55 protein-coding genes (2 of these 55 running past the window's edge) are annotated in these 55982 nt (G+C 69.8%); 25 read left to right on the top strand and 30 right to left on the bottom strand.

Features of this window, described 5'->3' with window-relative positions; translation table 11 throughout:
- Window positions 1-253: the 3' portion of a PRC-barrel domain-containing protein gene (locus tag ASE12_RS07830; protein ID WP_056399036.1), read on the top strand. 140 nt of this gene lie to the left of the window's left edge; the window shows 253 of its 393 coding nt (coding positions 141-393); its start codon lies beyond the left edge, outside the window; the stop codon is at window positions 251-253.
- Window positions 240-563, top strand: a complete 324-nt coding sequence (locus ASE12_RS07825; RefSeq protein WP_056399034.1) for a hypothetical protein — start codon at window positions 240-242, stop codon at window positions 561-563. The genes ASE12_RS07830 and ASE12_RS07825 overlap by 14 nt, the downstream gene beginning before the upstream one ends.
- Window positions 564-712: 149 nt before the next feature.
- On the opposite strand, the gene nhaA is transcribed toward ASE12_RS07825, so the two are convergent.
- Entirely contained in the window at window positions 713-1978 is a 1266-nt protein-coding gene (gene nhaA, locus ASE12_RS07820; protein ID WP_235508867.1) for a Na+/H+ antiporter NhaA, read from the bottom strand.
- Between the two features lie 94 nt (window positions 1979-2072).
- Here nhaA and ASE12_RS07815 point away from each other — a divergent pair, with 94 nt between their 5' ends.
- Together ASE12_RS07815 and ASE12_RS07810 are read left to right on the top strand one after the other, a co-directional pair.
- Complete coding sequence (locus tag ASE12_RS07815; protein WP_056399029.1) at window positions 2073-3572, top strand: gamma-glutamyltransferase; 1500 nt, start codon at window positions 2073-2075, stop codon at window positions 3570-3572.
- Between the two features lie 7 nt (window positions 3573-3579).
- Window positions 3580-4593 (top strand): glycerophosphodiester phosphodiesterase, encoded by a 1014-nt coding sequence (locus ASE12_RS07810; protein ID WP_056399026.1) that lies wholly within the window; start codon window positions 3580-3582, stop codon window positions 4591-4593.
- Here ASE12_RS07810 and ASE12_RS07805 read toward each other — a convergent pair.
- Genes ASE12_RS07805 through ASE12_RS07795 form a run of 3 tightly spaced genes read right to left on the bottom strand, consistent with a single transcriptional unit; the run spans window position 4544 to window position 6253 of the window.
- On the bottom strand, window positions 4544-4807 hold the full coding sequence (locus ASE12_RS07805) for a PspC domain-containing protein (RefSeq protein WP_082582152.1): 264 nt from the start codon (window positions 4805-4807) through the stop codon (window positions 4544-4546). The genes ASE12_RS07810 and ASE12_RS07805 overlap by 50 nt on opposite strands.
- Complete coding sequence (locus ASE12_RS07800) at window positions 4782-5084, bottom strand: hypothetical protein (RefSeq protein WP_056399025.1); 303 nt, start codon at window positions 5082-5084, stop codon at window positions 4782-4784. The genes ASE12_RS07805 and ASE12_RS07800 overlap by 26 nt, the downstream gene beginning before the upstream one ends.
- Window positions 5081-6253: a PspC domain-containing protein gene (locus ASE12_RS07795; RefSeq protein ID WP_056399024.1), complete on the bottom strand. Its 1173-nt coding sequence runs from the start codon at window positions 6251-6253 to the stop codon at window positions 5081-5083. The genes ASE12_RS07800 and ASE12_RS07795 overlap by 4 nt, the downstream gene beginning before the upstream one ends.
- A gap of 130 nt (window positions 6254-6383) precedes the next feature.
- Here ASE12_RS07795 and ASE12_RS07790 point away from each other — a divergent pair, with 130 nt between their 5' ends.
- A complete protein-coding gene (locus ASE12_RS07790; RefSeq protein WP_056399023.1) occupies window positions 6384-7649 on the top strand; it encodes a PspC domain-containing protein in 1266 nt (421 codons plus the stop codon).
- Window positions 7646-8287: a response regulator transcription factor gene (locus ASE12_RS07785; RefSeq protein ID WP_056209151.1), complete on the top strand. Its 642-nt coding sequence runs from the start codon at window positions 7646-7648 to the stop codon at window positions 8285-8287. Before ASE12_RS07790 ends, ASE12_RS07785 begins: the two co-directional genes overlap by 4 nt.
- Before the next feature lie 18 nt (window positions 8288-8305).
- Here ASE12_RS07785 and ASE12_RS07780 read toward each other — a convergent pair whose 3' ends face one another.
- Entirely contained in the window at window positions 8306-8734 is a 429-nt protein-coding gene (locus ASE12_RS07780; protein ID WP_056399022.1) for a DUF2000 domain-containing protein, read from the bottom strand.
- 49 nt (window positions 8735-8783) lie between these two features.
- Between ASE12_RS07780 and ASE12_RS07775 the strand changes: the two genes are divergently transcribed.
- Together ASE12_RS07775 and ASE12_RS07770 are read left to right on the top strand one after the other, a co-directional pair.
- Window positions 8784-9581, top strand: coding sequence for an AraC family transcriptional regulator (locus ASE12_RS07775; RefSeq protein ID WP_056399019.1), 798 nt, complete (start codon window positions 8784-8786; stop codon window positions 9579-9581).
- 104 nt (window positions 9582-9685) lie between these two features.
- Entirely contained in the window at window positions 9686-12793 is a 3108-nt protein-coding gene (locus tag ASE12_RS07770) for a BTAD domain-containing putative transcriptional regulator (RefSeq protein ID WP_162255472.1), read from the top strand.
- 125 nt (window positions 12794-12918) lie between these two features.
- Here ASE12_RS07770 and ASE12_RS07765 read toward each other — a convergent pair whose 3' ends face one another.
- Complete coding sequence (locus tag ASE12_RS07765) at window positions 12919-13728, bottom strand: ABC transporter permease (RefSeq protein WP_056399014.1); 810 nt, start codon at window positions 13726-13728, stop codon at window positions 12919-12921.
- Window positions 13725-14702: an ATP-binding cassette domain-containing protein gene (locus ASE12_RS07760; protein WP_056399012.1), complete on the bottom strand. Its 978-nt coding sequence runs from the start codon at window positions 14700-14702 to the stop codon at window positions 13725-13727. Before ASE12_RS07760 ends, ASE12_RS07765 begins: the two co-directional genes overlap by 4 nt.
- Before the next feature lie 104 nt (window positions 14703-14806).
- Here ASE12_RS07760 and ASE12_RS07755 point away from each other — a divergent pair, with 104 nt between their 5' ends.
- Window positions 14807-16501 carry a sodium:proton antiporter gene (locus ASE12_RS07755; protein ID WP_056399010.1) on the top strand — a complete coding sequence of 565 codons (1695 nt, stop codon included), beginning with the start codon at window positions 14807-14809 and terminating at the stop codon, window positions 16499-16501.
- Window positions 16502-16540: 39 nt separating this feature from the next.
- Window positions 16541-17977: a glucose-6-phosphate dehydrogenase gene (gene zwf, locus ASE12_RS07750; protein ID WP_056399008.1), complete on the top strand. Its 1437-nt coding sequence runs from the start codon at window positions 16541-16543 to the stop codon at window positions 17975-17977.
- Here the strand turns inward: zwf and ASE12_RS20010 are convergent, their stop codons facing one another.
- The 3 genes from ASE12_RS20010 to ASE12_RS07740 are packed head-to-tail and all read right to left on the bottom strand — an operon-like array spanning window position 17978 to window position 19015.
- The gene (locus ASE12_RS20010) at window positions 17978-18142 is read right to left on the bottom strand and encodes a hypothetical protein (RefSeq protein ID WP_157412850.1); all 165 of its coding nucleotides are present in this window, start codon (window positions 18140-18142) and stop codon (window positions 17978-17980) included. It lies immediately after the preceding gene.
- Window positions 18143-18185: 43 nt separating this feature from the next.
- Window positions 18186-18542, bottom strand: coding sequence for a GntR family transcriptional regulator (locus ASE12_RS07745; RefSeq protein WP_056399005.1), 357 nt, complete (start codon window positions 18540-18542; stop codon window positions 18186-18188).
- Window positions 18539-19015, bottom strand: a complete 477-nt coding sequence (locus tag ASE12_RS07740) for a GNAT family N-acetyltransferase (protein WP_157412849.1) — start codon at window positions 19013-19015, stop codon at window positions 18539-18541. The genes ASE12_RS07745 and ASE12_RS07740 overlap by 4 nt, the downstream gene beginning before the upstream one ends.
- A gap of 31 nt (window positions 19016-19046) precedes the next feature.
- On the opposite strand from ASE12_RS07740, the gene ASE12_RS07735 reads away from it, so the two are divergent.
- Both ASE12_RS07735 and pcrA read left to right on the top strand, forming a co-directional pair.
- A complete protein-coding gene (locus tag ASE12_RS07735; RefSeq protein WP_157412848.1) occupies window positions 19047-19955 on the top strand; it encodes a hypothetical protein in 909 nt (302 codons plus the stop codon).
- Between the two features lie 54 nt (window positions 19956-20009).
- A complete protein-coding gene (pcrA, locus tag ASE12_RS07730) occupies window positions 20010-22379 on the top strand; it encodes a DNA helicase PcrA (protein WP_056398998.1) in 2370 nt (789 codons plus the stop codon).
- 62 nt (window positions 22380-22441) lie between these two features.
- On the opposite strand, the gene ASE12_RS07725 is transcribed toward pcrA, so the two are convergent.
- The gene (locus ASE12_RS07725) at window positions 22442-23374 is read right to left on the bottom strand and encodes a DUF559 domain-containing protein (RefSeq protein WP_082582148.1); all 933 of its coding nucleotides are present in this window, start codon (window positions 23372-23374) and stop codon (window positions 22442-22444) included.
- 174 nt (window positions 23375-23548) lie between these two features.
- Window positions 23549-24346: a M23 family metallopeptidase gene (locus ASE12_RS07720; RefSeq protein WP_157412846.1), complete on the bottom strand. Its 798-nt coding sequence runs from the start codon at window positions 24344-24346 to the stop codon at window positions 23549-23551.
- A gap of 161 nt (window positions 24347-24507) precedes the next feature.
- On the opposite strand from ASE12_RS07720, the gene ASE12_RS07715 reads away from it, so the two are divergent.
- Window positions 24508-24792 carry a cobalamin B12-binding domain-containing protein gene (locus ASE12_RS07715; protein ID WP_056398991.1) on the top strand — a complete coding sequence of 95 codons (285 nt, stop codon included), beginning with the start codon at window positions 24508-24510 and terminating at the stop codon, window positions 24790-24792.
- Here the strand turns inward: ASE12_RS07715 and ASE12_RS07710 are convergent.
- Entirely contained in the window at window positions 24749-25639 is an 891-nt protein-coding gene (locus ASE12_RS07710) for an alpha/beta fold hydrolase (protein ID WP_056398990.1), read from the bottom strand. The genes ASE12_RS07715 and ASE12_RS07710 overlap by 44 nt on opposite strands.
- A 142-nt stretch (window positions 25640-25781) precedes the next feature.
- Between ASE12_RS07710 and sucC the strand changes: the two genes are divergently transcribed.
- Together sucC and sucD are read left to right on the top strand one after the other, a co-directional pair.
- Window positions 25782-26948 carry an ADP-forming succinate--CoA ligase subunit beta gene (sucC, locus tag ASE12_RS07705; protein ID WP_056398989.1) on the top strand — a complete coding sequence of 389 codons (1167 nt, stop codon included), beginning with the start codon at window positions 25782-25784 and terminating at the stop codon, window positions 26946-26948.
- A 1-nt stretch (window position 26949) separates the two neighbouring features.
- Window positions 26950-27846 (top strand): succinate--CoA ligase subunit alpha, encoded by an 897-nt coding sequence (gene sucD, locus ASE12_RS07700; protein WP_056398984.1) that lies wholly within the window; start codon window positions 26950-26952, stop codon window positions 27844-27846.
- A gap of 69 nt (window positions 27847-27915) precedes the next feature.
- On the opposite strand, the gene ASE12_RS07695 is transcribed toward sucD, so the two are convergent.
- A complete protein-coding gene (locus tag ASE12_RS07695; RefSeq protein WP_056398982.1) occupies window positions 27916-29730 on the bottom strand; it encodes an RNA polymerase sigma factor in 1815 nt (604 codons plus the stop codon).
- Window positions 29731-29797: 67 nt separating this feature from the next.
- Here ASE12_RS07695 and ASE12_RS07690 point away from each other — a divergent pair, with 67 nt between their 5' ends.
- From ASE12_RS07690 to purH, 3 genes are read left to right on the top strand one after another with little or no spacing between them, the layout of a single operon-like run.
- Window positions 29798-31012, top strand: coding sequence for a DUF6350 family protein (locus tag ASE12_RS07690; RefSeq protein WP_056398980.1), 1215 nt, complete (start codon window positions 29798-29800; stop codon window positions 31010-31012).
- Window positions 30906-31562: a phosphoribosylglycinamide formyltransferase gene (gene purN / locus ASE12_RS07685; protein WP_056398978.1), complete on the top strand. Its 657-nt coding sequence runs from the start codon at window positions 30906-30908 to the stop codon at window positions 31560-31562. Before ASE12_RS07690 ends, purN begins: the two co-directional genes overlap by 107 nt.
- Window positions 31559-33112 carry a bifunctional phosphoribosylaminoimidazolecarboxamide formyltransferase/IMP cyclohydrolase gene (gene purH / locus ASE12_RS07680; protein ID WP_056398975.1) on the top strand — a complete coding sequence of 518 codons (1554 nt, stop codon included), beginning with the start codon at window positions 31559-31561 and terminating at the stop codon, window positions 33110-33112. Before purN ends, purH begins: the two co-directional genes overlap by 4 nt.
- A 22-nt stretch (window positions 33113-33134) precedes the next feature.
- Here purH and ASE12_RS07675 read toward each other — a convergent pair whose 3' ends face one another.
- Complete coding sequence (locus ASE12_RS07675) at window positions 33135-33674, bottom strand: YbaK/EbsC family protein (RefSeq protein ID WP_056398967.1); 540 nt, start codon at window positions 33672-33674, stop codon at window positions 33135-33137.
- A complete protein-coding gene (locus ASE12_RS07670; RefSeq protein ID WP_056398966.1) occupies window positions 33671-34318 on the bottom strand; it encodes a TetR/AcrR family transcriptional regulator in 648 nt (215 codons plus the stop codon). Before ASE12_RS07670 ends, ASE12_RS07675 begins: the two co-directional genes overlap by 4 nt.
- 63 nt (window positions 34319-34381) lie before the next feature.
- On the opposite strand from ASE12_RS07670, the gene ASE12_RS07665 reads away from it, so the two are divergent.
- Together ASE12_RS07665 and ASE12_RS20210 are read left to right on the top strand one after the other, a co-directional pair.
- The gene (locus tag ASE12_RS07665) at window positions 34382-35233 is read left to right on the top strand and encodes a bifunctional methylenetetrahydrofolate dehydrogenase/methenyltetrahydrofolate cyclohydrolase (RefSeq protein ID WP_056398965.1); all 852 of its coding nucleotides are present in this window, start codon (window positions 34382-34384) and stop codon (window positions 35231-35233) included.
- Window positions 35230-35505: a DUF3017 domain-containing protein gene (locus ASE12_RS20210; RefSeq protein WP_056398964.1), complete on the top strand. Its 276-nt coding sequence runs from the start codon at window positions 35230-35232 to the stop codon at window positions 35503-35505. The genes ASE12_RS07665 and ASE12_RS20210 overlap by 4 nt, the downstream gene beginning before the upstream one ends.
- Window positions 35506-35583: 78 nt before the next feature.
- Here the strand turns inward: ASE12_RS20210 and ASE12_RS07655 are convergent, their stop codons facing one another.
- A complete protein-coding gene (locus tag ASE12_RS07655; RefSeq protein ID WP_056398957.1) occupies window positions 35584-36573 on the bottom strand; it encodes a malate dehydrogenase in 990 nt (329 codons plus the stop codon).
- A gap of 137 nt (window positions 36574-36710) precedes the next feature.
- On the opposite strand from ASE12_RS07655, the gene ASE12_RS07650 reads away from it, so the two are divergent.
- Both ASE12_RS07650 and katG read left to right on the top strand, forming a co-directional pair.
- Window positions 36711-37172: a Fur family transcriptional regulator gene (locus ASE12_RS07650; RefSeq protein WP_056398955.1), complete on the top strand. Its 462-nt coding sequence runs from the start codon at window positions 36711-36713 to the stop codon at window positions 37170-37172.
- Complete coding sequence (gene katG, locus ASE12_RS07645; RefSeq protein WP_056398952.1) at window positions 37169-39376, top strand: catalase/peroxidase HPI; 2208 nt, start codon at window positions 37169-37171, stop codon at window positions 39374-39376. Before ASE12_RS07650 ends, katG begins: the two co-directional genes overlap by 4 nt.
- 56 nt (window positions 39377-39432) lie before the next feature.
- Here katG and aqpZ read toward each other — a convergent pair whose 3' ends face one another.
- Window positions 39433-40140, bottom strand: coding sequence for an aquaporin Z (aqpZ, locus tag ASE12_RS07640; RefSeq protein WP_056398949.1), 708 nt, complete (start codon window positions 40138-40140; stop codon window positions 39433-39435).
- Between the two features lie 143 nt (window positions 40141-40283).
- Here aqpZ and ASE12_RS07635 point away from each other — a divergent pair, with 143 nt between their 5' ends.
- Window positions 40284-42497: an NADP-dependent isocitrate dehydrogenase gene (locus ASE12_RS07635; RefSeq protein ID WP_056398947.1), complete on the top strand. Its 2214-nt coding sequence runs from the start codon at window positions 40284-40286 to the stop codon at window positions 42495-42497.
- On the opposite strand, the gene ASE12_RS07630 is transcribed toward ASE12_RS07635, so the two are convergent.
- The gene (locus ASE12_RS07630) at window positions 42494-43369 is read right to left on the bottom strand and encodes an alpha/beta fold hydrolase (RefSeq protein ID WP_056398944.1); all 876 of its coding nucleotides are present in this window, start codon (window positions 43367-43369) and stop codon (window positions 42494-42496) included. The genes ASE12_RS07635 and ASE12_RS07630 overlap by 4 nt on opposite strands.
- 54 nt (window positions 43370-43423) lie before the next feature.
- On the opposite strand from ASE12_RS07630, the gene ASE12_RS07625 reads away from it, so the two are divergent.
- Window positions 43424-43981 (top strand): TetR/AcrR family transcriptional regulator, encoded by a 558-nt coding sequence (locus ASE12_RS07625; protein WP_056398942.1) that lies wholly within the window; start codon window positions 43424-43426, stop codon window positions 43979-43981.
- On the opposite strand, the gene ASE12_RS07620 is transcribed toward ASE12_RS07625, so the two are convergent.
- Window positions 43971-45146, bottom strand: a complete 1176-nt coding sequence (locus ASE12_RS07620; RefSeq protein WP_200954982.1) for a winged helix DNA-binding domain-containing protein — start codon at window positions 45144-45146, stop codon at window positions 43971-43973. The genes ASE12_RS07625 and ASE12_RS07620 overlap by 11 nt on opposite strands.
- Window positions 45147-45244: 98 nt before the next feature.
- Here ASE12_RS07620 and ASE12_RS07615 point away from each other — a divergent pair, with 98 nt between their 5' ends.
- Window positions 45245-46450, top strand: coding sequence for an MFS transporter (locus ASE12_RS07615; RefSeq protein WP_056398939.1), 1206 nt, complete (start codon window positions 45245-45247; stop codon window positions 46448-46450).
- Here ASE12_RS07615 and ASE12_RS07610 read toward each other — a convergent pair.
- The 10 genes from ASE12_RS07610 to galK all read right to left on the bottom strand — a co-directional run.
- The gene (locus ASE12_RS07610) at window positions 46440-47408 is read right to left on the bottom strand and encodes a sulfate/molybdate ABC transporter ATP-binding protein (protein WP_056398938.1); all 969 of its coding nucleotides are present in this window, start codon (window positions 47406-47408) and stop codon (window positions 46440-46442) included. The genes ASE12_RS07615 and ASE12_RS07610 overlap by 11 nt on opposite strands.
- Entirely contained in the window at window positions 47398-48228 is an 831-nt protein-coding gene (locus ASE12_RS07605) for a sulfate ABC transporter permease (protein ID WP_056398937.1), read from the bottom strand. The genes ASE12_RS07610 and ASE12_RS07605 overlap by 11 nt, the downstream gene beginning before the upstream one ends.
- Before the next feature lie 11 nt (window positions 48229-48239).
- Window positions 48240-49085 (bottom strand): sulfate ABC transporter permease subunit CysT, encoded by an 846-nt coding sequence (gene cysT, locus ASE12_RS07600; RefSeq protein WP_082582147.1) that lies wholly within the window; start codon window positions 49083-49085, stop codon window positions 48240-48242.
- Window positions 49082-50128, bottom strand: a complete 1047-nt coding sequence (locus tag ASE12_RS07595; protein ID WP_056398935.1) for a sulfate ABC transporter substrate-binding protein — start codon at window positions 50126-50128, stop codon at window positions 49082-49084. The genes cysT and ASE12_RS07595 overlap by 4 nt, the downstream gene beginning before the upstream one ends.
- Window positions 50129-50400: 272 nt before the next feature.
- Complete coding sequence (gene purU, locus ASE12_RS07590; protein ID WP_056398934.1) at window positions 50401-51246, bottom strand: formyltetrahydrofolate deformylase; 846 nt, start codon at window positions 51244-51246, stop codon at window positions 50401-50403.
- 39 nt (window positions 51247-51285) lie between these two features.
- Entirely contained in the window at window positions 51286-52806 is a 1521-nt protein-coding gene (locus ASE12_RS07585) for a DHA2 family efflux MFS transporter permease subunit (protein ID WP_369797174.1), read from the bottom strand.
- A complete protein-coding gene (locus tag ASE12_RS07580) occupies window positions 52785-53351 on the bottom strand; it encodes a PadR family transcriptional regulator (protein ID WP_056398933.1) in 567 nt (188 codons plus the stop codon). Before ASE12_RS07580 ends, ASE12_RS07585 begins: the two co-directional genes overlap by 22 nt.
- Before the next feature lie 106 nt (window positions 53352-53457).
- Window positions 53458-54552: a GNAT family N-acetyltransferase gene (locus tag ASE12_RS07575; protein ID WP_056398932.1), complete on the bottom strand. Its 1095-nt coding sequence runs from the start codon at window positions 54550-54552 to the stop codon at window positions 53458-53460.
- Between the two features lie 10 nt (window positions 54553-54562).
- The gene (locus tag ASE12_RS07570) at window positions 54563-55411 is read right to left on the bottom strand and encodes a prephenate dehydratase (protein WP_056398928.1); all 849 of its coding nucleotides are present in this window, start codon (window positions 55409-55411) and stop codon (window positions 54563-54565) included.
- Window positions 55412-55433: 22 nt separating this feature from the next.
- Window positions 55434-55982 carry the 3' portion of a galactokinase gene (gene galK / locus ASE12_RS07565; RefSeq protein ID WP_082582146.1) on the bottom strand. It continues 549 nt past the right edge of the window, so the window shows 549 of its 1098 coding nt (coding positions 550-1098); the start codon falls outside the window, past its right edge; its stop codon occupies window positions 55434-55436.

Genomic DNA, 55982 nt, shown 5'->3' with positions numbered 1-55982 from the left:
CCGCGAGCTCGACCCCGACTCGCCTCCTGTGGTGACAAACCTGGTGCTCAACTCGGGCCTCTGGCCTCGCATGTTCGGCGGTCGGCCGCCGAGGTCCCGCATGCACCTCGTCCCGTGGTCGGCGGTCAGTGCGATCGGCACGGCCATCGGGCTCGGGCAACCGGGCTCGGCGTTCGACGTGACGTGGTCGGAGCACTGGCTGCGCGACCAGGTCATCGCTCGCATCCCCGGAGGCCGGCATGTTCCTGAGTGACGTGCTCCGCCGCCCCGTGGTCGGGCCCGACGGACCACTGGGCTTCGTGGTGGACTGCCGGCTCGCGGTCGACGGCTCACCCGGCCAGCTCTTGGCGGACGCGCAGCTCGTCGGGCTCATCGTGGCCCCCAAGCAGCGGCAGGGCTTCCTCGGCTACGAACGTACGTCCGTCAGCTCTCCGGCACCCCTCGCGCAGTGGTACGAGCGGCGGCAGCGGGGGTCGTTCCTGGTGCTCTGGAAGGACATCGCATCGATCGACGACGTGGTGCGCGTACGACCCGGCTACACCCGCTGGTCGTCGGCTCTCTGAGCCTCGCGGGCAAACTTCCTGCAATCGCAGCGGTGCACATGTTCACAGGCTTACCCACAGAATGTGCATATAGTTCTTTAGGACTAGACAGGTAGTCACTTGTGACCTGGGTCACAGGGTGAGACGGCGGTCCGCATCGTGACGCGCCCTCACTGGAAGACGTCGGGGATCCCGTCGCCGTCGTCGTCCGCGGCCTCCCGGAGGGCGATGTCGCGGTAGCGCCGGTTGCGGACGCGGAGGATCACCGCGGCGCCGAGGGCGGACACCAGTGACCCGACCAGCACGCCGGTCTTGACGTGCTCGTCCGTCGCGCTGCCCACGCCGTACGCCAGCTCGCCGATCAGCAGGGACACCGTGAAGCCCACGCCGGCGAGCATCGCGAGACCGAGGACGTCGAGCCACTCGAGGTCGTCGTCGAGCTCGGCGCGGGTGAACGTGGCGACCAGCCACGTGGCGCCGAAGACGCCGATCGTCTTGCCCGCGAACAACCCCGCGATGATCCCGAGCGTGATGGGCTCGCTCAGCGCGTCCGTGAACCCGGCCCAGCCGTCGATCGCCACGCCGGCGCTGAAGAAGGCGAACACCGGCACCGCGACCGCCGAGGACAGGGGTCGGAACCGGTGCTCGAAGTGCTCGGCGAGGCCGGTGCCGCCGCTCCCGTCGCGGCGGGTGACCGGCACGGCGAAGCCGAGCAGGACGCCGGCGACCGTGGCGTGGACGCCGGAGGCGTGGACGAGGCCCCAGACCAGCGCCGCGAGTGGCAGCAGCAGCCACCACGACCGTACGCGGCGCTGCACCAGGACCGTGAAGACCGCGAGCGGGATCAGTGCGAGCAGCAGGTACTCGACGTGCAGGGTCTTGGTGTAGACCACGGCGATGATGATGATCGCGAGCAGGTCGTCGACGACGGCGAGCGTCAGCAGGAACGTCCGCAGCCCGGACGGGAGGTGGCTGCCGATCACCGCCAGGACGGCGAGGGCGAACGCGATGTCGGTCGCGGTCGGGATGGCCCAGCCGTCGAGGGAGCCGCCGAGGTTGACCAGCACGAAGAGCAGGGCCGGCACTGCCATGCCGCCGACTGCGGCCACGACCGGGAGCACGGCGCGGCTGGGTTCACGCAGGTCCCCGGCGACGAACTCGCGCTTGAGCTCGAGCCCCGCGACGAAGAAGAAGATCGCCAGCAGCCCGTCCGATGCCCACTGGCCGAACGTGAGGTGCAGATGGAGCGAGTCGGGGCCGAAGGCGGTGTCCCGCAGCGAGGCGTAGTCGTCACCGACGTTGGCGGCGACGATGGCCGCGAGGGTGGCGACGAGCAGCAGGGCGCCACCGAGCGTCTCCTGACGGAGGATGTCGGCGATGCGTGAGGCCTCAGGCCACGACCCGCGGCTGAAGATCCGGGTGGACGGCTTCGGCACTGGCACTCCTGGGGTCGGCGACAACATGCCGACCAGACTTCCCGGCTCACCTGGGATGAACCCTACCGGGCGCGAGTGCGAGTAGCCTGCGGGAATGCCGGACGTCGCGATCGCCGCGCCCAACGAGGCCGCCGCCGATGCCGGCGAGCAGATCGCCCGCAGTGGCGGCAACGCGGTCGACGCGGCACTGGCCGCGGTGCTCGTGACGATGGTCAACGAGATCGGCATCGTGTCGCTGAGCTCCGGCGGGTTCATCACGGTCCAGCCGCAGGACGGCAGCGCCCCACAGACCGTCGACGGCTGGATGGAGATGCCGGGACGCGGCCGAGAGCTGGGCGGCGGCACGTGGGACATCCACACGGACTACGGCGACGGGGTCACCGCGACGATCGGCCCCGGCTCGGTGGCTGCGCACGGCTCGGTCGCGGCTCTCGGCGCGGCGCACGCGCGGTGGGGCCGGCTGCCGTGGCGCGAGATCGTGGCCCCGTCGATCGACGTGGCCCGCGGCGGCTTCCGGCTCGGCTCGGCGTCGCGCTACTACCTCGAGCACGTGCACGACCTGATCTTCGGCTGGGACGACGAGAGCGACGCCGCGGTGCACGACGAGGACGGCCTGGTCACGACCGAGCTGATCGTGCTGCCCGACCTTGTCGGCTCGCTGGAGCAGATCGCGGGCGAGGGGCCGAGCGCGCTCCACACCGGTGACCTCGCGAAGCTCATCAGCGCCGACGTCGTCGAGCGCGGCGGCATCCTCGGGCCGGACGACCTCGCGGCGTACCGACCGGTCGTGCGTCCCTCGCTGCTCAGCACGGTGGGTGACTGGACGTTCGGCACGAACCCGCCACCGTCGGTCGGCGGCGTGTGCGTGGCGGCGATGCTGCGGATGCTCGACGGGCGCCCGTACGGCGAGTGGGACGGCGACGACGTCGAGCACCTGATCCGCGTGCAGCGCGCGGTTCTCGGCCACCGGCTCCGGGTGCTGGACCACACGGACGACCTGGAGCGGGACGCTGCGGAGTTCCTCGCCCTCGTCGACCACGACCACCTCGCCGTGCTGGAGTCCGGCTCGACCGCCCATGTGTCGGCGACCGACAGCGAGGGCGGCGCGTGCTCGGTGACGGTGTCGTCGGGCTACAGCTCGGGGATGATCGCCAAGGGCACCGGGATCTGGCTCAACAACTGCCTCGGCGAGCCGGAGCTCAATGCCCGTGGCCTGCACGGCCTGCCGCCCGGCACTCGGCTGCTGTCCAACATGGCGCCGACGGTCGGCCACCACGTCGACGGCTCGGCGATCGCCATCGGCTCGCCCGGCGCCGACCGCATCACGACCGCGATCGTGCAGGCGCTCGCCGGGTTCGTCAACGGCCGTCTCGGCCTCCAGCAGGCGATCAACCACCCGAGGGTCCACGTCCATCGGGCCGGCCGCCCGGACGAGGTCGTCAAGACCGAGACCGACCTGACGATGTACTACGGCGGCGTCGCCGCGACGCTCCGCCGGCACGACGGACACCTCATGGCGGCGGCGGATCCCCGCCGTGATGGTGCTGTACGTCTCGTGCGCGCCGACCCGCAGCGCGGGCCACATGCGGTTTGATTGACGTGTGTCCCCGGCACCCATCGTCATCGCCCACCGCGGAGTTCCCGGCGAGCGACTCGAGCACACGCGGCCGTCCTACCTGCTCGCGATCGCGCAGGGTGCCGACTACATCGAGCCCGATGTCGTCAGCACCAAGGACGGTGTGCTGGTGGTGCGGCACGAGAACGAGATCGGCGGCACGACGGATGTGGCCGAGCGGGCCGAGTTCGCGGATCGCAAGGTCTCCAAGTTCGTCGACGGGATCCCGCACACGGGATGGTTCACCGAGGACTTCACGCTCGAGGAGATCAAGACGCTGCGGGTCCGTGAGCGGCTCCCGGCGCTGCGCCCGCAGAACATCCCGCTGGAGGACGTCGAGAAGATCCTGACGTTCGACGAGGTGCTCAACATCGCCGAGGACGCCAGCGAGGGCCGCGAGGAGCCGATCGGGGTCTACGTCGAGACCAAGCACCCGACCTACTTCGCCGGGATCGGCCACGACCTCAACGACCTGCTGATCGCCAACCTCGAGCGTCGCCGGGTCAACCACGACGGTGCCAAGGTCATCATCCAGTCGATGGAGACCGGCAACCTCCGGAGCCTGCGCGACCGGACGCCGCTTCCGCTGATCCAGCTGATGGACCGGCAGGGCGCGCCGTACGACCTGGTCGAGGCGCGCGACCCCAGGACGTACGCGGACCTCGTGGCGCCGCATGAGCTGGCGGCCATCGCCTCGTACGCCGACGGCATCGGGCCCAACAAGAGCCAGGTCATCGCCCGCGACAAGAAGTACCGGTTGGCCGGTGAGACCGGCCTCGTCGGCCATGCTCATGCCGCCGGGCTGCTGGTCCACATCTGGACGATGCGCAACGAGAACAACTTCCTCCCGACCAACCTGCGGACCAGCAACGACAAGGCCGCCCACGGCGATGCCGTGGGCGAGTACCTTGCGTTCTTCGACGCCGGGGTGGACGGCGTCTTCTCCGACTTCACGCAGACGGCGGTGCAGGCACGCTCTCTGTGGCAGGAACGTCAGTAGCCTGCGCCCACACGGTCTGTGAGGCAGCCGGCTGCTCGGCGGGCACCAGGATCCACGCCACGATGTAGGCGACGATCACCGAGCCGAAGCCCAGGATCGAGAACACCGCGACGAGGATGCGGATCAGGCCGGCGTCCATGCCGGTGTAGTCGGCGAGGCCTCCGCAGACACCTCCGAACCACTTGTCGTCACGGCTTCGGGTGAGCTTCTTCATCTTCAGGTCCTTCCGGGGTGATGTCGATGGTTGATTCGGTGGTGGTCTCGGTGGTGGCTTCAGGAGCCGGTACGGCTGCCGTGCGGTTGGCCGGCCTGGTCTGCCACACGGTTGCGGCGACGCCGAGCAGTCCGAGCGCGATCAGCACGCCCGAGGCCGTGAGGCCGAACTGGCGCGGCGACATGAGGTCTTGCTTCCACACGGCCCAGTTGCCGACGGCGGAAAGGAAGAACAGCCCGAAGACCAGGCCTTCCCAGCGGAATGAGTGTCTGGTCATCTGCGGATCACCTCGATGTCTCCGATGCGTTGGTGGATGTCGATCGTCAGGGCTGCGCCCGTTTCAGCGGCGGGATAGGTGAGGTCGGTGTCGGTGCCGTCCGTCTCGCGGTCGAACACGCGGATCTCGCCGGCGTCGATGTCCGACGTGACGCGCACGTTGAGCCCGGTGGGCACGATGACCTTGGTCTCGCCGATGCCGGTCTTGATCTTGACCGTGCGGCCCAGCATCGCCTGCGGGTTGCTGAGGCCGGTGAGATCGAGCTCGATCCGGCCGATGCCGTGCAGGTAGTGCGACTCGACCTGCGTGGCGTTCGCCGGCCTCGGGGTCTGCGTGCCGATCTCGCCGCGCGGTATCAGCGAGCCGATCGCGAGGGTGATCGCGAGGAGGACTCCGAGGCCGATCAGCGGGCCCCCGTTGCCGATCAACGTGCTGACCAGCAGGCCGATCGCCACGACGCCCAGCGCCACCGCGACGTATGCCGTCCAGTGGGGCCCGTCGTTGTACGCGTCGTAGATGCCCGTCGCCGCGACGCCGATGGCGGCGACCGAGAGGGTCAGCCAGGTGAGGGTCCACGACCGGTCGCGACCCGCCTTGTCCCGCTTGCCGCGGGCCACGAGGCCGGCTTTGGCGGCGGCGAACTCCGGTCCGCGAGCCGACTCGTCGGCCGGGTCGACGCCCGGTGGTGCGAACTGTGCGGCGAGGTCGGTCTCGGCCTGGCGCCGACGCCGGGGACGTACGACGAAGAGGTAGTAGACGAACGCGACCGGCACCAGGATCCAGGGCGCTCCGCCCCAGAACCAGCCGCCGTCCCCGACGATCGCGACCGCGGCCAGCACGACGGCGCCGACGAGACCCGCGACGCGTACCTGCTCCTCGTTCTTGTCGAGGCGGAACCAGTCGGCGGCGACGCTCTTGTCGTCCCCCTCGGCCGGCAGCAGGAACCATGCGGCGGCGTAGACGATGACACCGGCGAACCCGGCGATCGTGAGCACCGCGATGACGACCCGCACGATGACGGGGTCGATGTTGAGGTACTTCGCCGCGCCGGCGCACACGCCGCCGAGGACGCGGTCGTCCTTGGACCGCTTCATGTCGGTGATCGAGCGGATCCGGTGCGGATCGAAGTCGCCGTCCGGCGGCATGGTGCGTGTGTCTTCTGCGTTCATGCCTCCATCGTGTCCGAGGACGGCCCTGCAGCACATCGGGTACGACCCTGAATCGCACCCGGGACCGCTCAGGGTGCGGGAGGGACGTTCCTGATGGCGCGCGCACACGCGTACGTGTGACGATCATGGGGTGACCGAATACCGCCGTGCCTACCGACCAGCCGATCGCCGGCTCGTCGGCGGTGTGGCGACGGGTGTCGCCGAGCACTTCGGCATCCCGGTCCTCTACGTCCGGCTGGCGTTCATCGTCGCCACGTGGTTCCACGGCATGGGCGTCATCGCCTATCTGCTGCTGTGGCGGTTCCTGCCGCTGCGCCAGCCCGAGCTCTCGCCCGGCCTCGAGTCGGCGACCCGGCGCGGTCTGCGCACCAGCGGCCGTCCCAGCGCGTTCGAGGTGTTCCAGACCGTGGCCCTCGGCGCCGTGGGCGTCGGCGTCATGTTCATGATCCAGGCGAGCGGCCGGGGCATCGCCGGCAGCCTGTTCGCGCCGCTCCTGATCGGCGTCGTCGGCCTCGCCGTGATCTGGCGGCAGTTCGACGACGCCGCGTGGGGGCGCTGGATGCGTCAGACGCGTGGCCTGGGATTCGCGCTGCGCGTGGCCGCCGGCGCCGTGCTGGTCGTCTCCGCAGGCATCTACTTCCTCAGCCAGGAGCGGGGCTGGGGCGCGATCGTCGACCTGGCCTCCGCCGTGGCGGTCGCCGCGCTCGGCCTCCTGCTGATCCTCGGGCCGTGGATCACCAAGCTCCTCGGTGACCTGTCGGAGGAGCGCCGCGAGCGCGTACGTTCGCAGGAACGCGCCGACGTGGCCGCCCACCTGCACGACTCCGTCCTGCAGACGCTCGCCCTGCTCCAGAAGAACGCCGGCGACTCCGCTGTCGTCGCGACCCTGGCCCGCCGCCAGGAGCGCGAGCTGCGGGCCTGGCTCTACGGCAACGACGAGAAGCCCGGCGACTCCCTCGTGGCCGCGCTGCGGGCGTCGGCCGCGGATGTCGAGGACGCGCACCGTGTGCCGGTGGAGGTCATCGCCGTGGGCGATGCGGCGCTCGACCCCGACGTGGCGGCGCTCGCCAAGGCCGCCCGCGAAGCCATGATCAACGCCGCCAAGCACGCCCAGGTCGACCGCATCGACGTCTACGCCGAGACTGACGGACGTACGGTCGAGGTCTTCGTACGCGACCGCGGCGTGGGTTTCGACACCGAGACGATCGCCGAGGACCGCATGGGTGTGCGAGGCTCGATCATCGGCCGGGTCGAACGACACGGTGGGACCGCCACGATCCGCAGCCAGCCGGGCGAGGGCACGGAGGTCGCACTGAGCGTGCCCGTCCGCACGGGCGAACAGACCCCGTCAGATGCCACCACCGAACGCGTACCCACAGAAGAAGTGAGCCCATGACCACACTGCGTGTCGCCATCGTCGACGACCATGCGATGTTCCGCACCGGCGTACGGGCCGAGATCGACGGTCCCGTCGACATCGTCGCGGAGGCCGAGGACGTCGACAGCGCCGTCAAGGTCATCGCCGAGACCACGCCCGACGTCGTGCTGCTCGACGTCCACATGCCCGGCGGCGGTGGCCTCGAGGTCATCCGCCGGCTGCACCTGCGGCACCCCGACACCAAGTTCCTCGCGCTGTCGGTCAGCGACGCCGCCGAGGACGTCATCGGCATCATCCGCGCAGGCGCCCGCGGCTACGTCACCAAGAACATCTCCGGCCCCGAGCTGCTGGACGCGATCAACCGGGTGGCGCAGGGCGACGCCGTGTTCTCCCCGCGGCTCGCCGGGTTCGTGCTCGACGCGTTCGCCGGCACGATCGAGGTCGCGCAGGTCGACGAGGAGATCGACCGGTTGACCGAGCGGGAGCGCGAGGTCATGCGGCTCATCGCCCGCGGCTACGCGTACAAGGAGGTCGCCAAGGAGCTGTTCATCTCGATCAAGACGGTCGAGACGCACGTCTCCAGCGTGCTCCGCAAGCTGCAGCTCTCCAGCCGCCACGAGCTGACCCGCTGGGCCAACGACCGGCGCCTGATCTGACCCCGGGTCGACTGGGTGTCAGGGGTGGAGCTTGACGCCCTTGAACGTCTTGTCGACGCCGTTCCTGGGTCCGTGCACCGCGATGCCGACGAGGTCGAGGTCGTCACGGCCGACCGCACGTACGGCCGCCCGGTTGTCGCGGTCGTTGCCGGTGGCGAACATGTCGCGGGTGTAGACCGCCGTTGCCAGGTCCCGCGTGACCGCCTTGGCGTGCGCCGCCTTGAGCTGGGCCGAGTCGCCGGCGAACACCACGATGGGCTGCCGGATCATCGGCAGGTACTCCGTGCCGTCGGCGTCCTCGTACGGGTCGCCGATGAGGTCCTTGTCGGTCGCGATGCCGCTGATGAGGAACGCCGTGACGTTGAGCGCCTGCCACGGGGCGAGGTCCTCGTGCAGGAGCACGGCGACCTTCGTGTCGAAGCGGATCGGTTCGAGGGTGTCGTCCATGCCTCCAGAGTCGCCCGAAGGGCTGGTGCGGGTCTTGTACATTCCTGACATGACCGCCGGAGAGCACGTCCGCGCCTGGCGGCCGGCTGTCCCGGGAGTCGGCGAGGTGCTGCACGCGCACTTCACCGAGCACGCCTATCCGGCGCACACGCACGCGTTCTGGACCGTCCTGCTGATCGACACGGGCGGCGTCTCGTACGAGCTGGAGCGCACGCCGCACGACGCTCCTCCGCGGTCGCTGACCCTGTTGCCGCCGCACGTGCCCCACGACGGAAAGGCCGCGGTGCCGGGCGGTTTCGACAAGCGGGTCGTCTATCTCGACGAGCGGTGGCTGACGCTCGACCTCACTGGCGCCGCCGTGCGCCGGCCGACGTTGCTCGACGAGGAGCTCGTCTCCGCGGTCGGTCACCTCCACCGGGCGCTGGCGTCGCCGGGCGACGAGCTCGAGGCCGAGTCGCAGCTCGCCGTCATCAGCGAGCGGATGACCCTGCACCTCGACAGCTCGGCCGAGCCGCGACACCGCACCGCCGAGCCGCGCCTTGCCCGCAAGCTCCGCGAGGTGCTCGACCGCGACCTCACGGACGTACCGACGCTGGAGTCCCTCGCCGCCGAGCTCGACGCCCACCCGACGCAGCTGATCCGGGCGTTCGGGCGCGAGTACGGCCTGCCGCCGCACCGCTACGTCACGGGCCGCCGCGTCGATCGGGCTCGCGCGCTGCTCCTCGACGGGGTGCCGCCCGCCGAGGTCGCGGCGGTCGTCGGCTTCTACGACCAGGCGCACCTGACCCGCCACTTCCGCACCACGCTCGGCGTGACCCCCGCCGCGTACGCCCGCACCGCCGCCTGATCCGCCAACTTTTGAAGCGTTGGGCAGGTTCACAGCCCGCTTTCCGTGCGCAACGCTTCAAAGTTGGGGTCGGGCATACGTGACAGTGCGGCAGAATGGCGGATGTGCAGGTTGACGTCCTCGGACCGTTGCGAGTGCGCGCCGATGATCAGGACCTCGATCTCGGCGGGCCGCGCAACCGCGCCCTCGTGGCGCGCCTTGCTCTCGACGCGGGTCGCCCGGTCGCCGCAACGACGCTGATCGACGACCTCTGGGGCCTCGACGTGCCGGCCGACGCGACCAACGCGCTGCAGTCGATCGTGTCCCGCACGCGCCGGCGACTCCCCGACGGCGCACTCGACTCGACCCCGGCCGGGTACGTCCTGCAGTGCGTGTCGGTCGACGCCCTCGAGTTCGAGCGGCTCGTCGCCGGCGGCCGCGTGGACGAGGCGTTGCGGTTGTGGCGGGGCGAGGCGCTGGCGGACGTCGCCGAGTTCCCGTTCGCGCCCTCGGCGGCACACCGGCTCGGCGAGCTGCGGCTCACGGCGGTGGAGTCGAGCCTGCGGGACCGCGTACGTTCGACGGACGACCTCGCCGTGATCGCGGAGCTGGCCGAGCTGACCACGGCGCATCCCTACCGCGACTCGTTCTGGGTGCTCTACCTGACGGCGCTGGCCGCGCACGGACGAGCCAACGAGGCGCTCACGGCGTACGACCGCCTGCGCGGGATGCTGGCCGAGGAGCTCGGCGCCGACCCCTCGCCGGAGCTCCAGGAGCTGCACCTGTCGATCCTGCGCGGCGAGCACGGTGCCCGCCGCAACCACCCGGCGCTCCCGTCGGCGCTGACCTCGTTCGTCGGCCGTGAAGGTGCGATCGCCGACCTGCAGGCGGCGCTCGTCGACCACCGGCTCGTGACGATCCTCGGGCCCGGCGGTGCCGGCAAGACCCGGCTCGCCGTCGAGACGGCCCGTGCGGCGCTCGACCGCTTCGAGGACGTCTGGCTCACCGAGCTCGCGCCCGTGACCGGGAGCGACGGCATCCTGCAGGCGATCCTGTCGGCGATGGGACTGCTCGAGGTGTCGGTCCTCGACCGGCCGTCCACCGCGCCGCGACCCGACGATCGTACGCGCCTCATCGATGCGGTCCACGACGTCGAGGGCCTGCTGCTGCTCGACAACTGCGAGCACCTGGTCGGCGCGGTCGCCGAGATCGCCGAGGACGTCCTGGCGCACGCCCCCAAGCTGCGAATCCTGGCGACGAGCCGCGAGCCCCTGCGCATCATCGGGGAGTTCGCCTACCAGCTGAGCCCGCTGACGATGCCGCACCCGGGCAGCACGATCGACGAGGCGATGGAGCACAGCGCGATCCAGCTGTTCGTGCTCCGGGCGCAGGCCGTCGACCAGTCGTTCGCGCTCACCGACGAGACGATGCCCGCCGTGCTGGAGATCTGCGCGCGCCTCGACGGCCAGCCGCTGGCGATCGAGCTCGCCGCGGCGCGACTCCGTACGCTCACGGCTCCGCAGGTCGCGGCCCGGCTGTCCGACCGCTTCCGCCTGCTGACCGGCGGGAGCCGCACCGCACTGCCGCGTCACCGCACCCTGCGCGCGGTCGTCGAGTGGAGCTGGGACCTGCTCGAGGACGCCGAGCGTGACCTCGCCGAGCGGCTGGCGGTCTTCCCGGGTGGGGTGACCACCGAGAGCGCCGCTGCCGTCTCCGTGGCCGGGGACCGCACGGAGGAGCTGCTCGAGTCGCTGGCCGACAAGTCCCTGCTGGTGCCCGTACGTGGGGAGACGCCGCGCTTCAGGATGCTCGAGACGCTTCGGGAGTACGGCGTCGAGCGGCTGGTCGAGCGCGGCACCGCCGAGGCGGTCCGGGAGGCGCACCTGCGCTACTTCCTCGACATCGCCGAGCAGCAGGGCACCCGTCTCCGCGGCGGTGACCAGGTGGCTGCCGTACGCATGATGGACCTCGAGCGCGCCAACATCATGGCTGCCCTGCGGTTCGCGGTCGACCGCCAGGACCGTCCGGACGCGGCACGGCTGGTCTCGGCGCTGGCCTGGTACTGGTCGATCCGCAGCCAGCACGTCGAGGCGTGCTCGTGGGCCGACACCGTGCTGGCCCTGCCGGGTGAGGCAGATCCGGCCAGCGAGATCTGCATCCAGGCGCTGTCCCTGACCGGCATCCTCGTGCTGGCGGGCCACGAGAACCCCGACCACGTGCCCGAGTGGCAGGAGCCGGTCGACCGCATCCTGGCGATCTGGGACGCCCACCACCCCGAGCACCAGGTGGTCGACATCGTGCTGGCCACGATGGCGTTCTTCGGCGTCACCGGTGACCGTGAGCTGCCGAGGGCCAACGACCGTTGGACCCGCGCGACGATCAACCTCATGCAGATCGTGATGCTCGACAACGAGGGCCGTGTGGGCGAGATCGTGGAGCTCCTCGAGCCGACGATCAACGACTTCCGGGAGCTCGGCGACCGCTGGGGACTCGCCATGGCGTTGTCACAGCAGGGCATGGTCCACTCACTGGACGGCAGGTTCGCCGAGGCGCTGGCCTCGTGGGAGGAGGCGACCCCGCTGCTGCACGAGCTCGGCGCGGGCGAGGACGCCGACTTCTCGACGATGCAGATCACCGGTCTGCGCGTCGCGCTCGCCAGCGAGAGCGAGATGGACGAGCTCCGCGGCAACCTCGAGAACGCGCTGATCAAGGCGGGTCGTGACGGCAACCGTCGCCTCGAGCTCACCACGCGGATCAGCCTCGCCCATCTGGAGCACTGCGCGGGGCACGACGAGATCGCGAGCGGTCACCTCGAGTTCGTCCTGCAGAACCTCGATGCCGTCTCGACGTTCGGCGGCGGGCAGATGGAGGCGGTCATCCGGGCCGGCCTCGTGGTGACCCGCGCCTCGTCGGGCGATCTCGAGGGAGCCCGCGCCGAGCTGGTCACGGCCTCGCGGATCGGCCGCCGTACGAGGGACATGCCGGTCATCGCGCAGGTCGCCTCGTCCGCCGCGATCCTGGCTCACCTGGACGGCGACGACGAGAGGGCGGCGACCGTGCTGGGCGCGTCGGAGGCGATCCGCGGCCGTGCCGACCTCCTGCACGTGGACCTGCGTGACCTGCGGACCAGCCTGCGCACGTCGTTGGGCGACGAGCGCTACGAGCAGCTGCACGCCGAAGGCCGGTCACTCGTACGCGACGACGCCATCGACCTCGCCCTCCCCGCCACGTGACGCAGCGGTGACCTGGTCGCCCTTCACGGACGACGATGGGCGACCAGCTCACCGCCCCAGGAACGGAGCGGTGAACCAATCGCCCATCAGGCGGGTGGAAGGGCGACTGACTCACCGCCCAGGGGTCAGGCCTTGGTGCGGTACGCCCTGACGGCCAGCGGTGCGAACACCGCGAGGATCAGGCCGGCGGTGCCGAGCGCGATGAACGCGTCCTCGGCGACCGGACCGCCCGTGAGCAGGCCGCGGACCGCGTCGGTCAGGTGGGTGACCGGGTTGACGTTGACCCAGGCCCGCAGCCAGCCGGGCATCGTGTCCGCGGAGGCGAACATGCTCGAGCCGAACGTCAGCGGGAAGAGCGCCATGAAGCCGATGCCCTGCACCGACCCGGCCTCGCGGGAGATCATGCCGAGCCAGATCGCGATCCAGCACAGGCACCAGGCGAACACGAGGACGAGCAGGCAGGCGGCGAGCACGTCGAGGATCGAGGTGCTGGTCCGGTAGCCCATCACGAAGCCCGCGATCAGGCTGATGCCGATCGTGATGCTGTAGCGAAGGCACTCGGCGATCGTCGCGCCGACCAAGGGTGCGGAGCGGGCGATCGGCAACGACTTGAACCGGTCGAACACGCCTTCCTTGATGTCGGTGTTGAGGTTGACGCCGATCGACACCGTGCTGAACAGGACGGTCTGGATCAGGATGCCGGGCAGCACGAACTGCAAGTAGTCGTGCGTCGATCCGGCGATCGCGCCGCCCAGGACGTACACGAAGATCATCAGGAACAGCACGGGCTGCAGCGTCACGTCGAAGAACTGCTCGGGGTGACGCATCATCTTCTTGATGGAGCGGCCGGCGAGGGTCAACGAGTGTCGCGCCCAGGGGAGGGACGACGGGGGACGCTGCTCGATCGAGTCGGGCAGGGTGATGGTGGTGCTCATGAGACGGGCTCCTTGTCGAGGTCGGCGGGAGCGTCATCGGGGACGCCCTTGCCGGTGAGGGTGAAGAACACCTCGTCGAGGCTCGGCAGCTTGAGGGCGATCTCCGTGACGGGGATGCCGCGGGCGGCGAGGTCGACGACGATGTCGGTGAAGTCCTTCTCGTCCTCGATCGGTGTCGTGAGCAGCCCACGGGTGGGCTCCTCGACCGGTCGGCCGGTGATCCGGCTCAGGACGGCTCGGATGTCCGCGGTGTCGCGGACGTTGGTCGGGCGCACCTGGAGGGAGCGGCCGCCGACGATCTGCTTGAGCTCGGCGGCGGTGCCGTGGGCGATGACCTTGCCGAGATCGATCACAGTGATCGCGTCGGCGAGGGCGTCGGCCTCCTCGAGGTACTGCGTGGTCAGCAGGACGCTGGTGCCCTCGGCGGTCAGCATGCGGACGAGGTTCCAGACGTCGTCCCGCTTGCCGGGGTCGAGGCCGGTGGTGGGCTCGTCGAGGAAGATCACCTCGGGCCGGCCGACGAGGCTCGCCGCCAGGTCGAGCCGGCGCCGCATGCCGCCGGAGTACGTCTTGATGCGACGGTCGGCGGCCTCGGTGAGCCCGAACTGGCCGAGCAGCTCCGTGGCCCGGGCGCGGGCGTCGGGACGGGTGAAGTCCAGGAGCCGTGCGAACAGCTCGAGGTTCTCCCGGCCGGTCAGCTGCTCGTCGACCGAGGCGTACTGCCCCGTGAGGCCGATCGATCGGCGCACGGCGGTGGGATCGAGGAGGACGTCGTGGCCTGCGACGGTCGCGTGACCGGCGTCGGGCTGCAGCAGCGTCGCGAGGATGCGGACGGCAGTGGTCTTGCCCGCACCATTGGGACCGAGGACTCCGAGGACGGAGCCTTCGGGGACGGCGAGGTCGATGCCGTCCAGAGCGATGGTGTCGCCGTAGTGCTTCGTGAGCCCTTCGGCTTTGATGGCGTAGTTGGTCATGTCAACCATCGTGGTGGCCGCCGCTTGCAGCCCACTGTCATCGCTCTGGCGACCCTGACAGCGGCTGACAGCGCGACGTCGGCCGCTGATGGAACGATTCGGGCATGGACCTCACCCTTCTGGCGATTCTCGGCGTGCTCGTGATCGTCGCCGTCTCCGGGCTGTCGCCCAAGCTCGGAATCGCCGCACCGTTGTCGCTCGTCGTCGCCGGGGTGGGACTCTCCTACCTGCCGGGGGTGCCGGCTTTCGAGATCGAGCCGGAGGTCATCCTCGCCGGCGTGCTGCCACCTCTCCTGTACGCCGCTGCGGTCAACATGCCGGTCGTCGACTTCCGCCGCGACCTCAAGTCGATCGGCGGGCTCTCGGTCTTCGTGGTGATCGCGTCATCGGTGCTGTGCGGTCTGGCGTTCGACCGGCTCATTCCCGGGATCGGGCTCGCGGAGGGCATCGCGCTTGGCGCCGTCCTGAGCCCCACCGACGCCGTGGCGACGTCGATCGTGAAGCGTACGGGCGTCGCCCCTCGGCTGGTCACGCTGCTGGACGGCGAGAGCATGCTCAACGACGCCTCGGCTCTGGTCCTCCTGCGATCGGCCATCGCGGCCACCGGGACGGGCGTCTCGATCTGGGGCGTCGCGGGCGACTTCGTGAAGGCCGTCGCGCTGGCCGTCCTGCTCGGCTTGCTGATCGGGTTCATCAGTCTCGCGGTGCGCAGGCGAGTTCATGACGCGACGCTCAACACCGCGATCTCGTTCGTGGTGCCGTTCGCGGCATACACCCCGGCGGAGCACGTCGGTGCGTCCGGCCTGGTGGCCGTGGTCGTCACGGGGCTGGTCACCGGCTACTGGGGCCAGAAGTACCTGCGCCCACAGGATCGCCGCGCGGAGGATCTCAACTGGCGCACCATCGCCTTCCTGCTCGAGGGTGGGGTGTTCCTCCTCGTGGGACTCGAGGCTCCCGGCCTGGTCGACGACTTCCGCACCGACGGTGGAGCCTGGAACCGGCTCGCGCTCGTCACGGTGACCGCGCTGGCGATCCTGCTGGTCGTGCGCGCTGCCTTCGTGGTCTACCTGCTGCTCGACCTGCGTCACGACCGCCAGCAGGCGACGGCAGGACGGGCCTCGAGACTCGACCCCGAGAACGTCCGGCTGTTGCTCGAGTCGCCCAGGGCGCGCCGGATGTCGGAGCGCCGACGGAAGGCGATCCAGCAGATGGTGGCGCGCAACCAGGCCGACATCGCCTTCTACGAGCGGGAGAAGCTCACGGGTCGTGACGGCGGGGTGCTGGTGTGGGCCGGCATGCGGGGCAGCGTCACGCTCGCCGCCGCTCAGACGCTGCCCGCAGCGACGGATCAACGACCGCTCCTGGTGCTCGTCGCCCTCGCCGTGGCCGTGTCGACGCTCGTCATCCAGGGTGGCACCTTGGCCTGGCTCGTACGTCGGCTCGGCGCCGAGGCGGATCGCGAGCAGATCAGGCGCGCGGAGATCGCGTCCCTCGCACACCTCGTGCTGGAGGTGGCAGCAGCCCGGATCGCCGAGGAGGAGCCCGGCCTCGACGCCGTCGTCGTGGCCCAGGCGCGGGCGCAGAGCGCGCCGGACAAGTTCACCCGATGGGCCGGACCTGACGGCGAGGAACGCGATCGTCGCCTGGACAGCTACCGGGCGCTCCGGCAGTCCGTGCTGTCGGACCAACGGGATGCGTTGATCGAGGCACGGGCCGAGGGGCGCTACGACTCGGCCGCGATAGCGGAGATGCTGCGCCGGGTCGACTCGGGCGAGCTCTCCCTCGCCGCCCTGGAATGAGTTCATGCACCGGCAACCTCTCAGGTCTAGCCTGAGGGAATGAACGAGCCCCACCTGATCGTGCTGTTCGGTGCCACCGGCGACCTCGCCCGCCGCAAGCTGTTGCCCGGCATCATGCACCTGCTGGAGTCCGGACTCGTGCCGGAGTCCCGGATCATCGGCGTCTCGCTCGACGACTTCGACGACGAGGGCTTCCGCGCGTTCGCCGAGAAGGCGTGCCGGGAGTTCACGACGCGGCCACTCAACGACGAGCAGTGGGCCGCGTTCGCGTCCCTGCTGACGTACGTCAACGTGAAGGCCGGCCCGGAGGCCCTGGCCGAGGCGGCCTCGGCGCTCGAGGCCGAGCTCGGCGGCACCCCGCAGCGCCTGCACTACCTGAGCGTCCCGCCCAAGGCTGCGCTCGACGTCGTGCACACGCTCGACGCTGCCAACCTGGTCGAGCGGTCGCGCATCATCATGGAGAAGCCGTTCGGCACCGACCTGGCCAGCGCCAAGGCGCTCAACTCCCAGCTCCACGAGGTGTTCGCCGAGGACCAGATCTTCCGCATCGACCACTTCCTCGGCAAGGAGGCGGCGCTCAACATCCTGGCGTTCCGCTTCGCCAACGGCCTGTTCGAACCGATCTGGAACCGCAACTTCATCGACCACGTGCAGATCGACGTGCCCGAGACGCTGTCGGTCGAGGGCCGGTCGGCGTTCTACGAGGGCACCGGCGCGTTCAAGGACATGGTCGTCACGCACCTGTTCCAGGTCTTGGCGTTCATGGCGATGGAGCCGCCGACGTCGCTCGACTCGGACTCCATCAGCGAGGAGAAGAACAAGGTCTTCCGCCAGATGCTCCCGCTCGACCCGCACCACGTCGTACGCGGGCAGTACCAGGGCTATCGCGACGAGGACGGCGTCGCCGCCGACTCCGAGACCGACACGTTCGTCGCCCTCAAGGCCGAGATCGACAACTGGCGCTGGGCCGGCGTGCCGTTCTACCTGCGTACCGGCAAGAAGCTCGCCGAGGGGGCCCGCATCATCTCGATCGCGTTCCGCGAGCCGCCCAAGAGCATGTTCCCCGCCGGCTCGGGTGTCGGCCTCGCGGGCCCGGACCACCTGACGTTCGACCTCGCCGACTCGTCCAAGATGTCGCTCTCGTTCTACGGCAAGCGGCCCGGGCCGGGCATGCGGCTCGACAAGCTCAGCATGCAGTTCGCGATGCAGGAGACCGAACGGGCCGGCGAGGTCCTCGAGGCGTACGAGCGGCTGATCTACGACGCGATGCGGGGGGAGCGCACGCTGTTCACGACCGCCGAGGGCATCGAGCGGCTGTGGGAGATCTCCGAGCCGCTGCTCGCCGATCCGCCACCCGTGCGGCCCTACTCGGGCGGCACGTGGGGACCCAACGCCGTGCACCAGCTCATCGCGCCGCGCGCGTGGCGGCTGCCGTTCGAACGTACGTGGCGGCGGCCCAACACGATGGCGGAGTGACTACTCCCTGTTGTCGAGCTTGTCCTGCACGTCGTGGCCGGGCAGGCGCGGGGAGCGCTGGCGCGTACGGTCGCTGCTGCCGTAGCCGCTGAGGGCCAGGCCCATCAGGGCGATGCCGCCGATGAACAGCAGCCCGACGACCAGAGTGAAGTGTTCGTGGGACATGGGGTGCACCCGAACACGGTAGCCCCGCAGGCTGAGACTCCTCTCAGGGAGTCCAGCTCTTCTCGACGAGCCGGATCGCCTCGTCGAGCGACAGGCCCTGCGTGCGCGCCAGCCGGGCGTACGTCTGGGCGCCGGCCTCCGCCTCGGCATCCTGGAGCCTGCGGCTCGCGATGAACGTGCCTCGTCGTCCGTGCGTCTCGATCACGCCGTCGCCCTCGAGTGCCCGGTAGGCCTTGGCGACGGTGTTGGCGGCCAGCCCGAGGTCGGTGGCGAGCTGGCGTACGGTCGGCAGCTTGTGGCCGGCGGGAAGGGTTCCTGTCGCGGCGCCCTCGGCGATCTGCCGGCGCACCTGCTCGTACGGCGGCTCGTGGCTCGAGGCATCGATCGTGGCAAGACTCATGTGGCGGGCCTCGTGAGGCGCATGACCTCGAACGTCCCACCGGCGACCGTGACGCTGTAGCGGAGCTGCTCGGCGAAGCCCTGCCCGGTGTAGAAGGCAACCCCCACGGAGTTGTCGGCGTAGACCTCGACGCTGTGTGCCCCGGCGCCACCGTCGACGTGCGACAGGAGGCTGGGACCGAGTCCGCGTCCCTGGGCCTCGGGCGCGACGTACAGCATCTCGACCACGTCCTCGCGGGCACCGACGAAGCCGAGGGGCTCGCCGCCCGACTCGGCGACCCACACGTCCATCGAGGGGAGCAGCAGGTCGCGTACGCGGGGGCGTTGCTGGGCGAAGACCTCGTCGTCCATGAACGCATGACTCGACCGGGCGGAGCGTTCCCAGAGGTCGGTCAGGGCGTCGAAGTCGGCCTCGCCCGCCGTCCGGATGTCGACCGTGCCGTCCATGGCACGCGAGTCTACGTTTCCGGTCACGGCGACGTCCTGTCGCGACTACGCTTTCCTGGTGATGACTCGGGTGCTGCGCTACGCGGCGTTGTTGATCGCGGCAGCCGGGCTGTCGGGCTGCGTGTTCGTGCCGGCACTGGTCCCGTCCGACGACGCGTCGACCTCGCCGGCGGAGACGGCCAAGACCGCGACGACGCGGTCGCCGGACGTCTCCACGGCTCGAGTCGCACTGTCGGCCGCCAACAAGCGGCTCACGGTGATCAACGAGGGCAGCTACACGCTGTGGCTGACCGCCAAGGAGGCGGGCGAGTCGAAGCGCTCGTACTTCATGCGCACCAAGACGCAGTACGACCAGTCACGCGGCATGGTGGCGGCGACGATCGAGGCGGGCGGCGGCACGGTCAAGGTGCGCATCCTCGAGTCCGAGGGGGTCTTCATCAAGCTCGCGTTCGGCGACAAGGGCGAGAAGTGCTGGTATCGCACGTCGGTCAAGTCCTTCAGGTCGCTCCCCGGGGTGCCGTTCGCGTACGACCTGGAGAAGGGCTCGGCGTTCGCCACGATGATGGCCAAGGGCCGCGCCGTGTCGATCAGGCCCGACCCGGACTACCCCAGCACGCGGATCGTACGGATCCGGTCGTCGGTCCTCGACGTCATGCGCGTCGCGCTGCCGGCGATCACCGGCCAGTACGCGTACGACGTCAAGGGCATCAAGACGCGCATGGACGTCGACGTCTACCTCTACGGCAGCGAGGTGAGCGCGATCGACTTCGACCTGACGCCGGTGCTGGACGCGCTCGACGACGCCGGTCTGGCCGAGGCCGCCGATCTGCCCGACCTCGACCTCATCCGCGCGGGCAAGCCGCGGGGCCACCTCGACCTCGGTGACATGAAGGACTCGTTCAAGGTGGAGGTGCCCGGAGCGGTGTGCCCGCCGGGCGGCCCCGTACCCGATTTCTCCGAGGTCTGACGCGCCCCTCCGGCCGCGGCAGTGTCGGCTCCGGCAACTAGGCTGGGAGGCACGATGACATTGCCGTTCCCTGTGCCCGCCGCCGCTCCGGACAAGCCCGCCGACAAGCGGCGCCCCCGCTCGGAGACCCTCCTCGAGGGGCTCAACGAGGCTCAGCAGGCGGCCGTGTCGCACCCGGGTGGGCCGCTGCTGGTCGTCGCCGGTGCCGGGTCGGGCAAGACGCGCGTGCTGACCCGTCGCGTCGCGTGGCTGATCGCTGCGCGCGGAGCCCACCCCGGATCGATCCTGGCGATCACGTTCACCAACAAGGCCGCCGCCGAGATGCGCGAGCGCGTCGCCGACCTCGTGGGGCCTCGTGCCCGCATGATGTGGGTTTCGACGTTCCACTCCGCGTGCGTACGCATCCTCCGCCGCGAGGCGACCCGGTTCGGGTTCACGTCGTCCTTCACGATCTACGACGCCGCCGACCAGCGCCGGCTCATGACGCTGGTCTGCCGCGACATGGACCTCGACCCCAAGCGGATCAACCCGCGTGCGGTGCTCAACTGGATCTCCAACCTCAAGAACGAGCTCGTCGACCACGAGTCGGCGGCGGGCCGCGCCGACAACCCCACCGAGGAGATCTACGCCGAGGCCTACAAGACCTATCAGGCGCGCCTGCAGGCGGCCAACGCGATGGACTTCGACGACCTCATCATGAACACGGTCCACCTGCTCCAGGCCTGGCCCGACGTCCGTGAGACCTATCGGCGACGGTTCCGGCACATCCTGGTCGACGAGTACCAGGACACCAACCACGCGCAGTACCAGCTCATCAAGGAGCTGACCGACGAGGAGTCCGACCTGCTCGTCGTAGGCGACTCCGACCAGTCGATCTACGCGTTCCGGGGCGCCAACATCCGCAACATCCTCGAGTTCGAGGACGACTTCCCCAACGCGGCGACGATCCTGCTCGAGCAGAACTACCGGTCGACCCAGACGATCCTGTCGGCGGCCAACGCCGTCATCAGCCGCAACGAGGGCCGCAAGGACAAGCAGCTGTGGTCCGCCGAGGGCGACGGCGAGAAGATCGTCGGCTACGTCGGCGACGACGAGCGCGACGAGGCCCAGTTCATCGCCGACGAGATCGACAAGCTGGGCGACGAGGGCGTCGCGGCCGCCAAGGACGTCGCGATCTTCTATCGCACCAACGCCCAGAGCCGCGTGTTCGAGGAGGTCTTCATCCGCGTCGGCCTGCCCTATCGCGTCGTCGGTGGGGTCAGGTTCTACGAGCGCAAGGAGATCAAGGACGCGCTGGCGTACGTGCGGGTGCTGGTCAACCCGCGCGACGCGGTCTCGCTGCGCCGCATCATCAACGAGCCCAAGCGGGGCATCGGCGAGCGGGCCGAAGCCGCGATCCAGCGCCTGGCCACCGCCGAGGACATCAGCTTCTGGGAGGCGCTCACGCGTGCCGACGAGGCCACCGACCTCGCGACCCGTTCGCTCAACGCGATCCAGTCCTTCACGGCCACGATGGCCGAGCTCATGACGATGGCCGAGTCGGGTGCTCCTGCCGATGCCGTGCTCGAGGCTGCGCTGACCCGCAGCGGCTACCTGTCGACGCTCGAGCAGAGCACGGACCCGCAGGACGAGACACGGGTCGAGAACCTCGCCGAGCTCGTCGCGGTCGCCCGGGAGTTCGTGGTGGGCGCAAGCACGGTCGCCGACACGCTGCTTGAGGAGCAGGGCGTCGAGGTCGTCGACGAGGAGCCCTCGGAGGCCGTCGACGCGATCTCCGACGACCCCGACCTCGCGGCCGGGTCGCTCGGCGCGTTCCTCGAACAGGTCGCACTGGTGGCCGACGCCGACCAGATCCCCGACGAGGGCGACGGCGTCGTGACCCTCATGACGCTGCACACCGCCAAGGGCCTCGAGTTCCCGGTCGTGTTCCTCACGGGCCTCGAGGACGGCGTGTTCCCGCACATGCGCTCCCTCGCCGACACCAAGGAGCTCGAGGAGGAGCGCCGCCTCGCCTACGTCGGCATCACCCGGGCCCGCACCCGCCTCTACGTCACCCGGGCCGCGACCCGCTCGGCCTGGGGCGCTCCGTCCTACAACCCGCCGTCGCGGTTCCTCGACGAGCTGCCCGAGGCGTTGGTCGACTGGCGCCGGGTCGCGTCGCCGCCCACGCAGTGGACGCCCAGCTCCCCGTCGGCGACGGCGCAGTCGTCGTTCCGGTCCTCCAACGTCGCCGCGCGCTCCAAGCGGGCGACCCGCGAGGTCGTGTCATTGTCGGCCGGCGATCGCGTCAGCCACGACAGCTTCGGCCTCGGCACCGTGATCGCGGTCGAGGGCCAGGGCGAGAAGTCGGTCGCCTCCGTCGACTTCGGCTCTCAAGGCGTCAAGCGACTCCTCCTCCGCTACGCCCCCGTCGAAAAGCTCTAACCTCCGCCCCCGCGATTTGTGACGTTCTGCACGGGTCTGTCCGGTGCGCGCGGTGGAGATCGTCACAAATCGCGGAGGGTACGTATCGCGGCCCGGTTGTACGTCGGGGCCGGGCCGTCATAGCCGGCAGCGGTCAGTGCCTGCCAGATCCGCGCGACCACGCTCGTCGGGTGCTTCATGTCCTCGCTCACGATCACGATGACTCGCCAGCCAGCGGCTTCGAGCCGCTCCCTTCGGAGAAGGTCCTTGCGGCGCTGACCCGCATCGCGGTCGTGATGCCAGCCGTCGTACTCGATCACGATCTTCCAGCGCCGATAGACGAGATCTCCGCGCGCCAGGAAGTCGCCCTCGTCGTCACGAATGACGGCGTTCGTCTCAGGTTCGGGGAGGCGACACGCGACGAGCGTCAGTCGGAGATCTGTTTCGCGCACCGAGTCCACCCGCTCTCGTACGAGGGCTGCAGACGAACGGGCTTTGACGACTCCGTCGAGGTGGCGATGGTTGGCGTAGTCTTGGACGGTCGGCGGGGACGTGACGCCCAGCCTCACGAGCCAGTCCCCGGCCCGGACGAGCTCGACAGCGTTCAGGAGCGTCCCGCAGTCGACGAGGGTCCGATCCGGACCGAGGACCCTCACGTCCTGCACGACGTTGGGGTGGAGCCGCCCGAGACGTCGATGCAGACGAACACCTTTGAGCCGCGTCTGGGACGTCGTGTTGGTCGAGTAGTGCCGCGGCCACGAGGGCCCGACTGTCACGCCATACCAGTGGAGCGCCGTGATGTGACTGACGCAGGCGTCGGAAGGGAGTGCGAGCAGGTCAGCAGCAACGAGAATCTCGAGGGTCTGTTCGATGTGCGCCTCGAGATAGATGCCCGGATGAATCATGGCGAACCGTCGACTCTGGAGCATTCGGCGGGTCAGCCCAGCCGACAATGCCTCTACCACCGTGAACGGTCTGCCGCGAAGTGCTGCCGGTACGGGCTGTCGAGGGGCCATGAGAGCCACGATGACGATCGTGGCGGAGTCCCGAGCCGCACGAATCGCCGACTGTGGACAACCGAGCGTCTGGGCTCGAGGCTGTGGACCGCGCGATTTGTGACCATCTGCCCCATCCGAGCGGCTGCGACCGGTGCAAACCGTCACAAATCGCGGAGGAGAGTGGGGGGAGGGTCAGGGGTTGACGCTGTGCTGGCGCAGGACCGGCTCGGGGTCGACCGCGACGCCGCCGCCCGGGTGCACCTCGAGGTGCAGGTGGGGTCCGGTGACGTTGCCGGTCGAGCCGGTGTAGCCGATGACCTGGTTGGGCTCGACGGTCTGGCCGACCTTGACCGCGATGCGGCTCTGGTGGCAGTACCAGATGTCGGTGCCGTCGCGGAGGGTGATGACGGTGCGGTTGCCGTAGGCGCCCTCGTAGCCCGTCGACTTCACGACGCCCGCGGCGACCGACACGATCGTCGAGCCCGACGGGCCGGCGAAGTCGAGGCCGGTGTGGACCGTGGACCACAGGCCGCTGCGCTGACCGAACCGCGCCGTGAGGTGGTAGCCGGTGACCGGGAGGACCCACTGGTTGCGCAGCAGCGTGTCGGCCGCGTTCTGGGTCTTGGCGCGAAGATCGGCCTTGGCGATCAGGGCCTGCTGGGTCTGGATCTTGATCTGCTTGGTCGTCAGCGCGCGGTCGAAGCTGCGGCTGATGTCGACCTTGCCGTTGGCGGCGGCGTCATCCGCGCCGACATAGCTCTGCGAGATCGTCTGGTACTTGTCGTTGGCCAGCGAGTCGCCGTCACCCGAGCTGCCGATGATCGTGGAACCAAAAGCAGCCAGGACCAGGATGAATGCACCGGCCATGGCTGGGGTAGGGGTGAAGCTGCGCTTGCGGGTCTTGCGCCGCTGAGCGGTCCGCTTGCCCGGTGTTCGCTTGAGGGTCTCCTGGCGTACATCCAGTCGGCGTTTAGGCGCAGACGAAGACACGCAAAAAACCTCCGGAGAAGTGACGACAGGACTCGGGAAGCCTAGCCCAAGGGACGGGCCGAGCGAAACCGAATTGGCGCTTTCCACAACAAATGCCAGGGATCTCGCCTGAAATGTCGACAAAATGTGACGACGTTCACGCTTGTGGGACCATCGATCTCATGGTAAGACAGCGTGTCGTCCTCGGGTCGATCGGCGATGACGAGCGGGCCAGCGCCATGGCCAGACGGCTGCGCGACGAGGGCCAGGAGGTCGTGTACGTCGGTGGTCACCAGACGCCGGAGCAGCTCGCTCGCACCGTGATCGCGGAGGACGTGGCGACGATCCTGGTCGACGGCGACGACAACGCGGTGGCCCGCATCGCCGAGCTGTGCCGCGAGCTCGGCGCGGAGGACGTCGTCGTCACGCCTCTCGACGTACGTCCTGGCGCGCCTCGATCTCCGTGACGAACGCGCGCACGGCGTCGGCGACGACGCCGGGCTGCGACTGCGGGACCCAGTGGCCCGCGACCACGTCGACCCGGCGCACGTCCGGCGCGTACGCGGCGACGTCGGCGTAGACCGCGGGGGAGAGGAACGCGTCCTTGGTCGGCACGACCAGCTGCACCGGGACGCTCGTCGTGCTGCGGCGAAAGCTCAGCCCGTTGGCCCGGTAGAGGTTGACGCCGTTGCGGAAGTCGTCCTCGAACGTCTCACCCCAGTGCCCCTCACCGATCCGCTGGCCGCGAGCGAGCGCCCTGCGGAGCCGGCGGCCGAACCGGCGGGCTGCGATCTCGGGCAGCCGCGGGGTCTGGAACGCCACGACGTACCAGGACTGGATCGCCTGGCGGCCCACGGCGGCGAACCGCCTGCGCGCCAGCCCGTCGCGGAAGAAGTTGCCGTAGATCTCCAGGCCGGGCCCGCTGATCGACGTGTACGACGCCAGGCGCCCCGTGAGGCGGGCGTCGGACGACTCCCGCATGACCGCCGCCCACGACTGGATCGAGCCCCAGTCGTGGCCCACCAGGTGCACAGGACCGCCGTCAGGTCGCACGTGGTCGATCACCGCCGCGAGGTCGCCGACGAGCTTGCTCATGCGGTAGCCCGAGCGGGTGGCCGGAGCGGTCGACCCACCGGCACCGCGTACGTCGTAGGTCACGACGCGGTGGTCCGGTGCGAGCAGGGCGACGACGGGGTCCCAGACGTGCTGGTTGTCGGGGAACCCGTGGACCAGCACGACGGTGGGCCCGCGATCGGCGCCCTGGACGCGTACGTGCAGCTGGACGTCGGACGACGCGATCGTCTCGGCGGTCATCGAGTTCTCCCGGGGAAGTGCGTGTGACGAAGCCAACGCGCGTTAACAGTCAGTTAAGGGCTAGAGTCGCAAAGGCTCAATTGCTGTCGGCCACCGGCCGGCTGCTGAGCGTATCGGACGTCAACAGAGGACGGACTCCACCGTGGACTTGATGGAATACCAGGCGAAGGAGCTCTTCGCCAAGCACGATGTACCGGTCACCCTGGGCATCGTTGCCAACACACCGGACGAGGCGAAGGTCGCAGCTGAGCAGCTGGGCGTCGTCGTCGTCAAGGCACAGGTCAAGGCCGGCGGTCGCGGCAAGGCCGGCGGCGTCAAGCTCGCCAAGACCCCCGACGAGGCCTACGAGCACGCGTCGAACATCCTGGGCATGGAGATCAAGGGCCTGACGGTCAACCGGGTGCTCATCGCCCCGGCCGCCAGCATCCAGGAGGAGTACTACTTCTCCTTCCTGCTCGACCGCGCCAACCGCAGCTACCTCTGCATCGCCAGCGTCGAGGGCGGTGTCGAGATCGAAGAGGTCGCCAAGACCAACCCCGACGCCGTCAAGCAGATCCCGATCGACGCCGGCACCGGCGTCGACGAGGCCAAGGCCCGCGAGATCGTCGCTGAGGCAGGCTTCCCCGAGGCCCTCGTCGAGCAGGCTGTCACGACGGTCCTGACGCTGTGGAAGGTCTTCGTCGAGGAGGACGCCACCCTGGTCGAGGTCAACCCGCTCGCCCGGCTCGAGGGCGACGTCCTCGAGGCGCTGGACGGCAAGGTCTCGCTCGACGAGAACGCCGAGTTCCGTCACGAGGACCACGCCGCGTTCGAGGACAAGGCTGCGGCCGACCCCCTCGAGGCGAAGGCCAAGGAGAAGGGCCTCAACTACGTCAAGCTCGACGGCGAGGTCGGCATCATCGGCAACGGCGCGGGACTCGTCATGAGCACCCTCGACGTCGTCGCGTACGCCGGTGAGAAGCACGGCGGCGTCAAGCCCGCCAACTTCCTCGACATCGGCGGCGGAGCCTCGGCGCAGGTCATGGCCGACGGCCTCGACGTGATCCTCAACGACGCGCAGGTCAAGAGCGTGTTCGTCAACGTCTTCGGCGGCATCACGTCGTGCGACGCGGTCGCCAACGGCATCGTCGGCGCGCTGGACATCCTCGGCGACGAGGCGTCCAAGCCGCTGGTCGTACGCCTCGACGGCAACAACGTCGAAGAGGGTCGCCGCATCCTCAACGAGAAGAACCATCCACTCGTGACGCTCGTCGACACGATGGACGGCGCGGCTGACCGCGCTGCCGAGCTTGCGAACGCAGGAGCCTGACATGTCGATCTTCCTCAACAAGGACTCCAAGGTCATCGTCCAGGGCATCACCGGCGGTGAAGGCACCAAGCACACCGCCCTGATGCTCAAGGCCGGCACCGACGTCGTCGGCGGCGTCAACGCCCGCAAGGCCGGCACGACCGTCGAGCACACCGACGCCGACGGCAACACCGTCGAGCTGCCGGTCTTCGGCACCGTCGCCGAGGCCATCGAGAAGACGGGCGCCGACGTGTCGGTCGCCTTCGTCCCGCCGGCGTTCACCAAGGACGCCGTCATCGAGGCCATCGACGCCGAGATCGGCCTGCTGGTCATCATCACCGAGGGCGTCCCGGTGCAGGACAGCGCCGAGTTCTGGGCGTACGCGCAGGGCAAGAAGACGCGCATCATCGGCCCCAACTGCCCCGGCATCATCACGCCGGGCGAGGCGCTCGCGGGCATCACGCCGGCGACGATCTCGGGCACGGGTCCGATCGGCCTCGTGTCGAAGTCGGGCACGCTGACCTACCAGATGATGTTCGAGCTGCGTGACTACGGCTTCACGACGGCGATCGGCATCGGTGGTGACCCGATCATCGGCACGACGCACATCGACGCCCTCGAGGCGTTCGAGGCCGACCCCGACACCAAGGCGATCGTCATGATCGGCGAGATCGGCGGCGACGCCGAGGAGAAGGCTGCGGCCTACATCCAGGCGCACGTCACCAAGCCCGTCGTCGGCTACGTCGCCGGGTTCACCGCTCCCGAGGGCAAGACGATGGGCCACGCCGGCGCCATCGTCGCCGACGGTGCGGGCACCGCGCAGGGCAAGAAGGAAGCCCTCGAGGCGGCGGGCGTCAAGGTCGGCAAGACGCCGTCCGAGACCGCCGAGCTCATGCGGGAGATCCTCAAGGGCCTCTGAGCCTCACGACGAAGCCCCCTTCGCCTTCGGGCGGAGGGGGCTTTCGTCATCTCACCTCGCGGCGGGTTGCTACTTGGCGTACTTGAGTCGTGTCGCGGCCCGGACAGCCATCGCCTCGAACGTCTTCTGGGTGATGTCGTACTTGCTGGCCGGGGTGAACGTCACCTGCGCGACGTCGGCGCCGCTGCGGATCAGCGACATGCGGTAGTAGGCCCGGTCGCCCTTGGTGACCTCGACGCTGACCCGCCAGACCTCGCCGGAGTAGCGCGACGTCTTGAACGACTGGTGCTGGTCGATCCTGGCCGAGAGGTTCTTGTCGGGGCACGCGTCGAGGCGCTTGCTGACCTTGGCGACGAACGCCTTGGCCTTGGCCGTCGACGAGAAGCGGCCGACGGTCTCGGCCACACCGAATTGCTTGGGCAGCGTCGCGGGGGCCTGGTAGAGCACGTAGATGCGGGCGCCGGCGCGCTGCACGTCCTTGCCGGTGAAGCTGGCGTTGTCGCACTGGGTCGCTGCCGGGTTGGTCTTGGCCGAGACCGAGGCGCCTGCCCAGACCTTGTCGATGTTGCGGATCGGCGGCAGGTCGACGATGCCGAGGAACGACGGCGCGTCGGAGGTGGGAGGCGGGTCGGTGCGCCGCACCGTGATCGTGTCGTCGCACTCGCCGCCGCTGTCCTTGCAGACCTTGGCGACCGAGTCGTTGAGCGTACGAGCGAACGTCTGGATGCTCGGTCCGCTCGCGCCGTCGGCCTCGTGGACCAGCGTGCTGGTCACCGTGCCGGAGTGGCTGAAACCGACGGTGAACGTACGTTCGGGGGAGCGGTGGGAGCGCAGCCGCAGGATCTGGAAGTCACCGAAGTTGCGCTTCACGGTGTAGGCCGCGACCAGCTGGACCCGCGGGTGCTCGCAGTCGGAGTACCACTGCACGAGCCGGGCGTACGTCTTGGTGGCGATGTCGTCGCTGCGGGAGACCTCGATGGCCTGCGCCACACGCTCGTCGGCGAGCCCGGTGGCGGTGAACGTGCGGACGAAGACCTTGAGCGGGTCCTTGTCGGCGAAGCGCTTGGTGGGGCACGTGGCGTAGGGCGTGGTGTTGTCGACGTTCTCGTCGGTGCCGTCGACCTTCCACGAGCTCTCGGGGTCGAGCTGGCCGACCTGGCTGGCCGACAGCAGGTTGCCGGTGTCGATCTTCTCGGCGTCGAGCAGGACGTCGGGGCGCTCGGCGCCGATCTTCTGGCGATGCGGCAGGGCGGTGCTGCTGGCGAGCGCGTCGCCGTCGGTCGCGACGAACCCCCCGCCGAGGATCACGACGACCGCCGCGGCCACGAGCAGGACGGTGTTGCGCTGCCGGCCCCGCTTGGCGGCCGTACGGAGCGTCGACGCCGGCGGGACCTCGAGCGACGCGGTCGCCGCGGCCAGGCCGTGCATCCGGCGCTCGATCGTGTCGATGCCCTGGCGCAGCGCAGCCTCGAGCTTGGCCAGTGCGGTCGTGACGTTCTCGATGCCCTCCTCGGCGGGCACGCCCACCTCGCGGGAGGCCTCCTCGAGGTCGGTGTTGCCCAGCGTCATGAGGACGATGAGGCGGCGATCGTCGACGCTCAGCTCGGCGAGGGCCTCGAGCAGCTGGGTGTCGCTGTCCTCCTCGTGCTTGCGGCGCAGCGGGTGGGTGCCACGGCTGAGCGCTGTGAGCTTCCAGGCCTCGTTGCGGACCCAGCCGAGGGGATGGTGGTTGCGGATCTTGGTCCAGTCGCGCCACGCCCGGCGATAGGCGTCGACGGTCGCCTCGAACGCGACCTGCCGGTCTCCGCACACCGCGTAGGTGACCTGGACGGCGTCGGCGAAGGTCGAGGAGTAGAAGCTGTTGAACTCGTCGACGCGAGTCATCTCCAGCCTCCTCCTGCCGTCGGCGTGCCTGTGTGCAACGACGCAACTTTACAGGGAGGATGAACTGGTGCCCGCGCCTGTCGAGACTTCCTACCTCCGGCCGGCCTTCCTCACCGCGTTCCTGGGGGCGATCGTCTCCCTGGGCGTGTCGGCACTGTTCATCCGCGTGGCTCAGGGCTCGGCTGAACCGTCGTTCACCACGTTCGTACGCGCGACGGTCCGTGCCTGGCTGGTGTCGATGGGATCGGGCATCGACACCGGGCCGGTCACGTTCGGGCTCATCCCGGTCGGCGCCACGTTCGTCTGCATCCTGCTGGTCGCGCGCACGGCTTCGTGGGTCGTGGCCGATCCGGTCGACGAGCTCGCCGCCTATGTCGCGACCACCGCCGGCGCGTACGGCGTGATCGCCGGCATCGCCTCGGCTGCATCGGCGACCGGTGGCGTGCACACGTCGGTCATCCGCGCAGCCTTCGGCGCGTTCGTCGTCGGTGGCCTCGGGGCGGCGTGGGGCGCCATCCGCCGTCACGGTCAGGGCGACCGCTTGTGGTTCACGGCATCCGACGACATCCGCCACGCCACGCGCGCCGCGATCCCGGGGATGCTCGTCGTGCTGGCAGCCGCGGCGGCCGTGGTGCTCGTCCAGCTCCTGCGCAACCTGTCGCGCGCCGGCGACATCTGGGCGCAGCTGGACCCCGACGGTGGCGGCGTCATCGCGCTCGCGATCGCCTGCCTCCTGGCGGCGCCGACCCTCGTGCTGTGGACCGCGTCGGCCTTGATCGGGCCGGGCTTCGTGCTCGGCACCGACACGTCGGTCGACCTCACCGGCTCGCAGCTCGGCACGGTGCCGGGCTTCCCCCTGCTGGGTGCCCTGCCTCCGCCGGGGGAGTTCCCCGACTGGGTGTTCGTGCTGTGGCTCGTGCCGCTCCTCGCCGGAGTGGTGTCGGGCTGGCGCGTCGAGCTCGGCGAGCGCCAAGGACTCCTGGCCCGCGTCGCCCTGGGCGCTGCCGCGGGTGCCGTGGCGGGATTCCTCCTGGGCATCCTCGTCGGGCTCTCCGGCGGGGCGGTGGGCCCGGGTCGCATGGTCGACGCCGGACCGCCGGTGTTCACGCCTCTCCTGCTCGCCGTGCCTGCGATGGCGGTGGGCGGCGCACTCGGCGCTCTGCTCAAGCACTATCGTGGAGGCCGTGCCCCGCAGCCCCCGGACGCCAGCTCGACTGGTCGTCCTCGTCTCTGGAAGCGGCACCAATCTCCAGGCCCTGATCGACTCGTCGACGAGTCCTGACTACGGCGCCGAGATCGTCGCCGTCGGTGCCGACCGCGACGGCATCGAAGGGCTCGCGAGAGCCGAACGGCACGGGATTCCGACGTTCGTCCTGAGGACCGCGGCGTACGCCGACCGAGCCGCGTGGGACGAGGCGCTGGCCGAGACGGTCGCGTCGTACGACCCCGATTTGGTCGTGCTGGCCGGGTTCATGAAGCTCACCGGTCCGGCGTTCCTCGCCCGGTTCGGCGGGCGCACCCTCAACACCCACCCGGCCCTGTCGCCGGCGTTCCCGGGCATGCACGGTCCGCGCGACGCCCTGGCGTACGGCGTCAAGGTCACCGGGGCGACCCTGTTCGTCGTCGACGAGGGCGTCGACACCGGGCCCATCGTCGCCCAGGTCGCCGTGCCGGTGCTCGACGGCGACGACGAAGCGACGCTGCACGAACGGATCAAGACCAGTGAGCGCGCGATGCTGGTCGAGTGGGTCGGCCGGCTCGCGCGTGAAGACTTCCACCTCGACGACCGGGCCGTCGTGCTCGGTCTCGATTCCACGAAAGATGGCTCATGACAGACGTACGTCCCCTCAAGCGCGCCCTCGTCTCGGTCTACGACAAGACCGGCCTGGAGGACCTCGCCCGCGACCTGCACGCCGCCGGCGTCTCGATCGTGTCGACGGGCTCGACCGCCAAGACCATCGAGTCCGCCGGTGTGCCCGTCACGCCGGTCGAGGAGCTCACCGGCTTCCCGGAGTGCCTCGACGGGCGGGTCAAGACGCTGCACCCCCGTGTCCACGCCGGCATCCTCGCCGACCTGCGGCTCGACGACCACGTCCAGCAGCTCGCCGAGCTCGAGATCGAGCCGTTCGACCTGGTGATCGTCAACCTCTACCCGTTCCGCGACACCGTGCTGTCCGGCGCGACCCCCGACGAGTGCGTCGAGCAGATCGACATCGGCGGTCCCTCGATGGTCCGAGCCGCGGCCAAGAACCACCCCAGCGTCGCGGTCGTCGTGAGCCCCTCGGCGTACGACGAGGTGCGTGCCGCCCTCGCCGCAGGCGGGTTCACGTTCGACCAGCGCAAGCGGCTCGCCGCCCAGGCGTTCGCGCACACCGCGGCGTACGACGTCGCGGTCGCCTCGTGGTTCGCCAGCGCGTACGCCCCGTCGGAGGACGGCTGGCCGGAGTTCACGGGCGCGACGTGGGACAAGTCTGCGGTGCTGCGCTACGGCGAGAACCCGCACCAGCCGGCCGCGCTCTACCAGCACTGGCGTGGTGGCCTGGCCGCCGCCGAGCAGCTGCACGGCAAGGAGATGTCCTACAACAACTACGTCGACACCGATGCCGCGCGCCGGGCGGCGTACGACTTCGAGCTGCCTGCGGTCGCGATCATCAAGCACGCCAACCCCTGCGGCATCGCGGTCGGCGCGGACGTCGCCCAGGCACACGCCCGGGCCCACGCGTGCGACCCGGTGTCGGCCTACGGCGGCGTCATCGCGGTCAACCGGCCCGTCAGCGAGGCCATGGCGAAGCAGGTTGCCGAGGTCTTCACCGAGGTCATCGTCGCGCCCGACTACGAGGACGGCGCCCTCGAGGTGCTGCAGGCCAAGAAGAACATCCGCATCCTGCGGGTCCCCGCCGACGAGCACCCTGACCCGATCGAGTTCCGGGGCATCAGCGGCGGCGTCCTGGTTCAGCGCGTCGACCACGTCGATGCTCCCGGCGACGACCCGTCGACCTGGACGCTCGTCGCGGGGGAGCCGGCTGACGAACGTACGCTCGCCGATCTGGCGTTCGCCTGGACCGCGGTGCGCGCCGTGAAGTCCAACGCGATCCTGCTGGCCAAGGACGGCGCCTCGGTCGGCGTCGGCATGGGCCAGGTCAACCGGGTCGACTCCTGCAAGCTCGCCGTCGAGCGGGCCGGTGCCGAACGGGCGACCGGCTCGGTCGCCGCCTCCGACGCGTTCTTCCCGTTCCCCGACGGTCCGGAGATCCTGATCGCCGGTGGCGTACGCGCGATCGTGCAGCCCGGCGGCTCGATCCGCGACGACGCCGTCATCGAGGCAGCCCAGGCCGCCGGCGTGACGATGTACGTGACGGGCACCCGCCACTTCTTCCACTGACGGCGCGCGGGTCAGCGAAGGCTCAGCGAAGGCCGAGGCCTTCCAGCACCTGGGCGCCCGGGAGCTCGGCGAGTGAGGCTCCCGGCAGCGCGAGCTTGGAGCGGCGCAGGCCGCTGCCGAGGAGCACCCATGGCTGCTCGGTCACGGCGCTGTCGACCAGGATCGGCCAGCCTTCGGGGACGCCGACCGGGGTGATGCCGCCGTACTCCATGCCGGTCTCGGCGACGGCCCAGTCCTGCGGCGCGAACGAGCACTTGCGGGTGTCGATCGTGCGGCGGACGAGGCCGTTGACGTCCGCGCGGGTGCTGGACAGGATCACGCACGCCGCCGGGCGCAGCTCACCGCCGCGCTTGCCGAGCACGATGACGCAGTTGGCCGACATGTCGGCGTCCAACGCGTAGCGCTCGGTCAGGGCCGCCGTCTCGGCGAGGCCGGGATCGATCGCGACGGTGTGGGCCTGGGCGGCGACGGACGGCACGCCGGCGAGGGCAGCCGCAACGGGTGCCGCGAGCAGGTCGTCCTCGACCGGCTCCAGCGTCAGCGTCCCGAGGGTCAGCGTCACTCCTGCGCCTCTCGAAGATCCGCGAGTGTGCGGTCGACGCCCTCCGGCCCGATCGCGTGTGCGGCGACGAGCCCTCGGATCGCCAGGACGAGGAGTCGCGCTTCCTCGTCCTCGGTGTAGAGGCCGGACTGCCGGCGCACCGCGGTGCCGGTGATGAGCGTGACGATCGAGGCCGCGAGGGGACCCGGCTCGTTGACGCCCACGCGGCCCAGCAGGTTGGTCGCGAGGTCCTCGAAGGCCTGCATCGACCGGGCGGCGTTGTCGCGCAGCTCGGGCACCCGGGCAGCCGCGAGGAAGATCGCGAGCTCGAGCGCGGCGACCTCGGGGCCGCGCACGGCGAAGACCCGCGAGATGAGCTGCGAGGCGTCGTCGAGGCTGACGTCCACGTCGATGTCGATCGCCGCCAACGCCTCGAGGTCTCGTGACCACTGGTCGATGTGGGCGCCGAGCGCCTCGCGGATGAGCTCGTCGATCGACTCGAAGTAGTACGTCGTGGTGGCCGACGGCAACCCAGCGCGGGCCGCGACGGCACGATGCGTGATGGCCCGGGAGCCGCCCTCGGCGAACAGCTCGATGGCGGCGGCGAGCAGCTCGTCGCGGCGGAGGCGACTGCGTTCCTGCGACAGCTGTGCACGGGTGGCCATGCAGCGAGTCTATGGGGACGCCCGGTCCGCACCGGCGCAGCGACGTCGTGAAAGACTCGTGCCGTGACAGCGCAGATTCTGGATGGCAAGGCAGTCGCGGCCGCGATCAAGGACGAGCTCCGCGTACGCGTGGACGCGCTCCGCGAGCGGGGCGTCACCGCCGGGCTCGGCACGATCCTGGTCGGCAACGACCCCGGCAGCCAGTGGTACGTCGCGGGCAAGCACCGCGACTGCGCCCAGGTCGGCATCGAGTCGTTGCGCATCGACCTGCCCGAGACGGCGACCCAGGCCGAGGTCGAGGCAGCGGTCGACGAGCTCAACGCCGATCCGGCGTGCACGGGCTACATCGTGCAGCTGCCGCTCCCCAAGGGACTCGACGAGAATGCCGTGATCGGCCGGATCGACCCGGCCAAGGACGCCGACGGCCTCCACCCGACCAACCTCGGCTGGCTCGTGCTGGGCAAGGCGGCGCCGCTGCCCTGCACCCCGCGGGGCATCATCGAGCTCCTGCGCCGGCACGACGTCCCGATCGCCGGTCAGCACGTGGTCGTCGTCGGCCGAGGCATCACGGTCGGCCGTCCGATGGGACTGCTGTTGACCCGCCGCAGCGAGAACGCCACCGTCACGCTGTGCCACACCGGCACGCGCGACCTCGCCGCCGAGGTGCAGCGCGCCGACATCGTGATCGCCGCTGCGGGTGTGCCGGGGATCATCTCGGCCGACATGGTCAAGCCCGGCGCCGCGTTGCTCGACGTCGGCGTGAGCCGCGACGACAACGGCATCGTCGGCGACGTCGACCCCAAGGCGTACGAGGTGGCGGGCTGGATCTCGCCCAACCCAGGGGGAGTCGGGCCCATGACCCGCGCGATGCTGCTGGCCAACGTGGTGGAGACCGCGGAGCGACTCCACCCGTGATCGGTCCGCGGAGCCGCGGCTCGCAGCTCTACCTGCTGCACCTGCTGGCGGTGCTCGCCGGTCTGGGGATCGTCGTCGCCGGTTCGTGGCGCGTCGGTGTCATCGTCATCGGCGCCGCATTCGTCGTCGGCGCGTTGGCGCGTGTCGTCGTGCCGATCGACCACACCGGCATGCTCCGGGTGCGCGGCAAGGCGTTCGACGTGTTCTGGATGTCGACCCTCGGCGTCGCTCTCGTCGTGCTCGCCGTCGTCATCCCCGGCCAGCCCACCTGACGCACCCAGAAATGGCCGCGGATCCACCCGCCGGAGCGGTGTTGACGTGGATCCTCGGCCAAATCTCGGGGCGTCGGCTCAGATGAGGCCGAGCTCCTTGACCGCGTCGCGCTCCTCGATGAGCTCGGCGGCGGTGGCGTCCATGCGACCGCGTGAGAACTCGTCGATCTCGAGACCCTGGACGATCTCCCAGTCGCCGTCCTTGGTCGTGACGGGGAACGAGTAGATCAGACCCTCGGGGACGTCGTACGAGCCGTCGGAGACGACCGCCATCGACGCCCAGTCGCCCTCGGGCGTGCCGTGCAGCCAGTCACGGGCGGCGTCGATCGTCGCCGAAGCGGCGGATGCTGCCGACGAGGAGCCACGCGCCTCGATGATCGCGGCGCCGCGCTTGGCGACGGTCGGGATGAAGTCGTTCTCGATCCAGGCCTGGTCGCCCACGGTCTCGGCGGCGTTCTTGCCGGCGATCTCGGCGTGGAAGATGTCGGGGTACTGGGTCGCGGAGTGGTTGCCCCAGATCGTCATCTTCTTGATGTCGGTGACCGAGGCGCCGGTCTTGGCCGCGAGCTGCGAGATCGCCCGGTTGTGGTCGAGGCGGGTCAGGGCGCTGAAGCGCTCGTTGGGGATGTCGGGCGCGTTGGACATCGCGATGAGCGCGTTGGTGTTGGCCGGGTTGCCGGTGACACCGATGCGTACGTCGTCGGCGGCGACGGCGTTGAGGGCCTTGCCCTGTGCCGTGAAGATCGCACCGTTGGCCTCGAGCAGGTCGCCGCGCTCCATCCCCGGACCGCGCGGGCGCGCGCCGACGAGCAGGGCGAGGTTGACGCCGTCGAAGATCTTCTCGGCGTCGTCGCCGATCTCGACGCCCGCCAGGGTCGGGAACGCGCAGTCGTCGAGCTCCATGACGACGCCTTCGAGCGCCTTGAGCGCGGGCGTGATCTCGAGCAACTGCAGCTGGATCGGGGTGTCGGGGCCGAGCAGGGATCCGCTGGCGAGGCGGAAGAGGAGGCTGTAGCCGATCTGGCCGGCGGCGCCGGTGACGGCGACCTTGACGGGGGTAGTGCTCACGAGAGGTGCTCCTTGAGGCTGGGGTTCCTTTCGAAACTAGCGCACGCTCACCGGGGCCGGGGCACCCGACCCTGCGTTCACGAGCAGTTCACGGACACATTCTTGAATGATTCCAGAAAAGGTGATTGCATGGCGCCATGCCCACGCTCACGGACCCCGTCGCGCAGCTGCGCGAGGCCGGTCTGCGGGTGACTCGGCCGCGGCTCGCGGTCATCGAGGCTCTCGGCCGTCATCCTCACGCCGACGTCGACTCGATCGCCGACGCCGCACGGGCCGAGCTCGGCACGGTCTCCACCCAGGCGATCTACGACGTCCTCAAGGCGTTCACCTCCGTGGGGCTCGTACGCCGCATCGAGCCGGCCGGTTCTCCGGCGAGGTTCGAGCTGCGGGTGGGTGACAACCACCACCACGTCGTCTGCCGCTCGTGCGGCGCGATCGCCGACGTCGACTGCGCCCACGGCAGCGCGCCCTGCCTGACGGCATCCGACGACCACGGCTTCTCGATCGACGAGGCCGAGGTGACCTACTGGGGCATCTGCCCCGACTGCTCCGCCAGCACCACCACCACTGTTCGCCAGATCCCGGAAGGAACCCCATGACTGAGTCCCATGACCCGCACGCCAACGGCAGCGAGAGCGAGAACCCCGCGATCGACTCGCCCGAGCCCAAGGACGGACGGCCGAGGACCAACAAGGACTGGTGGCCCAACCAGCTCGACCTCCAGGTGCTGCACCAGCACTCGCCCGCGTCGAGCCCGCTCGGCGACGACTTCGACTACGCCGAGGCGTTCAGCTCGCTCGACGTCGACGCGCTGAAGGCCGACATCACCGAGGTCATGACCACCTCGCAGGACTGGTGGCCGGCCGACTACGGGCACTACGGACCGCTCTTCATCCGCCTCAGCTGGCACGCCGCAGGCACCTATCGCATCGCGGACGGTCGCGGCGGCGCCGGTGACGGCAGCCAGCGCTTCGCCCCGCTCAACAGCTGGCCGGACAACGCAAGCCTCGACAAGGCCCGTCGCCTGCTGTGGCCGGTCAAGAAGAAGTACGGCAACCAGATCTCGTGGGCCGACCTCCTGGTGCTGGCCGGCAACGTCGCGCTCGAGTCGATGGGCTTCAAGACGTTCGGCTTCGGCTTCGGCCGCGAGGACATCTTCGAGCCCGAGGAGATCATCTGGGGTCCGGAGGACACCTGGCTGGGCGACGAGCGCTACAGCGGCGACCGTGAGCTGAGCGGTCCGCTGGGCGCCGTGCAGATGGGCCTGATCTACGTCAACCCCGAGGGCCCCAACGGCGAGCCCGATCCGCTCGCCGCGGCTCGCGACATCCGTGAGACGTTCGCGCGGATGGCGATGAACGACGAGGAGACCGTGGCGCTGATCGCCGGCGGCCACTCGTTCGGCAAGACCCACGGTGCCGGGCCGGCCGACCACGTCGGACCCGAGCCCGAGGCCGCCCCGCTCGAGGAGCAGGGCCTCGGCTGGAAGAGCACGTTCCGCAGCGGCAAGGGCCCGGACGCGATCACCAGCGGCCTCGAGGTCACCTGGACCAGCACGCCGACGAAGTTCAGCATGGGCTTCTTCCAGAACCTGTTCGGTCACGAGTGGGAGCTCACCAAGAGCCCCGCGGGCGCGCACCAGTGGACCGCTGTCGGCGCCGAGGCGGACCAGCCCGATCCGTTCGACCCGGCCAAGAAGCGCGTGCCGACGATGCTGACGACCGACCTGGCGCTGCGCGAGGATCCGATCTACGGCGAGATCTCGCGCCGCTACCTCGACAACCCCGAGGAGTTCGCCGAGCAGTTCGCCAAGGCCTGGTACAAGCTGCTGCACCGTGACATGGGCCCGATCTCGCGCTACCTCGGCCCGTGGGTTCCGGAGCCGCAGCTGTGGCAGGACCCGGTCCCGGCCGTCGACCACGAGCTGATCGACGCCGACGACATCGCAGCGCTGAAGCGTACGCTCCTGGGCTCGGGTCTCACGATCCCGCAGCTCGTCTCGACGGCGTGGGCGTCGGCCGCGAGCTACCGCGACACCGACAAGCGGGGTGGCGCGAACGGTGCCCGGATCCGCCTGGAGCCGCAGAAGGGCTGGGCGGTCAACGAGCCCGAGCAGCTCGCGACGGTGCTGGCGACGCTCGAGCAGGTGCAGCAGGACTTCAACGCCGCGCAGGCCGGCGGCAAGAAGGTCTCGCTGGCCGACGTGATCGTGCTCGGTGGCGCAGCCGCCGTCGAGCAGGCCGCGCGTGACGCAGGTGTCGAGATCGAGGTGCCGTTCCACCCGGGACGTACCGACGCCTCGCAGGAGGACACCCACGTCAAGTCGTTCGCGGTGCTCGAGCCGCGGGCCGACGGCTTCCGCAACTACCTGCAGCCGGGTGAGAAGCTGCCGCCCGAGACGTTGCTGCTCGACCGCGCCAACATGCTGGCGCTCACGGCGCCGGAGATGGCGGTGCTGGTCGCCGGCATGCGGGTGCTCGGAGCCAACCACGGTGGGTCCAAGCACGGCGTCTTCACGGATCGCCCCGGCACGCTGACCAACGACTTCTTCGTCAGCCTGCTCGACATGGGCACGGAGTGGAAGGCGTCCGAGACCGGGGAGAACGTCTACGAGGGTCGCGACCGGGTCTCCGGCGAGGTCACGCGTACGGCCACGGCCGTCGACCTGGTCTTCGGCTCCAACTCACAGCTCCGCGCGCTGGCCGAGGTCTACGGCAGCGACGACGCGCAGCAGAAGTTCGTCGAGGACTTCGTGGCCGCGTGGGTCAAGGTCAGCGAGCTCGACCGCTTCGACCTGGACTGAGCCGTACGACGAGGGGCCCGGGATGTCGCGTCCCGGGCCCCTCGTCGTACGGGTGGTCAGTCGGAGTCCTCGCCGACGATCATGGCGTGCGTGACGCCGGCGATGGCGGCTCCGATGACCGGCGCGAGGATGAACACCCAGACCTGCTTGAGCGGATCGCCCCCGGCGAACCAGGCGACTCCCAGCGAACGTGCCGGGTTGACCGAGGTGCCGTCGATCGGGATCGAGATCAGGTGGATCAGGGTCAGGGCCAGGCCGATCGCCAGGCCGGAGAAGCCCACGGCCGCCCGCTTGGCCGTCGCCCCGAAGATCACGTAGAGGAAGAACGCCGTCAGCACGATCTCGGTGATGATGACCGCCAGGAGGCTGTAGCCGCCGGGGGAGTGGTCGCCGTAGCCGTTGGTGCCGAATCCGGTGGCCTTCGCGTCAAAGCCGTCCGTGCCGGACGCGATGACGTACAGGACGCCGCCGGCGATCGTCGCGCCCACCAGCTGGGCCGCGAAGTAGCCGGGTGCGTCCTTCCAGTCGAACCGTTTGGCGGTGGCGAGGCCGACCGTCACGGCGGGGTTGAAGTGCCCGCCGGAGATCGGCCCGAAGGCGTAGGCGCCGGTCAGGACCGTGAGCCCGAACGCAAGGGCGATGCCGAGGGTGCCGACGCCGCCTTCGTTGCCGGCGATGACCGCCGTGCCGACGCCGCCGAGCACGAGCCAGAACGTGCCGAGCGCCTCGGCGCCCAGCTTGTGGGATGTGGTGGGTGCTGCCATCGTGGGCCTCCTGGGAAGTCTGTGACCTGCCTCACAGGGTAGAACCGCAGAGGCCGTCACTGGGGGACGCTGGGAGCCGCGGTGTCGGTGAGATATCTTGATGTCAAACAATCTTTGATCCACACGTAGGAGTCGTCGCACTCATGGCCAAGATCATCTACACCCACACCGACGAGGCGCCGCTGCTGGCCACCTACTCGTTCCTCCCCGTCATCGAGGCCTATGCCTCGACCGCCGGCGTCGAGGTCGAGACCCGGGACATCTCGCTGGCCGGCCGCATCATCGCGCTGTTCGGCGACCGCCTGACGCCCGAGCAGCAGATCGGCGACGCCCTCGCCGAGCTGGGCGACCTGGCCAAGACGCCTGAGGCCAACATCATCAAGCTGCCCAACATCAGCGCCTCGATCCCGCAGCTCAAGGCCGCGATCGCCGAGCTGCAGAGCCAGGGCTACGCGCTGCCGGGCTACCCCGACAACCCGCAGACCGACGAGGACAAGGACGTCCGCGCCCGCTACGACAAGGTCAAGGGCAGCGCGGTCAACCCCGTCCTCCGTGAGGGCAACTCCGACCGCCGCGCACCGGCGTCGGTCAAGAACTTCGCCAAGGCGCACCCGCACTCGATGGGCGCCTGGAGCGGCGACTCCAAGACCAACGTCGCCACGATGGGCGCCGACGACTTCCGCTCCAACGAGAAGTCGGTCGTCCTCGACGCCGACGACACGCTGACGATCCGCCTGGTCGGCGAGGACGGCACGACGACGATCCTCAAGGAGTCCGTCCCGGTGCTGGCCGGCGAGGTCGTGGACGCCACCGTGATGCGCGCCGCTGCGCTCGACGAGTTCCTCACGGCCCAGATCCAGCGCGCCAAGGACGAAGGCGTGCTGTTCTCGGTGCACCTCAAGGCGACCATGATGAAGGTGTCCGACCCGATCATCTTCGGGCACGTCGTCAAGGCGTTCCTGCCCGAGGTCTTCGAGACGTACGGCGACGACCTCGCTGCAGCCGGCCTGAGCCCCAGCAACGGACTCGGCTCGATCCTCGCGGGACTCGACGCGCTGCCCAACGGGGCGGAGATCAAGGCCGCGATCGAGCAGGGCATCGCCGACGGGCCCGCCCTCGCGATGGTCGACTCCGACAAGGGCATCACCAACCTGCACGTGCCCAGCGACGTCATCGTCGACGCGTCGATGCCGGCCATGATCCGCACGTCGGGCCACATGTGGGGCCCCGACGGCAACGAGGCCGACACGCTCGCCGTGATCCCCGACAGCTCGTACGCCGGGGTCTACCAGACCGTGATCGACGACTGCCGGGCCAACGGCGCGTACGACCCGACGACGATGGGCTCGGTGCCCAACGTGGGGCTTATGGCGCAGGCGGCCGAGGAGTACGGCAGCCACGACAAGACGTTCGAGATCGACCGCAAGGGCACCGTCGAGGTCGTCAACCAGGCCGGCACCGTCGTGCTCGAGCACGCGGTGGAGGCGGGTGACATCTGGCGCGCCTGCCAGACCAAGGACGTGCCGATCCGCGACTGGGTCAAGCTCGCGGTGACCCGCGCCCGCGCCTCGCAGACCCCCGCCGTCTTCTGGCTCGACCCGACCCGCGCCCACGACGCCAACCTGATCGCCAAGGTCGAGGCCTACCTGCCCGAGCACGACACCGACGGCCTGCAGATCGAGATCATGGCGCCGGCCGAGGCCACGCAGTTCTCGATCGACCGCATCCGTCGTGGCGAGGACACCATCTCGGTGACCGGCAACGTGCTGCGCGACTACAACACCGACCTGTTCCCGATCCTCGAGCTGGGCACCAGCGCCAAGATGCTGTCGATCGTCCCGCTGATCAACGGTGGCGGGCTGTTCGAGACCGGCGCCGGTGGCTCGGCGCCCAAGCACGTGCAGCAGCTCGTCAAGGAGAACCACCTGCGCTGGGACAGCCTCGGTGAGTTCCTCGCGCTGGCGTCGAGCTTCGAGCACATGGCGACGACGACCGGCAACGCCCGGGCGCAGATCCTCGCCGACACGCTCGACCGGGCGACCGGCACGTTCCTCAACGAGAACAAGTCGCCGAGCCGCAAGGTCGGCGAGATCGACAACCGCGGCAGCCACTTCTACCTCGCCCTCTACTGGGCGCAGGAGCTCGCGGCGCAGACCGAGGACGCCGACCTGGCGGCCGCGTTCGCGGAGGTCGCCGGCTCGCTGGCGGCCAACGAGCAGAAGATCAACGACGAGCTGCTCGCGGTGCAGGGATCGCCGGCCGACATCGGCGGCTACTTCCGGCCCGACGACGCCAAGGTCAAGCAGGTCATGCGCCCTTCGACCACGTTCTCCGAGGTCCTGGGCATCCTCGGCTAGCGCGCGGGCCGCTCGGCGAGGTGCGGCAGGATCAGCTCGTCCCACAGGTCGACCTGGTTGTGCCGGAAGAAGCCGAAGTGGCCCATGCGGTCGACACCGAGCTGCTGCGGCGTGAAGCGCATGCGGGTCGTGTCGACCGCCGCGTAGAGCGCGTCGAGCGTGCTGATGCTGGTCGCGGACATCAGCTCGTCGTCGGTGAACGACAGTGACGCCATCGGGACGTCGACCGCGGCGAACCGCTCGCGCATCTCGGGCAGCTCGCCGAGCAGGTAGTCGGGGTGCATGCACCAGCGACCCCACTGCCGCATGACGTTGGGCGGCAGGTCGCCGAGGATGCGCAGCCGCTTGCCGGGGAAGTAGCCGGTCACCGCGATGGCGGCCGGGGCGATGACCTTCCACAGCAGCGGTGCCTTGCGGCGCGCGCTCGGGGTGTTGTGCCTCCAGTAGCCCGAGCCCGAGGCGACGCTGATGGCGCGGTCGGCCTTGCGGTGGTCGGCGAACGCCAGCACCTGGCCGCCCAGGCTGTGGCCGAGCCAGGTGATCGGAAGGCCGTCGGCGCGTACGTTGGCGTGCTCCAACGCGTCGCGGGCGTCGTGGGCCCAGCGGACGACGTCGCTGTCGACCGTACGCATCGGGCCGTCCAGCGACTCGCCGTAGCCGCGGTAGTCGAACGTCATGACCGCGAACCCTCGGTCGCGGAGCCACGACGCGAACGTCGCGTAGTAGGCGGCCGAGGTCGCCATCGCCGGGACGATCAGGACGACGCCGCGCGCCGGCCCGTCCGGCTCGAACCAGCGCCCGTGCAGCTCGTAGCCGTCGTCGGCGGAGAACGTGATGATGTCCCACAGCTGGTCGTCTATAACGCTCGTCATAGTGCCGACGCTAGGCTATGACGACTGTCATAGTCAAGGAGCTATGCTGGCCCCATGCCTCTCGATCCCCGCACCAAGATGGTCGCCGGAGCAGCGCAGCTGATCGGCGAGCGCGGCGTCGGCGCGACCAGCGTGCGCGAGCTGGCGAAGTTCACCGGCGCTCCGCTCGGATCGACCTATCACTACTTCCCGGGCGGCAAGGACCAGCTGGTCGAGGAGGCCGTGGGCTGGGTCTCCAGTCGCGTCGAGAAGGTGCTGGCCAGAGCCGGCGAGGGTGGTGCGCTCGCGGCGCTCGACGCGTTCATCGCCAACTGGCGCGAGTTCCTGGCCAGGAGCGACTACGAGGCCAGCTGTCCGGTGCTCGCCGTCGCGACCGAGGACGTCGCCACGGCCGGACCGGCGAGCGCGATCTTCAAGACCTGGCAGGGCATGCTCGTGCCGGTCCTGCGGCGCGACGGGGTCGCACCCCAACGCGCGGAGCGGCTCGCCTGGCTCATCGTGGGCAGCCTCGAGGGTGCCGTCGTGATGGCACGGAGCCAGCGGAGTCCGGAGCCGCTCGAAGCCGTGGCCGCGGAGCTCCGCGTCCTGATCCGCGACGCCGTCAAGCCCTGAGGTCCTTCTCGACCAGCGTCCACCCCCGCGCGCGGGCCTTGAGGCGTACGTCGCCGAGCATCGCCGTCAGGTCCGCAGCGGCCTGCTCGACGGCGGTGGTCGCCTCGGCGCCGACGTCCTGGAGGAGGGCGAACGCCACCTCGCCGTCGTCGCGCTGGGCCCAGCCTCCGACGATGCGGCCGTCGACCCACACCGTGGGGCCGGCGTTGCCGTTGACGTCGAACAGTCGCTCGCGGTGGGGTCCGAGCACGAAGTCGCGGTGCTTCCACCCCATCGCCGACGGGTCGAGGGCCGGCAGCAGCGCGACCCACGGCGCGGGTGGCTCGACCGGGTCGGTGTCGTCGGCCAGGACGAGTCCCGGACGGTCGTCGAGCTCGACCTCGACGGTGTCGAGCGGCGCCACGGCTGCGCGCGTGCGGGTCTTGGTCCAGCCGGTCCACCACTGCAGGTCGTCGAGCGTCGCCGGGCCGTAGGACTGCAACCAGAGCCGGGCTAGCTCGGTGCTGGCGCTGACCGCGTCCGGTCGTTCGCCGAGGTCGCACCACGACGACATGGCGGCCCACCGGAACTGCGTCGACGTCCACGTGCCACGCGGACGCGTGCGCACGACGCTGCCCTCGGCCGACAGCAGGGTCAGGAGCCGGCTCGCGACGGTCGGGGTGGCCACGAACTTGCCGCTGCCGAGCTGGACGCGGGTGGCCAGGACCGGGTCGGCCTGCGAGAGCTCGGTGCTGGTGACCTCGCCGGCTGCCTCGATCGCCGCCAGCGCCGTCTGCTCGGCCCGGGCGACCCAGTCGTCGAGGTCACCGGTGATCCCGGCCTCGGCGAGGGCCTTGAGCAGCAGCCTGCGCTGCTCGGCGGCCACGATGTCGGAGGCGCCGGCGAGGCATACGGGAGCGACCTCGCGAGGGACCGCGAACACCGTGCGCCGCATCGACAGCACGCGCACCAGGCTGCGGTCGTCGTAGAGCGCCTGCTCGACGTCGGCCGGCGCGGCCTGGCGGGTGCGAGCGAGGGCCGACAGAACGGTCGTCGCCGGGTCGGTGCCGTGCAGCGCGACCACGGCCCAGGCGGCATCGACGACCGTGTCCGCGCGGTGCTCGGCCGCGAGCGCGTGACGCCGGCCCAGCCGGGCTCGCCGCTGGGCGTCGGAGATCGCGTGCATACGGGACAGCGTCGCAGCCGCCACCCACAGAAGGGCGTGAGGGGACGCACACCGTCTCGATTCGTGGAACAACCGGACCCGCTGGGAGACTTGTACGTGTGGTGAGCACCCTCGAGACGACGCCCGTGACCAGGACACGCACCAAGCACGTGTCCCTGGCGCTGCTGGCGCTTGCCCTCGGTGGTTTCGCGATCGGGACGACCGAGTTCATGACGATGGGGCTGCTCGAGGAGATCGCCGACGGCATCCACCGGTCCAACGCGACGACCGGCCACATCATCACGGCGTACGCCTTCGGGGTCGTCGTCGGCGCACCGATCATCGTCTCCCTCGGCGCCCGGCTGCCCAAGCGCGAGCTGGCGATCGGCCTGATCCTGGCGCTCGGCGTCGGCAACGCCATCACGGCGATGGCCAGCGGCTACCTGCCCGTGATGCTCGCCCGCTTCGTCGCCGGTCTGCCGCACGGCGCCTACTTCGGCGTCGCCTCCCTCCTCGCCGCGTCGCTCGTACGCCCGGAGTACAAGGGCCGGGCCGTCAGCTCGGTCATGCTCGGGCTGTCGGTCGCGACCGTGGTCGGCGTGCCGGCCAGCACGGCTCTCGGTCAGCACCTCGGGTGGCGCAGTGCCTACTGGGTCGTCCTCGCCATCACGATCGCCACGGCGCTCATGATCTATGCGTTCGTCCCGCACTCGCCGGCCAACACCGACGCCTCGCTGCGCGGCGAGCTGGCCGCGCTCAAGCGTCCGCAGGTGCTCTACGCGGTCTCGGCCGGCATGGTCGGCTTCGGCGGGCTGTTCGCGATGTACAGCTACATCGCGCCGCTGGTCACCAAGGTCGCCGACCAGTCCGAGTCGTGGATCCCCTGGTTCGCCCTGGCGTTCGGCATCGGCTCGGTCCTCGGCTCCTGGGCCGCGGGTGTGCTCGCCGACTGGAACGTCGAGCGCTCGATCCTCTACGGCTTCGTCGCCACGGCGATCGCCCTCGTCGCGTTCTTCTTCGCCGCACCGCACGTCCTGCCGGCGATGATCCTCGTCTTCACGGTGGCCTTGATCAGCTCGATCGTGGCGATCAACCTTCAGGTGCGCCTGATGCATGCCGCCGGCGACGCGCAGATGCTCGGCGCGGCGCTCAACCACTCAGCGCTCAACATCGCCAACGGCCTGGGCGCCTGGCTCGGCTCGGTCGCGATCGCCGCGGGCTACGGCTACCGGGCGTCGAGCCTCGTCGGTGCCGGCCTCGCGGTCGCGGGCGTCGCGATCTTCGCCGTCGGCGTCGCCGCGCAGCGCCGCTCCGTCAGCGACTGACCGGCTCGACACCGGCCTGCGGCCGCAGCCACACCTGGTCGCCTTCGTGGAGGCCGAGCGCCGTCGCCTCCGCCCGGGTCACCACGACCTGGATCGGGTCGGGGTGCAGCTTGTCGTCGGGCGTCACCTCGAGACGGATCTCGAAGCCGACTCGCGTCCATCGCGTGATCCGGCCGCTCGCGGTCGCGGCCTGCTCGTAGCGCGAGATCTCGATGTCGTGCGGGCGGATGAGGTGATCGCCGAGTCGGGTGACGGGGCCGAGGAACGACAGCACGAAGTCGCTGGCCGGCCGGTCGTACAGGTCGTCGGGGGAGCCGATCTGCTCGATGCGGCCCTCGTTGATCACGACAAGGCTGTCGGAGACCTCCAGCGCCTCCTCCTGGTCGTGCGTCACGAACACCGTCGTCACGTGCACCTCGTCGTGGAGGCGGCGCAGCCAGTCGCGCAGCTCCTTGCGGACCTTGGCGTCGAGGGCGCCGAACGGCTCGTCGAGCAGCAGCACGCTGGGCTCGATCGCGAGGGCACGGGCGAGGGCCATGCGCTGGCGCTGACCGCCGGAGAGCTGTGACGGCAGGCGGTCGGACCACTGCTCGAGGTGCACGAGCTTGAGCAGCTCCTGGACGCGGTCCTTGACCTCGTCCTTGGGACGCTTGCGGATCTCGAGGCCGAACGCGATGTTCTTGGCGACCGTCATGTGCTTGAACGCGGCGTAGTGCTGGAACACGAAGCCGACGTTGCGCTTCTGCGCCGGTACGTTCGTGGTGTCCACGCCCTCGATCTCGACCGTCCCGCTGTCGGACGACTCCAGCCCGGCGATGATGCGCAGCAGCGTCGACTTGCCGCCACCACTGGGGCCGAGGAGTGCCGTGAGCTGTCCGCTGGGGATCGTCAGGTTGATGTCCTCCAGGGCGACGAAGTCGCCGAAGAACTTGTTGATGCCGCGGATCTCAATCCCCATCGGGGTTCTCCTTCGGTCGGAGCACGGAGACGACGACGAGCGCCGCGACCGCGATCAGTGCGAGCAGGAAGCTCGTGGCGTACGCCGTGCCCTGCTGGAAGTCCTGGTACTTCTCCTCCACGCTCAACGTGGCGGTCTGGGTCTGTCCGGCGATGTTGCCCGACATGATCTTGACGGCGCCGAACTCACCGAGCGACCGGGCCAGGCTTAGTACGACGCCGTAGACCAGCGCCCACTTGACCGACGGCAGCGTGATGCGGCGGAACGTCTGCCAGGGCCCGGCCCCGAGGCTGCGCGCCGCCTGCTCCTGGTCGGTGCCGATCTCCTGGAGCACCGGGACGAGCTCGCGGATGACGAGCGGCAGGCTGACGAACGCCGTCGCCAGGATGATGCCGAGCGGTGCGAACGCGACCTGGATGCCCGCGTCCTTGAGACTCGGGCCGAGCAAGCCGTTGGTGCTGCCGTACGTGAGGAGCAGCGCGAGACCCACGACGATCGGCGACACCGACAGCGGGAGATCGATCAGCGCCGACAGGATGCCCCGGCCCGGGAAGTCGTAGCGCACCAGCAGGAGCGAGACGCCGACCCCGAAGATCGTGTTGATGACCACGGCCCACACCGCGACGTACACGGTCAGCTGCAGCGCGAACACCACGTCGGGGTCGGACAGCGCGGTCTGCAGGTTGTCGAGGCCGCCGTCGAACGTGTGCTTCACGACCAGCGACACGGGCCAGGCCACGAGCAGGAACAGGTAGGCGATGACCAGGCCGCGGCGGACGTACGTCCCGGCGGTCTTGGGCTGTTGCATGCGGCTAGCCATGCGCTGACCCCCTAGACACGACGCGACACCACGTTGGTGAGGACCTGCAGCAGGATGATCGCGATCAGCGCGACCCCGAGCAGGAGCACGGCGACCGAGGCGGCGGCGGCCTCGTTGCCGTTCTCGATGTAGGTCAGGATGCGGACCGAGGCGACCTCGGTCTTGTTGGGCAGGTTGCCCGAGAGCAGGACCAGCGAGCCGTACTCACTGATGCCGCGGGCGAACGACAGGGCAGCGCCGGCGGTGATCGCGGGCGCCAGGGCGGGCAGCAGGATGCGGCGCAGGGTCGTGAAGCGGCTGGCGCCGAGTGACGCCGCGGCCTCTTCTACCTCGGGATCGAGCTCCAGCAGGACGGGCTCGACGGTACGTACGACGAACGGGAGCGTCACGAACAGCAGGGCGAGGAACACCGACCGCTCGGTGTTGGCGACGTTGATCCCGATCGGGCTGTCCGGGCCGTACAGGCTCAGCAGCACGAGGCCCGCGACGATCGTCGGCAGCGCGAACGGGATGTCGATGATGACCTCGAGGATCCGCTTGCCCCAGAAGTGGTCCCGCACGAGGACCCAGGCGATCAGCGTGCCGAACACGACGTTGACGAGCGTGACGATCAGCGCCTGGGTCACGGTCAGCCGCAGCGCCGCCGCGGTCTGCGAGTTGGTGAGGGTGTCACGGAACGTCTGCCAGCCGCCGTCCGCCGACTGGATCACGACCAGCGCGAGCGGGATCAGGACGAGCAGGCTGAACCACGTCACCGCGAGCCCCAGGCCGATGCCCGAGGATCGCGTCAGTGACGTGGCGCTCCGGACGCGACGCTTGCGCGTCGCGCCCGGAGCAGGCTGGATCTCGGTCGTCACGACTTGCCGGACTCCGCGATGATCTTGGTGATGATGCCGTTCTTGTCGTCGAAGAACTTGTCGTTGACCGCCGACCAGCCACCGAACGTCTTGTCGATCGTGAACAGCTCGTCGATCTTCGGGAACGGGTTGGCCGGGTCGTTGGCGCCCTTGACGGTGCCGACGTCGACGCCCTGGACGGACGCAACCGGCCGGAAGCCGTACTGGGCGAAGATGCCCTGGCCCTCGGCGCTGATCGCGAAGTCGAGGAACTTCGTCGCGGCGGGTGCGGCCTTCGTCGTGACGGCGGCCGGGTTCTCGATCAGCAGGTTCTGCTTCGGGACGACGTAGTCGACGTCCTCGCCGCTCTGCCGGGCGAAGATTGCCTCGTTCTCGTACGACAGCAGCACGTCACCCGTGCCACCCTGGAACGCCGTCGTGGCGTCGCGGCCGCTGCCGGGCAGCGCCTTGACGTTGGCGAACAGCTTCTTGAGGTACGCCTTGGCGTCCTTCTCGGTGCCGCCGTTGGCGATGACCGACTGGTACGCCGCGAGGATGTTCCAGCGCGCCGAGCCCGACGAGCCCGGGTTGGGGGTCACGATGCCGACGCCGGGCTTCGCGAGGTCGGCGAACGACTCGATGTGCTTCGGGTTGCCCTTGCGCACGACGATCGCGACGACCGAGGTCGAGAGGATGCCCTTGTGGTCGTTCTGGTCCCACGACTTGTCGACGAGGCCCTCGTCGACGAGGCGCGTGACGTCGGGCGTCAACGAGAAGTGCACGACGTCGGCCTTGAGCCCGCCGACGACGGCACGGCTCTGGTCGCCGGACGGACCGTACGACTGCTTCCAGGTGACGCCCTTGCCGGGATCGGTCTTGGCGAACGCCTTCTCGAGGGCGCCGTCGGCGGCCTTGGGGACGGAGTAGGCGACGAGCGAGAGCGTCGACTTCTTGCCGGCCGACGTCGAGTTGTCGTCGGAGGAGGACGGCGCACAGGCGGTCAGCATCGCGATGCTCGCCGCGATCGCGGCTCCAGCCATCAGGTTCCTGCGGGTGATCGTCATGGTCCTGCCTCGGGGTCAGGGCACGCTACCGTGCGTGCTCCGGACCTCAAACTAGGTGCGTTCAGGAGTCGTCAGGACAAATCTCAGGATGCGAGACGTGTGCCTGCATGTCGAGATGGTGCAGGTCACATCGCGGGTCGTGGTCGCGCTGGGAATGCATCTCGCGAGGTTTCGTCATCAGGCGGCTTCGCCGCGATCGCGCCCCCTACTCGCAGAGCTCGTGGGGGGACCCCCAAACCTGCCTGAACGCGAACTCGCTGCGCTCGCCTGGTTCAGGCAAACACGACGGTGCGGGGGCCGTTCATCAGGACCCGCGACTCCGCGTGCAGCTGCACGGCCCGCGAGAGGGTCTGCGACTCGACGTCGCGACCCACGCGAGCCAGGTCGGTCGCGGTCATCCGGTGGTCGACGCGCAGCACGCCCTGGTCGATGATCGGCCCCTCGTCGAGCGCAGCGGTGACGTAGTGGGCGGTCGCCCCGATCAGCTTGACCCCGCGGTCGTGCGCCTGCTGATAGGGCCGCGCGCCCTTGAAGCTCGGCAGGAAGCTGTGGTGGATGTTGATGGCCCGGCCCTCGAGCTGCCGGCAGGTCTCGTCCGACAGGATCTGCATGTAGCGGGCCAGCACCACGAGATCGATGTCGAGCTCGTCGACCAGGGTCAGCATCCGGGCCTCGGCGTCAGCCTTGTCGACGACCGGCACGTGGTGGAACGGCACGTCGTACGCGGCGGCGAGCCGCTCGAGGTCGGGGTGGTTGGAGACGATCGCCGGGATCTCGATGTTGAGTGCGCCGGTGCTCTGCCGGTAGAGCAGGTCGTTGAGGCAGTGTCCCTCCCTGGACACCAGCACGAGAGTGCGCATCGGCGTCTCGGCGACGACCAACCGGTATGCCATGCGGTGCCCGGTGGCGAGTGCGGCGAACCGGTCGCTGAGGTCGTCGACCGGGACCGTGTCGAGCAGCGTGAAGTGCACCCGGAGGAAGAACTCGTCGTCGCTCGTGTCGGAGAACTGCTGGCTGTCGAGGATGTTGCCGCCGGCCTCCGCGATCCAACGCGTGACGGCATAGACGAGGCCCGGCCGGTCGGGGCACGACAGGGTCAGGATGTTCGTCGAAGGCACCCGCCCACTGTAGGTCTGGACGGGTGCCTTCGACTGATGTCACTCGGCCACGGGCACCGGCTCCGCCGCCGCGCTCGCACCGGCGTGACCGGCGTGCGACGGCTTGGCGAAGAAGATCATCAGGACGAAGCCGACCGCGAACGCGACGACGGGCAGGATGAGCGACTGCGCCATCGCGTCCGAGAACGGTCCCTGGATCTGCTCGGGCATGCGCTTGCCCGACGCCTGCAGGGTGTCGGACGAGCCGGCGAACCCGTTGGCGGTGAGCCGCGCCTGGATCAGCGCCGCGACGGCCGCGCTGCCGAGGACCGCGCCGATCTGGCGCGTCGTGTTGTAGACGCCGGCACCGGATCCGGCCGAGCTCATCGGCAGGTTGCGGGTCGCGGTGGCCCCGAGCGGCGCCCACATGCAGGCGTTGGAGACGCCGAACAGCGCCATGGGCAGCAGCATCTGCCAGACCGGGGTGCCCGGGTCGATGATCAGCGCCAGCCAGCCCATCGAGATCACGGCCGTTCCGAAGCCCACCATCGTGATGTTGCGCGGGTGGACCTTGTCGACGAGCTTGCCCACGAACGGCGACAGGACCATCAGCACGACAGCCATGGGCGCCATCAGGAGGGCCGACTCGGTCGGGCTCCAGCCGCGCGCACCCTGGGCGTAGAACTGGAACGGCAGCGCCATGGCGGTGATTGCCAGCGAGACCATCGCGATGCCGCCGTTGCCCAGCGAGAAGTTGCGGTCGCGGAACAGCCCGAGCGGCACGAGCGGCTCCTTGCGGATGCGGCCCTGCCACCAGATGAAGGCGGCGAACACCAGGACGCCGAGGACGATGAGCAGCGGGACGCTGATGATGCCGGAGATCGTGCCCCAGTCGTACTTCTCACCCTCCTGGATGCCGAACACGACGAGGAAGACGCCGATGCCGCTCAGCGCGACGCCGAGCCAGTCGAAGCTGTGCGTGTGGGTCGGCAGGACCGGGACGAGTCGCCACGCCAGGACGAAACCGACGATGCCGACCGGCACGTTGATGAAGAAGATCCACTCCCAGCCGAGGCTGTCGACCAGGACGCCGCCGAGGATCGGGCCGACGAGGGTCGCGACTCCGGCCGTGGCGCCCCACAGCGCCATCGCGCTGCCGCGCTTGGCCGCGGGGAACGTGCGGGTGATGACGGCCATGGTCTGAGGCGTGATGAGCGACGCGCCGATGCCCTGGACGACTCGAGCGAGGATCAGCATCTCGATGCTGCCGGTGAGGCCGCACCACAACGAGGCGAGCGTGAAGATGACCAGTCCGAGGAGGTAGACGTTCTTGGGCCCGAAGCGGTCACCCAGTCGCCCGGTCACGAGGAGCGGGACGGCGTAGGCCAGGAGATAGGCGCTGGTGACCCAGATGACGCTGTTGACGTCGGCATCGAGGTCGGTCGAGATCGCCGGCGTCGCGACCGAGACGATCGTGTTGTCGACGAGGATCATGAAGAAGCCGATGACCATCGCCCAGAGGGCCGGCCATGGCCGGTAGTCGTCGGGCAGGTCGGTCTTCAGTGCTGGGGAGGTTGCCACGTGAGCTCCTTGCTCTCGATGCGGGTGATGAGGGTGCGGATCCAGTCGCGCTGGAAGATCGTGATGCTGAGCAGGTAGTCGCCGCCGATCCAGTAGGCCTCGGCGAGGTCGCGTTCGCGCACCCCGTCGAGCACGGTGGAGATCTCGAGGATCTCCTCGTCGAGCGTGTCGGCGTACGCCGTGAGGTCGGCGGCCGCCTGCTCGGGCGGCAGGTTGTGCGCCTCGTCGAGTGCGACGGGGAAGTGCGGGTACTCGCGGACCGGGCGGCTGAGCAGCTCCCTGATGCGTGCGGTGAGTGCCTCACGCCCGGCGTCGGTCATGGCGTAGGTCGTGCGCTCGGGCCGGTTGCCCTCGCGCGTGGTGCCGGTGACCTCGAGGAGCTTGGCTGCATGGAGCCGCTCGACCGTGTGGTAGAGCGAGCCGGGGCGGACCTTGATCATGCGGTCCTCTCGGCGGTCGAGCAGCAGCTGGTACATCTCGTAGGGATGCATCGGCCGCTCGTTGACGAGGGCGAGGGCGGCGATCGCCAACGGTGTCAGGGTCATCGATGCTCCTCCCGGTTCATTCCGCGCCAACTATTCCACGTGGAATATATAGCACGACGTATGCGTACCGCAACCAAGTCTGGCGACCGGGTGCGACAGAACCGGGTCAGCGCAGCAGCTCGTAGCCGTGCAGGTCGTCGAAGGACCCGTCGCCCAGGCGCTCGGCCGCCCGCTGGGTGCCGTAGTGCCGGTAGCCGGCGGCGACCGCCACCGCATTGCTCGCGGGGTTGTCGGCAGCGGCATAGAGGACGAGGCGGCGCCGGTCGAGACCGTCGGGGTCGAGCGCGTGGCGCACGACCATCCGCACGGCCTCGGTCATGAGGCCCTGACCCCGTGCCGCGGGGTGCATCCAGTAGCCGATCTCGCCCGACGTGGGGTTGATGCCGAGCATGTCCATGACCGCGATGTTGCCGAGCATCTCGTCGGTGTCGCGATCGGCGATCGCCCATGTCGCCTTGGCTCCGGTCGCGGCCTGCCACACGCAGTCGGCGAGATAGCTGCGGGCGATGGCCGGTGTGTAGGGGTGGGGGAGGCCGGCCAGGAAGTGTCGCGTGACCGGGTCGCTGCAGGCTTCGACGACGCGCGGCACGTCGGCCTCCGTGAACGGCCGGAGGCGAAGGCGGTCAGACTCCAGCACCGCCGACTCGGCCCAGGCCGTACGAGGTAGGGGACTGTCCCCGAAGCGGAACGAGCCGGTCCAGGCGTCGAGGACGTGACCGCGTTCGTGCAGCATGCCCGGCACGAGCCCGTGGAGGCTGAACCCGGTCTGGTGGGCCACTCGCAGCGACGCCTCGTTGCCGACGTGGGAGCGCCAGTGCACGATCTCGACGCCGCCCTCGCTGAGCGCCCAGTCGACCGCGAGGCGTACGGCGCGGGTCATGGCGCCACGACCCCGGGCCCACGGATGCAGCGCGAACCCGATGTCGGCGATGGGTGTCTGCCGGATGTCGACGTTGCCGGCGAAGCGGCCGTCGACCTCGATCGCCCACCCCCGGTGCTGGCCGTCGTTCCACCCGCGCGGGATCACGGTGAACGCGTACTGCTCGCTCATCTCGCGGGTGTTGGGGACCGGGATCGCCGTCCACCGCTGCATCACGGGGTCGTTGGCCATCTCGACCAGCGCATCGGTGTCGGCCGGTACGTGTGCCCGCAGGGTCACGACCCCGTCGCTCAGAACCGGGACGTTGAGCGGCCACTTCATGCGGCGCGCGTCATGGGTTGAGCGAGCGGAACGGGTCGGCCGGGTACACCCCGAGAATCTTGACGTCGGTCGTGAAGAACTCGAGCTCCTCGAGCGCGCGTCGAAGGGGGGTGTCCTCGGGATGGCCGTCGACCTCGGCGAGGAACTGGGTCGCGGTGAACTCCCCGCCGACCATGTAGCTCTCGAGCTTGGTCATGTTGACGCCGTTGGTCGCGAAGCCGCCGAGCGCCTTGTAGAGCGCGGCGGGGAGGTTGCGGACGTTGAAGATGAAGCTCGTGACGGTCGGGCCGTTGCCGGCCGGCGCCCGCCTGGCCTCCCGCGACAGCACGACGAACCGGGTCGTGTTGTGGTCCTCGTCCTCGACGTCGGAGGCCAGCACCTCGAGGCCGTAGATCTCAGCGGCCAGCGGCGGCGAGATCGCGGCCTGGCTCGGATCGGCGGCGTCGGCGATCTCGCGAGCGGCGCCGGCGGTGTCGCCGGAGATGATCGGCGTGAGGCCGTACTTCTTGATGATCTTGCGGCACTGGCCCAGGGCGTGCACGTGGCTGTGGACGGTCTTGATCGTGTCGAGGCTCGACCCGGGCACGCCGAGCAGGCTGAACTGGATGCGCAGGAAGTGCTCGGCGACGATGTGCAGCCCCGACGTCGGCAGGAAGTGGTGGATGTCGGACACCCGGCCGGCGATCGAGTTGTCGATCGGGATCATCGCGAGGTCCGCGTCGCCGTTGGTGACGGCCGCGAACGCGTCCTCGAACGACGCGCACGCCACGGCCTCCCACTCGGGGTAGTGCTCCCGGGCGACGATGTGGGAGTTCGCGCCGGGTTCCCCCTGGTACGCGATCCGCTGCTTGGTGCTCACGCGCCCAGTCTCCCAGACCTGGTCACTCGACGAGGTGAGCGCCGTCGGCGGGACGTACGACGAAGACCTCGGGCTCGCGCCACTGCTGCGCGGCGAACCGGGCCTCGACCCGTTCGCGTACGGCTGCCACGCGGTCGACCGGCACCAGAGCGATCGCGCTGCCGCCGAAGCCGCCGCCGGTCATCCGCGCGCCGAGTGCGTCGGCCTCGAGCGCGGCCTCGACGGCGACGTCGAGCTCGGGGCAGCTGACCTGGAAGTCGTCACGCAGGGACGCGTGGGAGGCGGTGAAGATCGTGCCGAGCTGCGTCCACGCGCGGCGGCTGATCGCGTTGACGGCACCGCGTACGCGCGCGGTCTCGGTCAGCACGTGCCGGGTCCGCGCCTTGAGCGTCTCGTCGGTCAGGGCGATCGTGGCGTCGAGGGTCGCCTCGGCGAGCCAGGTGACGCCGAGCTCGGCGGCGGCCTGCTCGCACTCGGTGCGCCGGGCGGCGTACTCACCGTCGGCGAGCGAGTGGTGGGCCCGCGTGTTGATCGCGAGCAGCGCGAGGCCGTCGTCCTCCCACGTGACCGG

The sequence above is a fragment of the Aeromicrobium sp. Root236 genome, from assembly GCF_001428805.1.
GTDB lineage: Bacteria > Actinomycetota > Actinomycetes > Propionibacteriales > Nocardioidaceae > Aeromicrobium.
Note: the sequence above shows the minus strand (reverse complement) of the source record. Positions and strands in the feature narration are given on the sequence as shown.

Bases quoted from the DNA above. Each gene is read 5' to 3' on its own strand.
- ASE12_RS07825 (WP_056399034.1), top strand. From the start codon at position 240: ATGTTCCTGAGTGACGTGCTCCGCCGCCCCGTGGTCGGGCCCGACGGA.
- ASE12_RS07815 (WP_056399029.1), top strand. From the start codon at position 2,073: ATGCCGGACGTCGCGATCGCCGCGCCCAACGAGGCCGCCGCCGATGCC.
- ASE12_RS07805 (WP_082582152.1), bottom strand. From the start codon at position 4,807: ATGAAGAAGCTCACCCGAAGCCGTGACGACAAGTGGTTCGGAGGTGTC.
- ASE12_RS07800 (WP_056399025.1), bottom strand. From the start codon at position 5,084: ATGACCAGACACTCATTCCGCTGGGAAGGCCTGGTCTTCGGGCTGTTC.
- ASE12_RS07795 (WP_056399024.1), bottom strand. From the start codon at position 6,253: ATGAACGCAGAAGACACACGCACCATGCCGCCGGACGGCGACTTCGAT.
- ASE12_RS07785 (WP_056209151.1), top strand. From the start codon at position 7,646: ATGACCACACTGCGTGTCGCCATCGTCGACGACCATGCGATGTTCCGC.
- ASE12_RS07780 (WP_056399022.1), bottom strand. From the start codon at position 8,734: ATGGACGACACCCTCGAACCGATCCGCTTCGACACGAAGGTCGCCGTG.
- ASE12_RS07775 (WP_056399019.1), top strand. From the start codon at position 8,784: ATGACCGCCGGAGAGCACGTCCGCGCCTGGCGGCCGGCTGTCCCGGGA.
- ASE12_RS07765 (WP_056399014.1), bottom strand. From the start codon at position 13,728: ATGAGCACCACCATCACCCTGCCCGACTCGATCGAGCAGCGTCCCCCG.
- ASE12_RS07760 (WP_056399012.1), bottom strand. From the start codon at position 14,702: ATGACCAACTACGCCATCAAAGCCGAAGGGCTCACGAAGCACTACGGC.
- ASE12_RS07755 (WP_056399010.1), top strand. From the start codon at position 14,807: ATGGACCTCACCCTTCTGGCGATTCTCGGCGTGCTCGTGATCGTCGCC.
- zwf (WP_056399008.1), top strand. From the start codon at position 16,541: ATGAACGAGCCCCACCTGATCGTGCTGTTCGGTGCCACCGGCGACCTC.
- ASE12_RS20010 (WP_157412850.1), bottom strand. From the start codon at position 18,142: ATGTCCCACGAACACTTCACTCTGGTCGTCGGGCTGCTGTTCATCGGC.
- ASE12_RS07745 (WP_056399005.1), bottom strand. From the start codon at position 18,542: ATGAGTCTTGCCACGATCGATGCCTCGAGCCACGAGCCGCCGTACGAG.
- pcrA (WP_056398998.1), top strand. From the start codon at position 20,010: ATGACATTGCCGTTCCCTGTGCCCGCCGCCGCTCCGGACAAGCCCGCC.
- ASE12_RS07725 (WP_082582148.1), bottom strand. From the start codon at position 23,374: ATGGCCCCTCGACAGCCCGTACCGGCAGCACTTCGCGGCAGACCGTTC.
- ASE12_RS07715 (WP_056398991.1), top strand. From the start codon at position 24,508: ATGGTAAGACAGCGTGTCGTCCTCGGGTCGATCGGCGATGACGAGCGG.
- ASE12_RS07710 (WP_056398990.1), bottom strand. From the start codon at position 25,639: ATGACCGCCGAGACGATCGCGTCGTCCGACGTCCAGCTGCACGTACGC.
- sucD (WP_056398984.1), top strand. From the start codon at position 26,950: ATGTCGATCTTCCTCAACAAGGACTCCAAGGTCATCGTCCAGGGCATC.
- ASE12_RS07695 (WP_056398982.1), bottom strand. From the start codon at position 29,730: ATGACTCGCGTCGACGAGTTCAACAGCTTCTACTCCTCGACCTTCGCC.
- purH (WP_056398975.1), top strand. From the start codon at position 31,559: ATGACAGACGTACGTCCCCTCAAGCGCGCCCTCGTCTCGGTCTACGAC.
- ASE12_RS07670 (WP_056398966.1), bottom strand. From the start codon at position 34,318: ATGGCCACCCGTGCACAGCTGTCGCAGGAACGCAGTCGCCTCCGCCGC.
- ASE12_RS07650 (WP_056398955.1), top strand. From the start codon at position 36,711: ATGCCCACGCTCACGGACCCCGTCGCGCAGCTGCGCGAGGCCGGTCTG.
- katG (WP_056398952.1), top strand. From the start codon at position 37,169: ATGACTGAGTCCCATGACCCGCACGCCAACGGCAGCGAGAGCGAGAAC.
- aqpZ (WP_056398949.1), bottom strand. From the start codon at position 40,140: ATGGCAGCACCCACCACATCCCACAAGCTGGGCGCCGAGGCGCTCGGC.
- ASE12_RS07635 (WP_056398947.1), top strand. From the start codon at position 40,284: ATGGCCAAGATCATCTACACCCACACCGACGAGGCGCCGCTGCTGGCC.
- ASE12_RS07630 (WP_056398944.1), bottom strand. From the start codon at position 43,369: ATGACGAGCGTTATAGACGACCAGCTGTGGGACATCATCACGTTCTCC.
- ASE12_RS07625 (WP_056398942.1), top strand. From the start codon at position 43,424: ATGCCTCTCGATCCCCGCACCAAGATGGTCGCCGGAGCAGCGCAGCTG.
- ASE12_RS07620 (WP_200954982.1), bottom strand. From the start codon at position 45,146: ATGCACGCGATCTCCGACGCCCAGCGGCGAGCCCGGCTGGGCCGGCGT.
- ASE12_RS07610 (WP_056398938.1), bottom strand. From the start codon at position 47,408: ATGGGGATTGAGATCCGCGGCATCAACAAGTTCTTCGGCGACTTCGTC.
- ASE12_RS07605 (WP_056398937.1), bottom strand. From the start codon at position 48,228: ATGGCTAGCCGCATGCAACAGCCCAAGACCGCCGGGACGTACGTCCGC.
- ASE12_RS07595 (WP_056398935.1), bottom strand. From the start codon at position 50,128: ATGACGATCACCCGCAGGAACCTGATGGCTGGAGCCGCGATCGCGGCG.
- ASE12_RS07580 (WP_056398933.1), bottom strand. From the start codon at position 53,351: ATGACCCTGACACCGTTGGCGATCGCCGCCCTCGCCCTCGTCAACGAG.
- ASE12_RS07575 (WP_056398932.1), bottom strand. From the start codon at position 54,552: ATGAAGTGGCCGCTCAACGTCCCGGTTCTGAGCGACGGGGTCGTGACC.